General features: G+C 72.9%; 28 protein-coding genes (2 of these 28 cut by a window edge). 8 read left to right on the top strand and 20 right to left on the bottom strand.

Annotation, left to right across the window (positions count from 1 at the left end):
• Nucleotides 1-3,671, top strand: partial view of a type VII secretion protein EccCa gene (gene eccCa / locus ACGFIW_RS28950; protein WP_393322255.1) — the 3' portion only. Its footprint begins 301 nt before the window's first position; 3,671 of the gene's 3,972 nt are visible here — the last part of the coding sequence; the start codon falls outside the window, past its left edge; its stop codon occupies nucleotides 3,669-3,671.
• Nucleotides 3,672-3,686: 15 nt separating this feature from the next.
• Here the strand turns inward: eccCa and mycP are convergent, their stop codons facing one another.
• The 8 genes from mycP to ACGFIW_RS28910 all read right to left on the bottom strand — a co-directional run bounded on the left by mycP (nucleotide 3,687) and on the right by ACGFIW_RS28910 (nucleotide 11,773).
• Complete coding sequence (gene mycP, locus ACGFIW_RS28945) at nucleotides 3,687-4,886, bottom strand: type VII secretion-associated serine protease mycosin (protein WP_393322252.1); 1,200 nt, start codon at nucleotides 4,884-4,886, stop codon at nucleotides 3,687-3,689.
• A gap of 2 nt (nucleotides 4,887-4,888) precedes the next feature.
• On the bottom strand, nucleotides 4,889-5,761 hold the full coding sequence (locus ACGFIW_RS28940) for a zf-HC2 domain-containing protein (RefSeq protein WP_393322249.1): 873 nt from the start codon (nucleotides 5,759-5,761) through the stop codon (nucleotides 4,889-4,891).
• Nucleotides 5,762-5,891: 130 nt separating this feature from the next.
• The gene (locus ACGFIW_RS28935; protein ID WP_393322246.1) at nucleotides 5,892-7,559 is read right to left on the bottom strand and encodes a S8 family serine peptidase; all 1,668 of its coding nucleotides are present in this window, start codon (nucleotides 7,557-7,559) and stop codon (nucleotides 5,892-5,894) included.
• On the bottom strand, nucleotides 7,556-9,310 hold the full coding sequence (locus ACGFIW_RS28930; protein ID WP_393322243.1) for an RICIN domain-containing protein: 1,755 nt from the start codon (nucleotides 9,308-9,310) through the stop codon (nucleotides 7,556-7,558). The genes ACGFIW_RS28935 and ACGFIW_RS28930 overlap by 4 nt, the downstream gene beginning before the upstream one ends.
• Nucleotides 9,311-9,412: 102 nt before the next feature.
• A complete protein-coding gene (locus tag ACGFIW_RS28925) occupies nucleotides 9,413-9,970 on the bottom strand; it encodes a sigma-70 family RNA polymerase sigma factor (RefSeq protein ID WP_393322240.1) in 558 nt (185 codons plus the stop codon).
• A gap of 188 nt (nucleotides 9,971-10,158) precedes the next feature.
• Entirely contained in the window at nucleotides 10,159-11,109 is a 951-nt protein-coding gene (locus tag ACGFIW_RS28920; RefSeq protein ID WP_393322237.1) for a zf-HC2 domain-containing protein, read from the bottom strand.
• Nucleotides 11,110-11,147: 38 nt separating this feature from the next.
• Nucleotides 11,148-11,489, bottom strand: coding sequence for a hypothetical protein (locus ACGFIW_RS28915; protein WP_393322235.1), 342 nt, complete (start codon nucleotides 11,487-11,489; stop codon nucleotides 11,148-11,150).
• Nucleotides 11,489-11,773 (bottom strand): hypothetical protein, encoded by a 285-nt coding sequence (locus tag ACGFIW_RS28910; protein ID WP_393322232.1) that lies wholly within the window; start codon nucleotides 11,771-11,773, stop codon nucleotides 11,489-11,491. The genes ACGFIW_RS28915 and ACGFIW_RS28910 overlap by 1 nt, the downstream gene beginning before the upstream one ends.
• Nucleotides 11,774-11,895: 122 nt before the next feature.
• On the opposite strand from ACGFIW_RS28910, the gene ACGFIW_RS28905 reads away from it, so the two are divergent.
• On the top strand, nucleotides 11,896-13,479 hold the full coding sequence (locus ACGFIW_RS28905; protein WP_393322229.1) for a hypothetical protein: 1,584 nt from the start codon (nucleotides 11,896-11,898) through the stop codon (nucleotides 13,477-13,479).
• Nucleotides 13,480-13,617: 138 nt separating this feature from the next.
• Nucleotides 13,618-16,089, top strand: coding sequence for a hypothetical protein (locus tag ACGFIW_RS28900; RefSeq protein ID WP_393322226.1), 2,472 nt, complete (start codon nucleotides 13,618-13,620; stop codon nucleotides 16,087-16,089).
• Here ACGFIW_RS28900 and ACGFIW_RS28895 read toward each other — a convergent pair.
• The 5 genes from ACGFIW_RS28895 to ACGFIW_RS28875 form a co-directional block, all read right to left on the bottom strand.
• Nucleotides 16,074-18,761, bottom strand: coding sequence for an AAA family ATPase (locus ACGFIW_RS28895; protein WP_393322223.1), 2,688 nt, complete (start codon nucleotides 18,759-18,761; stop codon nucleotides 16,074-16,076). The genes ACGFIW_RS28900 and ACGFIW_RS28895 overlap by 16 nt on opposite strands.
• Nucleotides 18,758-21,475 carry a LuxR C-terminal-related transcriptional regulator gene (locus tag ACGFIW_RS28890; protein ID WP_393322220.1) on the bottom strand — a complete coding sequence of 906 codons (2,718 nt, stop codon included), beginning with the start codon at nucleotides 21,473-21,475 and terminating at the stop codon, nucleotides 18,758-18,760. Before ACGFIW_RS28890 ends, ACGFIW_RS28895 begins: the two co-directional genes overlap by 4 nt.
• Nucleotides 21,472-21,984 (bottom strand): hypothetical protein, encoded by a 513-nt coding sequence (locus ACGFIW_RS28885; RefSeq protein ID WP_393322217.1) that lies wholly within the window; start codon nucleotides 21,982-21,984, stop codon nucleotides 21,472-21,474. Before ACGFIW_RS28885 ends, ACGFIW_RS28890 begins: the two co-directional genes overlap by 4 nt.
• A 71-nt stretch (nucleotides 21,985-22,055) precedes the next feature.
• Nucleotides 22,056-39,662, bottom strand: coding sequence for a toxin glutamine deamidase domain-containing protein (locus tag ACGFIW_RS28880; RefSeq protein WP_393322214.1), 17,607 nt, complete (start codon nucleotides 39,660-39,662; stop codon nucleotides 22,056-22,058).
• 237 nt (nucleotides 39,663-39,899) lie between these two features.
• Nucleotides 39,900-42,659, bottom strand: coding sequence for a hypothetical protein (locus tag ACGFIW_RS28875; RefSeq protein ID WP_393322211.1), 2,760 nt, complete (start codon nucleotides 42,657-42,659; stop codon nucleotides 39,900-39,902).
• Between the two features lie 273 nt (nucleotides 42,660-42,932).
• Between ACGFIW_RS28875 and ACGFIW_RS28870 the strand changes: the two genes are divergently transcribed.
• Nucleotides 42,933-44,018 (top strand): hypothetical protein, encoded by a 1,086-nt coding sequence (locus ACGFIW_RS28870; RefSeq protein ID WP_393322208.1) that lies wholly within the window; start codon nucleotides 42,933-42,935, stop codon nucleotides 44,016-44,018.
• Nucleotides 44,019-44,191: 173 nt separating this feature from the next.
• On the opposite strand, the gene iolB is transcribed toward ACGFIW_RS28870, so the two are convergent.
• The 7 genes from iolB to ACGFIW_RS28835 all read right to left on the bottom strand — a co-directional run bounded on the left by iolB (nucleotide 44,192) and on the right by ACGFIW_RS28835 (nucleotide 52,240).
• The gene (iolB, locus tag ACGFIW_RS28865) at nucleotides 44,192-45,064 is read right to left on the bottom strand and encodes a 5-deoxy-glucuronate isomerase (protein ID WP_393322205.1); all 873 of its coding nucleotides are present in this window, start codon (nucleotides 45,062-45,064) and stop codon (nucleotides 44,192-44,194) included.
• The gene (locus ACGFIW_RS28860; RefSeq protein ID WP_393322201.1) at nucleotides 45,061-46,245 is read right to left on the bottom strand and encodes a glycoside hydrolase family 88 protein; all 1,185 of its coding nucleotides are present in this window, start codon (nucleotides 46,243-46,245) and stop codon (nucleotides 45,061-45,063) included. Before ACGFIW_RS28860 ends, iolB begins: the two co-directional genes overlap by 4 nt.
• An 83-nt stretch (nucleotides 46,246-46,328) precedes the next feature.
• Complete coding sequence (locus ACGFIW_RS28855; RefSeq protein WP_393322198.1) at nucleotides 46,329-47,009, bottom strand: hypothetical protein; 681 nt, start codon at nucleotides 47,007-47,009, stop codon at nucleotides 46,329-46,331.
• A 5-nt stretch (nucleotides 47,010-47,014) separates the two neighbouring features.
• Nucleotides 47,015-47,911 carry a carbohydrate ABC transporter permease gene (locus ACGFIW_RS28850; RefSeq protein ID WP_393322195.1) on the bottom strand — a complete coding sequence of 299 codons (897 nt, stop codon included), beginning with the start codon at nucleotides 47,909-47,911 and terminating at the stop codon, nucleotides 47,015-47,017.
• Nucleotides 47,911-48,774 carry a carbohydrate ABC transporter permease gene (locus tag ACGFIW_RS28845; RefSeq protein WP_393322192.1) on the bottom strand — a complete coding sequence of 288 codons (864 nt, stop codon included), beginning with the start codon at nucleotides 48,772-48,774 and terminating at the stop codon, nucleotides 47,911-47,913. Before ACGFIW_RS28845 ends, ACGFIW_RS28850 begins: the two co-directional genes overlap by 1 nt.
• 116 nt (nucleotides 48,775-48,890) lie before the next feature.
• Nucleotides 48,891-50,195, bottom strand: a complete 1,305-nt coding sequence (locus tag ACGFIW_RS28840) for an ABC transporter substrate-binding protein (protein WP_393322189.1) — start codon at nucleotides 50,193-50,195, stop codon at nucleotides 48,891-48,893.
• A gap of 41 nt (nucleotides 50,196-50,236) precedes the next feature.
• Nucleotides 50,237-52,240: a DUF2264 domain-containing protein gene (locus tag ACGFIW_RS28835; RefSeq protein ID WP_393322186.1), complete on the bottom strand. Its 2,004-nt coding sequence runs from the start codon at nucleotides 52,238-52,240 to the stop codon at nucleotides 50,237-50,239.
• A 266-nt stretch (nucleotides 52,241-52,506) separates the two neighbouring features.
• On the opposite strand from ACGFIW_RS28835, the gene ACGFIW_RS28830 reads away from it, so the two are divergent.
• The 4 genes from ACGFIW_RS28830 to ACGFIW_RS28815 all read left to right on the top strand — a co-directional run.
• Nucleotides 52,507-54,462: a heparinase II/III family protein gene (locus tag ACGFIW_RS28830; RefSeq protein WP_393322184.1), complete on the top strand. Its 1,956-nt coding sequence runs from the start codon at nucleotides 52,507-52,509 to the stop codon at nucleotides 54,460-54,462.
• Nucleotides 54,459-55,598 (top strand): substrate-binding domain-containing protein, encoded by a 1,140-nt coding sequence (locus ACGFIW_RS28825; RefSeq protein ID WP_393322181.1) that lies wholly within the window; start codon nucleotides 54,459-54,461, stop codon nucleotides 55,596-55,598. The genes ACGFIW_RS28830 and ACGFIW_RS28825 overlap by 4 nt, the downstream gene beginning before the upstream one ends.
• 105 nt (nucleotides 55,599-55,703) lie before the next feature.
• On the top strand, nucleotides 55,704-57,131 hold the full coding sequence (locus tag ACGFIW_RS28820) for a protein kinase (RefSeq protein ID WP_393322178.1): 1,428 nt from the start codon (nucleotides 55,704-55,706) through the stop codon (nucleotides 57,129-57,131).
• A gap of 86 nt (nucleotides 57,132-57,217) precedes the next feature.
• Nucleotides 57,218-57,671, top strand: partial view of a substrate-binding domain-containing protein gene (locus ACGFIW_RS28815; RefSeq protein WP_393322175.1) — the start only. It continues 1,316 nt past the right edge of the window; only the first 454 of its 1,770 coding nucleotides appear in the window; its start codon is at nucleotides 57,218-57,220; its stop codon lies off the right edge, out of view.

Genomic DNA, 57,671 nt, shown 5'->3' with positions numbered 1-57,671 from the left:
GCCGCGACTACCTGCGCTACCTCGGCCAGGTGCGGCGCAAGGTGCGCGCCGCGCTGACCGAGGAGCGGCGCGCCGCCCGCTGGCTGCACCCGGACCCGGGCGCGCTGTGGTCGATGGCGCTCAGTCAGCGGCTGTGGGAGCGGCGGACGGCGCACAACGACTTCGGCGAGGTACGCGTGGGGCTCGGCACCCGACGCTCCACGGTGCGGTTGGCCGCACCGAACAGTAAGCCGCTGGAGGATCTGGAGCCGTTGGCCGCGCACGCCCTGCGTCGCTTCCTGCGGGCGTACTCCACCCTTCAGGACGCGCCGATCGCCATCTATCTGCGCGGCTTCGCGCGGATCGGGTTCGGCGGCGACGTGGCGGTGGCCCGGTCCACGGTGCGCGCGATCCTGGCCCAGCTCACCGTCGCCCACTCCCCGCAGGATCTGTTGGTGGTGATCGCCGCCGCCCCGGGCCCGGAATGGGACTGGGCCAAGTGGCTGCCGCACGTGCAGGACGACACCGTCCCCGACGTCACCGGCACCCGGCGGAGGTTCGCCACCGACGGCACCGAGATCGAGGAGGTCCTCGCCACGCTGAACGTGCAGGACCGCCCCGGCTACGAGCCGGACTCCCCGGTCACGGCCATCGAGCCGTTCGTGGTGCTCGTCCTCGACGGGCCACGCCTGCCGGCGGGCCACCGCCTCGGCATGGAGGGCTATCGCAACGTGCTCACCCTGGACGTGGGCGCGACGCTGGGCTGGGAGGCGCACCCGCACACCCTGCTGGTGCGGGCCACCGAGCAGCAGTTGGACATCGTGTCCTTCGACCACCTCGGCAAGTCCAGCAGCAGCCGACTGTGCCGCCCGGACCGGTTGGGCGTGGTGGCGGCAGCGGCGCTGGCCCGGTCGATGGCCCGCTACCGGGTCGGCGCGGGCACCGACACCGAGGAGCCGCTGGCCACCGACTACGACCTGGCCGTACTGCTGCAGCTCGGCGACCTGACCACTCTGGACCTCGCGGCGTACCGCGCCGGGCGGACGGCGGCGCAACGGCTGCGGGTGCCGATCGGCATGTCGGCCACCGGCACCCCGATCGAGCTGGACATCAAGGAGGCCGCCGAGGGCGGAATGGGCCCGCACGGGATGCTGATCGGCGCCACCGGTTCGGGCAAGAGCGAGCTGCTCCGCACGCTGGTGCTGGCGCTGGCCGCCCGGCACACCTCCGAGGAGCTGAACCTCGTCCTCGTCGACTTCAAGGGCGGGGCCGCGTTCCTCGGCTTCGAGCGGCTGCCGCACACCTCGGCCGTGATCACCAACCTGTCCGAGGAGTTGGAGCTTGTCGACCGCATGCAGGACGCGCTGACCGGTGAGCTGAACCGTCGCCAGGAGCACCTGCGGGCGAGTGGGTACCCGTCGCGGCGTGACTACGAGAAGGCGCGCACCGAGGGCGTCGTGCTGGAGCCGATGCCGGCGCTGTTCATCGTCGTCGACGAGTTCAGCGAGATGCTCAGCAGCAAACCCGAGTTCATCGACGTCTTCGCGATGATCGGCCGGCTGGGCCGCAGCCTCGGCGTGCATCTGCTCCTGGCCAGTCAGCGCCTCGACGAGGGGCGCATCCACCAGATCGAGACCCACCTGTCGTACCGGATCGGTCTGCGGACCTTCTCCTCGATGGAGAGCCGCAGCGTGCTGGGTGTGCCGGACGCGTACGAGTTGCCCAACGTGCCGGGCAACGGTTATCTGCGACCGGACACCCAGACTCTGATCCGGTTCAAGGGCGCCTACTGCTCCGGGCCGTGGCGACCGCCGCACCAGCGCCGCCTCCAGGCGGTCCAGGGTGGTGTCGTTCCGTTCGGCACCGCGCACCTGCGCCCCGAGGTGCCGGTGACGCCGGAGCCGGACCCGGCGCAGGACAACGACGAGAAGCCGCCGGTCCTGGCCGACGTGCTGCTGTCCGTGCTGCACGGGCACGGCCCGGCCGCGCACCAGGTGTGGCTGCCGCCGCTGACCGAGACCACGACGCTGGAGAAGCTGCTGCCTCCGCTGATCGACCATCCCACCCTGGGTCTGGCCCCGGTGGGTGGGTACGGCACCGGCCAGCTCGTCGCGCCGATCGGCCTCGTCGACCTGCCCGCGCAGCAACGGCGGGAGCTGCTGCTGGCCTCCCTGGCGGGCAGCAAGGGCAACGTCGGTGTGGTGGGCGGCCCGCAGAGCGGCAAGAGCACCCTGCTGCGGACGCTGATCAGCGCGTTGGCGCTGACCCACACCGCCGCCGAGGTGCAGTTCTACTGCCTGGACTTCGGCGGTGGCGCGCTGGGTGCACTGTCGCGGCTGCCGCACGTGGGCAGCGTCGCGGGCCGGCTCGACCGCGACCGGGTGACCCGTACCGTGCTGGACCTGACGAATCTGATGGCCCGCCGGGAACAGATCTTCGCCCAGCACGGCATCGACTCGATGACCAGCTACCGGCGGGCCCGGCAGGCCGGCGGATACCAGGACGAGGACCCGTACGGGGACGTGTTCCTGGTGATCGACGGGTGGTACACGGCACGGCAGGACTTCCAGGAGCTGGACGACCGCTTCGGTGAGATCGCCGCGCGGGGCCTGAGCTTCGGCGTCCACCTGCTCGTCTCCGCCGGTCGGTGGTCGGAGATCCGGCCCTGGCTGCGGGACGTGCTGGGCACCCGGTTCGAGCTGAAGCTCGGCGACCCGGTGGAGTCCGAGGTCAACAGCCGGGTGGCGGCGACCGTGCCGGCCATCCCGGGCCGGGGCATCACCCCGGATCGGCGGCACTTCCTGACGGCCCTGCCCCGCATCGACGGGATTCCGGAGACCGAGGACCTGGCCGAGGCGACGGCCGAGCTGGTCGAGGCCCTGGACGTGCCCACCGCACCGCGCGCACCGCGGGTGCGCCTGCTGCCGGAGGTGCTGCCGGTCGCGGATCTGCCGGTCGCGACCGCGCCCTCACGCGAGGCCGAGATCCGCGTTCCGCTCGGGCTCGACGACGTACGCCTGGCACCGCTGTGGCACGACTTCGACGCCAACCCGCACCTGCTGATCTTCGGGGACACCGAGACCGGGAAGACGAACCTGCTGCGGCACATCGCCCGCAGCGTCGCGGCGCACCACCCGCCCGCCGAGGCACGTGTGGTCTTCGGCGACTTCCGCCGCGAGCTGCACGACGCGATCCCACAGGCGAACCAGATCGGGTACTCGATGTCGGCGGAGCGTCTCACCGCGACCATCGCCGAGGCGGGTCAGGTGCTGACCGGCCGGCTGCCCGGCCCGGACGTCCCACCGAGCCGGTTGCCCCGACGAGACTGGTGGACCGGCGGACGGCTGTTCATCATCGTCGACGACTTCGAGCTGGTCGAGGGCGGCCGGGACTCGCCGCTGCAACCCCTGCTGCCGCTGTTGCCGCACGGTGCGGAGATCGGGCTGCACCTGATCATCGCGCGGAGCACGGTGGGCGCCTCCCGGGCGATGATGAGCCCGGTGCTGCGTCGGGCCTGGGAGTTGGGCTCTCCCGCGATCCTGTTCTCCTGCCCTCGGGAGGAGGGAGCCTTCCTCGGCAACATCCGGCCGCGGACGCTGCCCACCGCCCGGGGCCAGTACATCGACCGCCGACGCTCGGTCCGCCTGGTGCAGACCCCCGAGGTGCCGACGCCGGACCAGCCGGCGCAGTGACGTCGTAGCGGGACCTCAGGTCGTCGGTGGTCGGCGGACCTCGACGACGCGGCCGGGCCGCCAGCGGCGTCGGTGCCCGGCGGGCATCAGCACGTTGAGCAGGACGACGAGCCCGGTCAGCACGATGGCGAGCCCCGCGCCGAGCGTGACCAGGTAACGCCCGATCGGGTCGGGGGTCGGCAGGTCCGGGTGGTGAGCGGCCGGCATGGGCAGGCCGGGCCGGGCCGCGTCCTCCTCGGGCAGCACGGTCGCCACGGCGGCGGCCGGGTTGACCACGCCCCAGCCGTAGCCCGGGTGCGGCAACGCCACCGCCGGGTGGTCGGCCGTGACCAGCAGCCGGTGCCGCACCTCGGCCGCCGTCAGAGCCGGCCGGTACGCCCGGACCAGCGCGGCCACACCCACCACGAACGGTACGGCGTAGCTGGTGCCGCTGCCCTGCCAGTGGCCCGGCCCGCCGGGGCCGATGCTCACCACGTCCACACCGGGTGCGGTCAGCCCCAGGTGCCGGCCAGTCTGGGAGAACCCGGCGAGGGCGCCGGTGGCGTCGATCGCGCCGACGGCCAACACGGTGGGCAGCGCCGCCGGGTACGCCACCTGCTGGCCCTGCTGGGCGCCGTTGGCTGCGGCGGCGACGACCACCACGTCCCTGGCCTCGGCGTACGCGATGGCCTCGACCAGGCTGGGCTCCGGGGCCCGCGTGCTGGCGGAGATGTTGACGATGTCCGCGTCGGCGTCCACCGCCGTGCGGATGCCCTTGGCGAGCAGCGTCGCCGTTCCGTCGTCCGTGCTGGTGGCCACCCGGATCGGCAGGATGCGCGCCTCGGGTGCGACGCCCACGAAGCCGGTGCCCGCCGCCGGTGCGGCACCGATGATGCCGGCGATGAACGTGCCGTGCCCGAAGCAGTCGTCGTCGGCGCGCGGCCGGCCGGCGGCGGTGAGGTCGACGCCGGCGAGCACCCGGCCGCTGAGTTGCGGGCTGTTCGTGGCCACGCCCGTGTCCACGATCGCCACGGTGACGCCCTGACCGCGCGACAGCGGCCAGGCCCGCTCCACGCCCAGCCGTTCCTGCGCCCACGGCACACCGGTCTCGACGGTCTCCGGCGGACGCAGGCAACCGCCGGTGCGCGCCGGTGGGGTGGGCGCGGCCACGGCCACCGGCCAGCCGGTGACGACCGTGAGCGCCACGACCATCGCGCCGGCCAGGGCTCCCGCCACGGCTATCGCGGCGGCGCCGACCGCGACGCCCGGTCCACGACGGCGACGACCGCCAGGGACCCGTCGGCAGCGGTGACGCTGAACCGGTCGAGCCGGTCGAGGGGCACGGGGCAGCCGCGGGCAACCTCCTGCCGGAACTCCGTACCGGTCACCACCGCCAGCTCCCAGCTCTGCCCGTCGACGTCGGTGACGAACAGCCGGTAGGCCGCACCGACCCGCAGGCCGGCCAGGGTCGCCCGCAGGTTCACCGCGCCGGCCTGCTGCGAGACGACCACCGACAGGGTGGCGCCGCTGGGCGCGTCGGTGGCGTTGGTGACGAGCGTGAGGACGGTGTTCCCACCGTTCGGAACCGCCAGGTCCGGGCTGGTCGTGGGGGTGCGCATCGACTGGCCGACGAGCAGACCCGCGAAGATCAGCACCACCACGGCGAGGCCGGCACCCGCGAGCCTCATCCGGCGGCGGCGCTGCCGGGTGGTCGCCGTGGACGTCGTACGCCCCGGGCCGGTGCTCGCCCGGTTCGCGACAGGCCCACGGGTCGGCCCCGCCGCACGTGCCGTGTCCACCGGCGCGGACCGCACGGCGGGAGGCACCGGCGGTGGATCCGGTGCCGGGTCCCGCTCGTCGACCGGCTCCCGACCAGCCACCACCGGGATCGGCGGGACGCCGAACTCGGCCACCAACTCCCGGCGGTCGAGATCGGAGAGCAGGGCGAGCATCGCCACCGCCTCGCCCAACGCGTCGGCCTCGGCAGAGCACGGGGCACAGGTGGCAAGGTGGCTCTCGACCGCGTCGCGCTGCTCCTCGGCCAACCCGCCGGCCAGGTACACGCCGAGCGTGCTGCGGAGCTGCGGCTCGTCGCACACGTCGTCAGCCATGTCGCACCAAGTCCTCAATCCCTCGCCCGCGCGGCTGGTCGCCCGCGGTCCCCGATCTTCTAAGAACGGAACTGCCCAGGGGGGAGTTCACGACCGGGGACGTCTGTGCTGTCACGAAACCGACCGTCGCTCAGTGCGCGCCGGTGAGCGTCGGCTGACTCGGCTGTTCGTCGGGCGCGGTCCCCGTCGGCCAGTCCGCGTCCAATCCATCATCCTCGCCTCCGGTCTCCGTCTCGGCCCGCCGTACGCTGCGGCGCAGGCGAATCACGAGCAGCGCGCTGAGCACCAGCCCCGCCAGCACGGTCAGCAGGAACGCGACCCGGGTGCCGTCGCCCCCGGTGCTCTGACCGGAACGCCGACCGGTGGCCACCTGCGTCGCCTCCTCGGGCAGCTCCCGGGTCACCGCGGCCTCCGGATTGATCATGCCACCGCCGTACCGGGCGTCCGGCTGCGCGTCACCCATCCTGTCGGCCGTGGCCACAACCCGGTGGGCGACCTGCGCGGCCGACAGGTCGGGGTGGGCGGCACGCACCAGGGCGACCTCGCCGGCGACCAGAGCGACCGCGTACTGCGTGCCGCTGCCGACGAGCTGCTTCGTGCCGTTGATGCCGATACTGGAGACGTTGACGCCCGGGGCCACCACGTCGACCAGGTCCGTGGCGTACTCCTCCAGGAGCTTGCCGTCGACGCCGACACCGCCGACGCTGATCAGCTCCGCCGGCGGGGCGGTGGCGCCCGGGCCGGCCGGAGCGCCGGCCACCACGACGATGTTGCGGGTCAGCGCCGCCTCGATGGCCCGCAGCACGCCCTCGGCGGTGACATCCACGTACGAGCCGAGCGCGATCACCGTCGCCCCGGCGGAGACCGCCACCTCGATCGCCGTCGCCTGGGCGACCGCGTCCGCGGACGGCACATCGGTGACCACCCGCACCGGCATGACGACCGACTCCGGGGCCACACCCGCGAACGCGTCGCCGTCCGCCGGCTGTGCGGCCACCAGGCCCGCCATCGCCGTACCGGTGCCCAGGCAGTCGCTGTCCCCGCGGCCGTCTCCGGTCACGATGTTGGCCCCGACCGACACCCGGCCGGCGAGTTGGCCCGCTCGACCGTCCACACCGGAATCGACGATCGCGACGAGCTGCCCGACGCCCCGGGTGTGCGGCCAGGCCAGGTCTGCGGCCAGCCGCACGGTGGCCCAGTTCGACGGCGCGCTGGCGGCCGTCGCCGTGACGCACCTGCCCGGCGGTGCGGGTGGTGGCGGCGCGGTCGGTATCTGTGCCGGGCCCGGTGTCAGGCCGGGGACCGGCGGCGTCCCGCCGAGGGGGGAGGCCGGAGCGGACGGCCTGCCCGGAACGGCGGGAACGCCGGACGCCTGCGGCGTGGACGCCTGCGGCGGGACGCCCGGAGCACTCGCGGGTGGTGCGGCGGCGGGAGCGGTGTTCGGCAACACGCCGTGCTGGAGACCCGGGCCGACCGCGTCCCAGGGCACGACCAGATACCAGCCGGCGTGGAGGGCGTTCGGGTCGGTGAGCGCGCCGCCGTCCGGCTGCCGTCGTGCCGTGTTCAGGTTGAAGATCTCGGTGGAGCGCGACGAGTTGCCCAGCAGTCGGCCGGCGATGTCGCCGAGGTTCTCCGGCCTGCCCTGGTAGGCCGAGGTGACGGTGTAGTAGAGGACGTACTCGTCGACCGCGGCCCGCGCAGGCGCGGCGGGTGCCCCGGCGACGAGCACGACCGCCGCGATGATCGCCCCCACCCAGCCCCGCGCGCCGCGTGGATCGGTCCCCCGCCTCCGTGTCATCTGCTGAGCACCCAGCGCTGGTCCACGGCGTAGCTCTGCCGACCCCACTGGGTGATCGGGGTGCCGTTCTTGCCGCAGCAGTCGTCGCCGAGGATGTCGAGGGCCTTGCCGGAGTTGCGGTTGATGATGGTGACCCACGTGCCGCCGTCGATGAACGACCACTGCTGGCTGGGGTTGTCGAACGCCGGGTCGACCTGCACCAGCTCCGCGGTGTTCTTGATCGAGCCGCCGCGGATGCCGAGCGCCTTGTTGTTGAACGCGTTCGTGATCACGACGTACCTCGGATCGGCGGCCTTGGCGATGTGCCAGTACTGGTCCTTCTGGTGCAGGTTGTCGTTGAGCTGGATGGTCGTCCCGCCGGTGGTGACGGTGTCCTTCCCCGGCACCTCCATGACCCGGCCGCTCAGGACGTTGGTGAACTGGTAGGAGACAGCCGGGTCCCATTTCGCCGGCAGGGCGGTGGCCGGCGGCGGGGGCACGGGCGACGGAGTCGTGGCGGGCGTGGGTGGCGCGGCCGGCTTCGTCGGCGAGGGGGTGGGCACCGCCGAGGGCGACGACGACGGCGAGGACGACGGGGCCGAGGACGACGGCGGCGGGGCCGGGCGGCTCGCCGACGGTGACGGGAACGCGTTGGCGAGTCGGCTGTCCGAGTTGTACGCGTCGACGTAGAGGCCGACCGTGTCGACGAGCTGCGGAACGGCGGCACCGCGCGGCACCCCGCCCTTGGCCCGCACCGCGGTGACCCCCCACTGGTACGCCGCGAGCGCCAGCGAGTACGGGTCGGTCCCCTCCCCCGACTGGCGCAGGTTCATTCCGGAGAGCTGGTTGCGCAGGTCGCACATCGCGGTGGCCAGGGTGGGGATGGCCACCTGCGGATCCCAGACCGACGCGCTGTCGGACGGCTTGTACTCCTCCCACAGCGACGGCGTGAACTGGGCGATGCCCTGGCCGCCGCCGCTGCCCTTCAGGTTCGGGTTGAAGGCGGAGAGCGACCTGAGCTGCGCGGCGATCCGGGCCGCGGACACTGTCGACGGGCACACCTGACCGGCCTTGACCACCGCGTCGACGTACTCCTCGGGGATGCCCACCTTGTCCGCGGCGGGAGTGGCGGACGGCCGGGCCGGCTTCGTCGCGCCCGAGAACTGCGGCTGCTTGGCGTACCAGTTGGCGTACCCGGCCACCGTGTCGACGTACTCCTGGGCGGACGTCGGCACGCCCTTGGCCGTGACCACCGCGTCCAGACCGACCTTGTCGGCCGCGACGGCCGCCTTCCAGTGATCGCCGCCGACTCCGCCGGCCCGGACCTGGCCGATCGCCTCGCAGGTGCGGTGCGCCAGCGCGAGCACGTTGGCTCGGACGTCGGCGCGCTGGGCCTGCTGCCACGGCGCCCACGTCTGCCAGGCCCGGGAGTCCAGTCCGGCGATGCCCGCACCGGACTCGGACACGGCCGTCGCCTTGAACCCCGAGGCGGCCATCAGTTGCGCGGCGAGTCGCGGCCCGGTCAGCGCCGGGCAGGAGGTGGCGCCGACGACGATCGCCGGCAGCACGTCGGCGGGGACCGGCTCACCCTCGACTGTGGTCTCGGCCAACGCCGGCCCGACCTGGAGGCCGGCCGCCACGGCACAGACGACGGCCGCGGTGAAGGCGACCCCGGCCTCGATCCGCTGACGGGTCGTCCGCAGTGAGCCCCATGCGCGCCGGCCCGAGGTGTGCAGGGTGGCCAGGCGTCCGATCACCGATCTCAGTGTCACGGTTGCTTCCCTCTCCGACGGGTGTGCGCTGTGAACGAGCCGAGCGACAGGTTGGTTCACGGTTGGGCGGGCCAACTTCGGAACTTCTGCCGGCGGGGCCACTCAGAGGCTGAACCCGCGCCCGGCGAGGTCCTCGCGCAGCGCCCGCAGCGCGTAGAAGGTCCGTGACTTGACCGTCCCCTCGGGGATCGAGAGGTTGCGCGCGGCCTCGGCGACCGTGTGCTCCTGGAAGTAGATCTCGATCAGCGCGCTGCGCAGCCGCTCCGGCAATCTGGCCACGGCGTCGCGTACCTCGCGGCCGTTGAGCAGGCGGTCGATGTCGTCCACGGCGGCGTGCCGCTCCTCGATGCGCTCGTCAAGCTGCTCGGACGGCCTGCCCCGGGCCGCCCTCAGGTGATCGATGGCGATGCGTCGGGCCACGGTGAACAGCCAGCCGCGGCTCCACTGACCGTCGGTCGTCCGCGCCTCCGGATGGTGCCAGGCACGCACCAGCGTCTCCTGGACGATGTCCTCGGCAAGGCCACGATTACCCATCGTCAGGCGCAGCAGGTAGTTGAGCAGAATCGGCCCATGTGTCTCATAGGCGAGCCGCAGCGCGTCGTCGTAGGTCGGCTCTGGCGACGACGCACCCGAGAGCATGTTCCCCGCGGCCTGGTTCATGGCAGCGATAACGAGTGCATCGGTACCCGCGTTCAGTGTTCGTGGGGGTTTTCCCGAGGAATCTTGGCAGACCCTCGCGGGCCGGCTCGGCGTCGGAACCCCCTTGGGTACGCTGACCTGCCGAAACGTCGCGACGGACGGCGCGACCCGGTGCGGTCGCGATGGGACGGGTCGCGCGTCGGCTCGACTCACGTCGGATCCGGTGCCCCGTCCGGTCTCGGCGATCCCTTGACCACCTCGGCCGTCACCAGAACCCCGCCGTCGACCTGACGGACGCTGAGCTGACTCAGGTCGTCCACCGACACCGCGACGTCACCGGCGTAGCCGCCGCGGCCCGGTGTGCCGTTCAGCCGCCCGAGCAGCAGCTCCTCGCCCGCCGTGGTGAGTGCCCAGAGTTGGTACGACGCGTCCGGCGCCAGACCATCGGTCGAGACGCGCAGGTTGACCTGGCCGTCGTCGTCGTAGAGAACCGCGGAGAACTCCACGCCGCTGACACCGTCGTCGGTGGCCGCCACCGCCACGACCGGACCGGGCGAGTCAGTCGCTTTCCAGGGCTCGATGAGCAACGTCGTACTGAGCGCGACGGCGAGCAGACCGGTCACGCCCACCACGCCACCGATGCGTCGACGGCGTGACCTGGGGCGGCGGTGCGAGTGCGGGCCACGGGACAACGGGCCCGTCGCCGGTCGTGGGGGCAGGAAACCCTCGCCGGGTCCGGCGCGATAGCGGTCGGTCGCCGTCGCCGGACGGGCCTGGTTCACCGGGTGGACGTCGTCGGGGACGCCGAGACGGGGCACCGCGTGGGTCTCGCGCACGATCACGACCGGAGCCTCGGCGCGGGCGGGCCGCTCCCGCGCCGGCGCGGCGCCGGGTGCGCCGAAAAGATGATCACCAGGCGGGGTACGGTCCGGCCCGGCCGGAACCGCCCCGAAATCGGCGATCAGGCGTCGTACGTGTGCGGCGCCGAGCAGGCCCAGAGTGTCGACGGTGTGGTCGATCTCCTCCCGCTCGGCCCGGCAGCTCGCGCAGTGGTCCAGGTGAGTGGCGACGTCGCGTCTCTCCACCTCGGACAGCAGGCCGAGCACGAGCATGCCGACACTTGTCCGCATCGTCGCGTCGACGCAGGTGGACGTGACCACGGGAGATCACTCCCCGCGGGGGGCGGCGGCAGCGGACATCAGTCGCCACCCGCTGCCGATCGCCCGTGCCCGGCGCAGGAGCCGGACGTGCGCTCGGACCACCTGCTGCCGACAAGGTCCGGCAGGGTGAGCCGCACGGCGTCGCTGATGATGCCCAGCACGCCGGTCGGGCCGAGCAGACCGTCCGTCGCGATGGTCCACTCCTCCGCCGGATCGAGGTAGTCGTGGCCGTCGGCCCACCGCGCCCGCGTCGGCTCCAACTGCTCGCGCAGCGTGGCGAGCCGCCTGGCGACATCGGTGGCCAGCGCGTCGATGGCCGGCCCAGGGTCGGCCGGGTCGCCCGCGCCGTCGGGGACCGGTGCCCACTCGGCACCGCTCATCAGGACCCACCGGCGGCGAGCGCCAGGTCGGCCGGCCGGAGATCCGTCTCCGCCTGCAGGCCACCGGCGATGTCCTGGAGCGCGTCGTCGAGCATCCGCACGTAGATGTCGTACCCGGTCAGCAGCGCGTCGCGACGGGAGGCGGACATCCGCAGGCGTGCCGGGTCGAGGCTCGCCAGGTGGGCGCGTAGCCGGTCGAGTTGCGTACTGATGCCGGCCGCTGCGTCGCGGCACGTGTCAGCGATATTGCCCTGGCCCTGCGGATACGGTGTAATTCCCCTCATAACGCCTCCGATCTCGGGAGAACATCCTGAGAACGATGGGTGGCACGCCCCGGTTCACCATTCCTCCGACGATCCTTGGATCGCGGCGCCACCCGACGACCCCGGCGAAGGACGATGCCACGATGAGACGACGGCTCGCGGTGCTCGGCCTCTGCCTGCTCATGCTGGGCCTCGGCGCACAGGTGATCGCTCCGGCGGCCGACGCCGTACCCGCCTCGACGCCGCGCGCTCCGGGCGAGACCGGCAAGTACTACGTCGTCGGCCCTCCGGTCGACGGCCAACGGGAATATCTCTTCGCGATCGCGGCGAAGACACTCGGCAACGGCAACCGGTCCCGGGAGATCTTCGCGCTCAACGAGGGGCGGCTCCAACCCGACGGCCGTCGGCTGACCGATGCGACAAGCCTGCACCCCGGCTGGATTCTCGTCCTGCCCCGGGACGCGACGGGCCCTGGCGTCCAGACCGGCGCGCTTCCGGCACCGACGCCAGCACCGACAGCGGTGTCACCGTCGACGGCATCCGCCGGCCCGCCGGCACCGCCCGCCGTCACGCTGCCGCACCTGTCGACCCTGTGGTCCCCGACCGGTCTGCGGGTGGCGCTGATCGCGCTCGCCGTGCTCCTCCTGCTCTGGGCACAGGTGGCCCTCCGCGCACGGCGACGACCCGCCCGTGTCGGCGTCGCCACGTACGGCAGCCCGGTCCGGCCCGTCCCGACGACGACTCCGCCGCATCCCCGGCCCGCACCGGTGACCGCGCCACCAGCGGAGCAACCACCTCCCCCGGCGCCCACGACACCGGCCCGCGTGATGCCATTCCCGGCCGCGACCGAACCACCCACTGAGGTCGCGGCCGCGCCACCCAGACGGCCGCCCGCGCCGGTAGCGGCGGTCGCGACCGAACCACCCGCACGGCCGCTCGCGGCGGTCGCGGCCGAACCACCGGCACAGCCACCCGCCGAGGTCGCGGCCGAACCACCGGCACAGCCACCCGCCGAGGTCGCGGCCGAACCACCGGCACAGCCACCCGCCGAGGTCGCGGCCGAACCACCCGCACGGCCACCCGTGGCGGTCCCGTGGCCGCGAGCCGCGGATCGCACCCCGGCTCGGGCGGTGCCCGACGCCCGGACGTCCGGCCTTCTTCCACCGTCTCGTCCCAACCCGTTCGCCACCCTGGTCACGGATCTGACCTGCGGTCCGGACCGGGCGACCGTGCGGCTGGTCGGCGCGCGCCCGGCTCGTTGGGGATCCCCCTACGGGTGGCTGACCGACGGGCAGCGACCACCGCCGTCGAGTGCGCCTCTCGTGCTGGGCCACCGGGACGGGCATCGACTGTGGATCGACCTCGCGGTGGCGCCCGACGTGCTCACCATCGGCGGTGACCTGGCCGCCTGCCGCCGGCACGCGCTGGCCCTGGTGCACCAGTTCAGCGCCGACACGGACGTGGTGCTGGTCGGTGACGTGCTCGGCGACGCGGCACCAGTCGGTTGCCGCCGGGTCGACGCCGTCGCCGAGTTGGCAGCCGAGGAATCGTCGACCAGGGTGCGGGTGGTGGTGTGCGCGGGCCCCGATGCCGTCGCGCGGTCGGGTCCCCTGCGCGCGTTGTCGCACAGCCCCCACCGAACCGTACCGATTGTCGTCGGCGCGGGACCCGCGGCACGGTGGTCGTTGCGGTTGGATCCACCGGTCGCGGCCCAGGCCGGACGGTGAGCTGGCCCAGCGCCGGGCGTACGCCCACAATGGACGCCTCGCGGCCGGTGCCGGTCCGAGGCGGGACACAGAGCGAGGACGACGTTGCGACCCAGCCGACAGCGCACCCGCGGGGCAGGCCCGGAGCAGGTTTCCCCGGTGGACCTGCCCCTACCCGTCGACGGCCTGTGCGACCTCGTGCTGGTCCGCACCGCGGACGGCGGGTTGGCGCGGCCAGCGGATGACGGCCCGGCGCTGACCGCGGACGAGATTGCCGAATGCGCGCGGGCGCTCGGAGTGGCGGGGCGGGACCTCCGCGTCCTCGTCGACGACGGTGCCCGTGACGCGGCCCTGTTCGGGCAGGTCGCCACCGCGCTGGGCTGCGACGTCCTGGTCGCGCCCACCGGAGCGACGGTGCGGCGCCGAACCGGCCCGGGCCTCGCCGGCCCGACCGAGGCGGTCCCGGTCGACCGGATCAGCGGAACGGTGGTCGACTGGGTCCTGGTGCAGCCCACCGCACTCCAGACCACCCGGCCCGGGTGGTTCGACCTGGCCGGTGGCCTGGTGCTGCCCAGGAGCGGGCTGGCGACGCTGCCGTTGGCGGGCGGCCTGGAGTTCGCCAACCGCGAGGACTTCGTCGTGCGCCGGGCCGCGGCGGCCCGGCTCGGCGTCGGCCATCCGGACCTGGTGACGGTGGCCCTCGCGACTCGCGCCGGCCAGTTCCGGCTCTCGACGTACCGGCAGGACGCCGCCGGGGAGAGACCGGGCCGGTACTCCGGGCAGGACGTGGCCGCGGCCCTCTCCGCGACGTTCCTGTACGGCGGTGACCTGCGCCTGTGGTTGCGCTGGCCGGACGACCCGGCACAGTGTGCGCGCCTCGACGCCGAGGTGACGGCTCTGGCCGAGGCGACCGGCGCGACGGTGTGGACCCCGGAGATCGGCGGCGAGGCGGTGCTGCTGCACGGCTGCCTGGACCTGGCCGCCCGGGACCACTCCGGCGCGGTCGCCCGCTGGCGGGAATACCGCCCCCCGCACGCACCGGGCGCCCCTCGCTTCGCGACCGATCGTGACGGACGGCTCGTGCCCGGCGGCGGGCCCACGGTCGGTGCCGCCGGCGGGGTCGCGCTGATCAGCTCGGACCGGCCGTCGGAGGTCACGTTCCTCGACCGGTACGCCGACCTGTCGGCCGAGCCGGGCATGACGCTCGTCGACCTGACCGTCCTCGACGGAGGGCGTCTCGCGCTGCGCTACCCCGACGGCAGCCACCTCGCGGTGGGCGCGGTCGAGTTGCGGGCTCTGCTGACGAATGCCGGGTGGCAGGGTGCGGACCTCCAACTGCTGACCCCGGTGGCCGACGAGTGCACCGAGGGCCTACGGGAGCACCTGGGCGTGCTGGAGTCGGACCTGGGCGTCGAGATCTGGTCGCTGGCCCCCGGTGCCGTCGTCGTGGTCCGCGACGGCCTGGCCCGGGCCGTCGACGAGCAGCGACGCCCGGCGCGCTGGTTGCGGGCCGCCGATCCGGATCCGCGGGCCGAGACCGGTCGGTGGCGCAACGACGATGGTTGGCTGATCCCGCGTCGGCAGGGCACGGACGAGCCGTCGATGCCTGTGCCGGGGCCGTCGCCCGCCGCGCCAGCGGCAGCCGAGCGGTCGCCCGGCGAACCGGAAGCCGAGCGGTCGCCCGGCGAACCGGCGGCAGCCGCACCGCCGCCCGAGCGGGTGTTGCCGGCACCGGGGCCGCGCCCCGCACTGACCGTTCCCGCACCCGGCAGCCGACCACACGGTCTGCGGTGGTTGCCGGACCGCCCCGAGGTGAACGCCGAACCCGTGCGGGTCTGGCTGGCCAGCCCGTGGTCGCCGCAGCGGGTCGCGGTCGAGGGTGTGCCGTCGGCCGACCTGTTCCTCGTCGGCGACCTCGAGGGTGAGCGGGTCGCCCGTGCCCACCCGTACCAGCATCTGCTGTGCCTGCGGGTCGAGGCCGGCGGCCTGGTGGACCTGGACCGGGTCGGTGACCTACCGGCGGAGCTGGACCACCGTGGCGCCGGGGCGGCGGGCAGGTTCCTGCTGCCGGCGGGCTGGCTCGACCAGGCGCGGCTACAGGCGGGCTACGACATCGACGACACCGGGCGGCCACAGGAGGAGACCGAGTTGCCCGGCCATGACGTCGTGCTGCGCTGCACCGGGGCCCGGCACGGCACGGACGGTCTCCCGGACGATGTGGTGCGCTGGCCCGGAGGTGGTCGGGGGGCCGGCGTCTGGGCGCTGATCCCGGCCGCCGGGGACGAGCCGACTGACGACTTCCTGCCGCTGCACCAGGGCCGACCGCCGGTGCGCGACGGATACCTGTTGGTGCGCCTGCGGGTGGCGGCGGGCCGGGCGATCGACGCGCGAGCCAGCGCCGCCGCGCTCGGCGCCCACACCTCGGTTCGGTCGCGCCTGCCCGAGTTGGTGGCCGACGGTGTGACGCTGCTGTTGCCGCCGGGCTCCTACGACGACACCCGGGTGGAGCAGGTGCTGCACCCCGACGGTGGGCGCTGGCGGCAGCGGGCGAAAGGAGTCGACCTGGCTCTGCCGGACCTCCTCGGGCATCGGTCCGCACCAGACGTGTGGCGTCCTCAGCCGATGCGGTAGTCGCCGAGCAGCACGGCCGTGGCCAACTCCACCCGGGACCGGTAGCCGGTGCGGTGGAACAGTCGGGTGAGCCTCCCCTCGATGCTCTTCGCGCTGCTCTGCGTGGCGGCGGCCAACTGCCGGTTCGACAGCCCCTCCGCGACCAGGGCGGCGAGCAACCGTTCGCCCTCGGCAAGGGTCTGCGCGCGTCCCGGCACCGTGCTGCCGTGGTCGCGCATCGTCTGGCGGACCCGGGAGCGGTGCAGGATCGCGCCCAGGTCGCCGAGGATCTCGTACGCCTCACCCAGCAGCTCGACGCCCCGGCCGGTCCAGCGGACCACCCGCTCGATCGCCCTGGCCACCTCGAAGGGCTGGCCGAGGACCCGGGCCAGTGCCACCACGTCACCGGCCCGCACCCGGTCCGGTCGAACGAGGAGTTGGGCGGTGGCGGCCCGCAGGGCGCCGATGGTGGTGCTCTGGTCCGCCGCCGCCAGGGCGGACGCGGCGGCGGTGCGGGCCGCTTCGCCGTCGCCGCGTGCGCTCGCGAGTTCCGCGGCCACCAGCCAGAGTTCGTCCAGGCCGACGACCAACCCGTGCCGGGTGGCGGCGGCCACGGCGTCGCCGACGACGCGTTCGGCGGCCGGCGCGTCGCCGAGGATCCACTCCGCCTCGGCCGCCACGGGTGCCAGCAGGTACGGCAACGGGGCGGCGTCGGCGCGGGCGGCGTCGAGCAGCGCTCGGGCCCGCACCGGCCAACCACGGGCGAGCAGTATCTCGGCCGCCGCCCGGTGCACGGTGCTGTGCGCCACCGGCCGGGTCACGGGGAGGTCGGCCGCGATGCCGAGCAGCGCGGCGTCGCTCGCGGCATCCCACCGGCCCGCGCGCCAGTGCACCAGGCACCGCTCGGGCGCCGGCAGTTCGGCCACCGTCAGACCGGCCTCCGCCAGCTCCCGATCCGCCCGGTCCAGCGCACCGACGACCGCCGCCAGGCTGACCCGCGCGACGGTGTCCGCGAAACGGCGGCGGGCAGCGCCCCGAGCCGACCCGCCGAGGCCCGAGCCGTCACCGGCCGGAGCGCCGGCCCCCGGGACGCCGCCGGCCGGAGCCTCGGCCACCGGGACGCCGCCGGTGCCGGCGGTGATCGGTGTGCCGACCAGCAGTCCGCTGTCGGCGCGGGTCGAGTCGCCCGGCAGCAGGCTCGCGGCCTCGGCCCAGCGGTCGAGGAAGCAGAGCGCCGCGGCCCGGGTCATCCGGGTCGGCACCGGCCCGTCGGGCGACCAGGGTTCGCCGGACGCGACGGCCTGCACGTCAGACGCCGCACGCGCGCCACGCGCACTGGCGAGGCAGAGCAGTTCGGCCTCCTGCCGGGCGGCGTCGGGCAGGGTGTCGGCGTACTCGCCGAGCAGGTGACGCACCTGCGCCTGGACGACGGCGTACCGGCCGGTGCCGAACTCGGCGACGGCTCGGGCCAGCAGGGCCTCGGACCGGTCCGCGGGATCGCCGCTGAGGTCGGCCGCACCGGCCCACCAGCGTGCCGCCGCGGCGGGCGCGCGTACCGCCGCGTCGTCGGCGTGCCGGCGCAGCAGCGCCGCCGCCCGCTCGGCGTCGACCAGGCCACCGGCGGCGGCGACCTGATCCGGCAGGTACCCCGGATCCGCGCAACGGGCGGTGCCCGACCAGAGCGCCTCGACCGCCACCTGCGCGAGCCGACGCCGTTCGTAGGGGCCGAGACCCGCGCGCAGGGCCAGCGCCAACGCGGGTACCCGGATCCGCCAGCCGCGCCGGTCCGCCCGCACGAAACCCTCCGCGCACAGGGCATCCAGGTGCCGGCGTACCTGCTCCGGTGTGGTGTCGAGCGCCCGCCCGATCAGCCCGGGGACGGCCGCGCCCAACGGTTCGAGCACCGCCAGAGCGCGGGCGACCGTGTGGGTGGACGGGCCCAGCCGGCGTACCGGCCGGGTCAGGTCGTGCTCCGCGGGGATCCGGGGAGCACCTGTCGCATCGGTCAGGTAGGCGCGGCGCTCGACGATCCGCAGGGCCGTCGAGGCGCGGTAACCCTCGACGACGGCCAGCACCGCGGCGGGCACACCCCGGCCGAGTCGGCGTAGCTGTGTCGAGAGGGAGTCGTGCGGCGTTGCCTGCAACGCCTGGCGGGCGAGCGCGTCGACGTCGGCACGGGACAGCGGCCGCAGCCGCTCGATCCGCACGAGGCCGCTCCGGCGCAGGCAGTCGAAGGCGGCCACCTGCTCCGGATCGGCACCGACGGAGTCGGTACGCAGGGTGGCGACGCACCGGACGGGCACCGGGTACTCCTCGTGCAACACGCTCCGCAGGGCCTCGACGGACTCCGCGTCGGCCCACTGGGCGTCGTCGACGAGGAGCACCAGACCGGGGTGTCGCCGCAGCACTCGGGAGAGTGCGTGCGACGGCGGCTCACCGGTGAGGACGTGGCCACGACCGGCGGCCAGCCGGGTGGGGGTCGGGATGAGCGCGGCGAGGATCCGCCCGGCGAGATATCCCGCGTCGTGCCGACACTCCGGCGCCAACCGCAGGTCGAGAACGGGTCTGCCGGCCTGCGTGGCGGCGTCGCGCAGCGTGCGCAGGGCATGGGTGCGACCGATGCCGGCCGGACCGATGAGCACGGTCAGGATGGGCCCGTCGAGGTCGACCGGAAGGTTCACCGCGGCGCTCACGACGCCGGACCGAGGATGTCCGTGGTGAGGCTCACCGCGGCCAGTTCGACACGCGAGCGGCAGCCGGTACGCGCGAAGAGCCGGGTCAGGTGGTTTTCGACGGTCTTCTCGCTGATCCGCACCTGCGCCGCGATCTGCCGATTGGTCCGTCCGTGACCGATCAACTCGATGATGTGCGTCTCCACCGGGCTGAATCCCGTCCGCGGCGTACGGGTGCGGGGCTGGCGAACGTCACGCTCCCGCATCGCGGCGGCGACGGCGGACCGCAGCCAACCCGAGGTCATCGTCTTCGCCACCGCCTGTGCCTCGATCAGCCACGGCCCAGCGTCCTCGGCGACCCGGCCGAGCGCCAGACAGGCGTACGCGAGGGCGAGGCGGTTCCCACCCGCACGGACGAGCTCGACTCCGCGTGCGGCGGCGTTCGCGTCACCCCGGCACAGCGCCTGGATCAGCAGCGTCGTCCGGTTGCTGAGCCGACGCCGAGGTTCGGCCGCGTCGGCGTCGACCACCGCCGTCAACCAGGCCATCTGCTCGCCGAGGCCGAACCGTGCCGCGAGGCCCGCCGCGCGTACCAGAAGGTGCTCGACGCCGATGCGGCTGCCGTGGTGCCGGTGGCTCTCGTACGCCCGCCGTCCGTCGCCCAACCGCCGGGCCGCCTCCTGCGCCGTCTGGGCCTCCCCGGCCGGCCCGTTCGCGGCCCACCACCGAAGTGCCGCGTACGGCGGTTCCTCCGGGACCGAGCGCAGCCAGGAGGGGGCCTCCGTGGCTCGACCCAGCAGACCGAGCGCCTCGGCCGCCCACAGCCGGGCGAGACAGCGCGGCAGGGGCGCCTCGGCACCGGTCAGGTCCAGCTCGCGGGCGGCCGAGAGCAGGCCGGAGAGGTCGCCGCCGGCCTGGCAGGTGTGCAGCCGGTGGTACGCGGACAGGAGCCCGTCCCTCGGCACGCCGTAGCGGTGCGGACCGAGGACCAGCGCCAGGAGTGCGGCCAGGTCCCCCGTCTCGCCGGCCAGCAGCAACTCCTCGGTCGCCGGGCCGGCATCCACCAGGCCGTGGCCGACGGCGTCGGCCAGGACGCCGAGTTCCGCCGGATGCAGCAGCGATCCGGCGTCCGCGTCGGCTGCCGGCGGCACCGGCGGCGCGGGCGGTACGCCGGTGCGCCACCAGTCGGCGAAGGTCACGGTTGCCGGGGTCGCCGGTGCTCCCCGCAGAGCGGACCGGACGGTGGTGGGCACCGGCTCTCCGGTGTGCACTGCGACGAGTGCGGCGGCGGCCGCGAGGTCCGCGGCGTGCCGGGACGACGGGCCGTGTCCTCGTCGGATCGCCGTGTCCACCACCTCGCCGAGGCGGGCGACCTGGCCGGTGCGTACCAGCAGCCGCAGCAGCCGGGCGAGGATGTCGTCGCCGGCCCGCCCGCCGCCGGAGTGCCAGAGCGCGGCGCGCAGCCAGTACGCCGCCCGGTCCGGCGCACGGTCGGTGTTCTCGTCGGCCGTCGCGGCGAGGGTCACCGCCGTACGCGGATCGAACGGCATGGCGACGCCCGCCGAGGTGACCTGGTCGGCCAGGGCGGGCCCGTCCGCCGGCCGTCCGGACGCGGCCCGGCGGAACATCGCCGCGGCACAGGCGCGGTGCAGGCGGGCCACCGCGTCCGGGCCGGCATCGCTGATCAGGCGAGCGGTGAGCGCCGGGCTCTGCGGGAGGATCCCGCCCTGCGGCTCGGCGACGAGCAGCCCGTCGTCGATCAGTTCGTCGATCATCCAGCCGTAGTCGGACAGCCGGCCGTGGGTGGCGTCGGCGAACAGCGGCAGGTCGTCGATGCCGAACCGGGTGACGGCGGCCATGGTGGCCAGCCGGACGGCGAGCGGGCCGCGCGCCCGCAGCGTGGCGAGCAGGCTGTGGCCCGTCGGCAGCGCGATCGGGGCGTGCGGGTCCAGCAGGCACAGGTGCCCCCGGACGACCGCGAGCCGCCCGGTCCGGGTCAACTCGTGTGCGATCTCCAGCACCGTGCCGGGGTGCCCGGCCAGCGGCCCGAGCGCGGTGGACAGGGCCGCGGGCACCGCGTCGTCGAGCGGCACCGCGTACCGGCGGGCGAGCATCCCCCGCACGGCCTCGGCGCTCAACGGCGGCAGGTCCACCACGACGTCGGCGAGCGTGCCGAGTCGGCAGTCGCCGGGCGCACCGGCGGCCACGACGAGGCAACCGGCGCGGACGGCGGCGGCCAGTGCCGGGGCCAGCGCGGGACCGGCGTCGTCGGCGATCAGCACCGTCGACGCCCGCCGGCCGATCAGGGCGAACGCGGCGGCGGTCTGCTGGGCCAACGCGATGCCACGCCCGGCGGGCGCGCCGCCGGGCTCGTCGCAGAGCGCACCGAGCGCGCTCAGCGGGCCGGTCAGCGGGGGGTCGGCCAGCAGTTCGTACTTGTCGCGAACGGCGTCCAGCAGCGCCGCGAAGCCGGCGGCGGTGTCGCCCGGTGCGGCGGGTGCCACCCGGAGCACCACCACCCCGGCGGTACGCCAGGCACCCGCGGCCGCGTCCAGCAGCGACGTCCGGCCGCTGCCCGCCGGCCCCCGGACCAGTGCGAATCGACCACCGATCGCGGCGGCCGCACGGGCCGCGTCGAGGGCGTCCATCTGCGCCGCACGCCCCACGATCATCCGCCGTCGCGGGATGGCTCCCGGCCGCACGGTGCGTGGCCGCGGCACCTCCGGCACGGTCATCCGACCGCCACCCCGACGCCGGGGCCGCTGCGCCCACCCGCTGCCGCACCGACGGCGTCCTGCCGGATCACCAGGAAGATCTCACCGGCCACGGCCAGCGAACGCAGGTAGGCGTCCTCGTCCTCGGTCTCCAGCCAGATGATCCGCCCACCGGCCTCGCGGGGCCGCTCCGCGCCGGCCTCGGCGAAGTGCGCGTCGATCAGCACCAGCGGCACCGGGGCCGACCACCGGTGCGGAACCCTACGGTTGGCGCGGTCGTTGAGCAGGACCTGCATCTCCTCCGAATCGCAGTCGAAGGAGTCGTAGGCGTCGAGCACCCGCCGCTGGATCCGCCGCAGGGACAGCTCGGCGTGCTCCGTCCGGACCGCCCGACGCCTCCCCTCCGGCACGGCCCGGTATCCGGGGATCAGGTCGGCGAGCAACACCGCCGGGTCGTCGGCGCTGACGCTGCGTTCCCCCGCCGCCCAGACCATCCGGTAGCGCCCCTCTTCGTTCTCGACCCGTGCCACGTGCTCGCCTCCATCCACGCCCGGCGGTGTGCCGGACGTGCCTGTTCAAACGAGACGCGGCCCCGAGTCGTTCACGGTGTCTCCGGTGCGTGGACGATAAGCCGGATCAGCCGGTCCGTCGCGGGGAGACCGAAGTCGCCGCGCTCCGCCAGCTGGCTGAGCTGACGGGTCCAGTAGGTCCGGGACGCGAAGTCGAGTTGGTGCCGCGTCTGCTCGATGGTCAGCGCTGCCGCGTCGACGTCGTTCCTGGCGGCGTGACCGAGCGCCGTCAGCATCGCGACGTCGGCCGCGGGCGGGGCGGCCACCTCGATCAGCGGGCGCAGCCGGTCGTAATCATCCGGGTCGGCCTTGGTCACCAGGTCGCGCAGCGCGTCCCGGCGGGCCTCGGCACCGTCGGCGGCGAGCAGCGCCAGCGCCTCGTCCCCGATGCCCGCACTGGCGAGGTCGATGACGGTGGCCGCGGCCTGACGCGCGGTCTCGCCGCCGCCGCCGACCGTCTGCCAGGGGAGGTCGTCGAACTCGTCCGGCAGGAGATTCTCCTGCACGAAGGGAACCAGCTGCCGGCCGCCGTCGACGGCGAGGACGTCGTTGAGTGGTTGCCACTCCCGCATCGCGGTTTCCCAGCTGGTCGCGCCCAGCCAGATGCTGATCAGCGGCATCGCGATCTCGGCGGCGAGACCCAGCAACGGACGTCCGGCTCCCGGGTTGTCCGCCCCGATCCGCGTGTGGTTCAGCGACGTCAGCTGCCTGGCCCACTGGGCCCGCTGTCTGACCGTCAGGTGTCGGCGGGCCGGTTCGAGCGCGTCGAGCGCGCCCGGCAGGTCGGCGGCGAGGGCTAGGCTGACGGCTTCGAAGAGCGGTGCCGTGACCGGGCTCGCCTGCGCGGTGGTGGTTGGTCCGGGCTCCGGCAGCGGTTCGTCCCGCAGCGGTGACAGGTCCTTCACCTCCAGGTACAGGTCGCGAGCCTGCGCGGCGAGTTCCTGGTACCACACGCGGGCCTGCGCGACAGTGCCCCGGCGGGCCCCGTACGACCGCACCTCCACCACTGCGAGCTCGACCGAAAGGCTGCCGTCGGCCGTGTCGAGCTGGTCGTGCGTCGTCATCCCGGGGAACACGTGCTGCTGGTTGACCAGTTTCCCGTGCAGCGCCGAGAGCAGGTACATCATCGGCGACATCAGTGGTGCGGCGCGGGACGCGGTCCAGGGCTGTTGACGGCTCGACAGCCGCACACCGACCCGCGCGCCCGCCACGGCTCCGAGCTCGTCCAGGTAGCCGTCGTTGTGGTCGAGGTAGAACCGCGCGAAGCGGTTGTGGATCACGTCCGCCTGATCGCTCAGGTAGAGCCGCGCCCACCAGGGCAACTGTCGTACGTACAGGCCCAACGCGGGCCGGGACAGGGCGGCGACGTGCGCCTTGGTCAGGCTCATCGGGGCGAGCAGGTATTCGGCGGCCCCGGCCGTGTGCGCGTACGCCAGCGCGAGCACGCCCTTCACCGCGTCGAGCACCCGAGCGTTGGGCACCCGGCCCGCCTCGGTGAAGTGCCGCAGGAAGTGCGCTGCCTCGCGTTCGCCGAAGTCGAGCCCATCCTGCAGGTTCTCCTTCGCGCGGTAGGCGAGCAGGCCGAGCGGGGCTGACTCGAAGGTGACGGAACTGTCGCGCCAGGTGCGCTGCGCGACGTGCGCCAGGAACCGCCCCAGGCCCTCGACCGGCGTACCGATCGAGATGTGCCAGTGCCAACCACCGGCGTCGCCGCGCGGCGGCGGGCCGATCGTCCCGCTGGCCAACGGCGCGGCCGCCACCTCGGCGGAGGCGAGAGTCGCGGGCAGGGCGACAGTGGGCAGGCCCGGTGCCCCCTGGACCGCCTCGAACCGGTCCTCCAACTCCTGCAACTGCCGCCAGAAGTCCTCGGTGTCCTCGATCCGGCCCTGCTCGCCGGGCAGGTTGCTGATGATCCCGGTGACCAACTCGGGCATGGCGACCCACAACGGGTCGCCGCTGGCCGGGTCGCCGGGGAGCAGGTACCCGCAGGGCTCGCCGTCCTCGGCCTCCTCGGCCGCATAGCGCAGCTCCTTGTGCTCCACCTCGATGTGGAAGCTGCCGTCGCGGGCACGGGCGAGAATGCCGTCCGATGACTCCTGCTCCGAGTCGTTGGCGTGGAGGTCCATCGGCATGGTGCGTTCACCCTCCAGACCGCCGCCGCGATACCCCCTGCTGGCGACCGGGTCGAGCAGGGCCTCGGCCAGCGGCGGCCGGGAGGTGCCGCCGCCGCGGACCACCCCGTCCGGACCGATCACCAGCGCACGGGCGTGCACATCCGCGTCGTACTCTCCCGGTGTCTCCTGCGGCGCGCCCACCCGCGGCACCGCACCCGGATCGGTCAGGTTCAGCCACAGGACACCCTCGTCCGCCGTGTGGTACGCGGCGTACACGTGCCCGAACCCCGACCGCGTCCGCTCCACCAACACCACCGCCACCGAACGCCGGCCGAGGTCGTCCGCGCCCAGCCGCGCCGTCAGCCCGTCCCAGCCGTCGAACCGCTCCCAGTCCCGTCGATCCCCCAACCACGCCTCCGCCGGCCGACCAAGATCCGAGTCGTCCCTCGTCCGGGGCACCCGGACCGCATGCGCCAGGGGGCCACCCGGAAACAGCCGCGACACCAGCGCCCGCACCACCGCGAGACAGTCCGCCACCGTCACCCGACCGGCCGGGTCGACGACGCGACCCGCGGCGACGACCTCGCCGAACAACCGACGCAGGCCGTCACCGGTCAGGGCCGGAGACCCCTCCAGGGGTACGGGCGCCGCCCCCGACCGCGTCTCGTCGTCGCGGCTGACCCGGCCGCCGAGGTGGAACAGCCGGGCCAGGTCACGTCGGTGTGCCGGGCCGGACCCGACCTGGTCGATCAGGGCACGTGCGGCGGACGGGCGGGCAACGGCACTGGGACCCGGCGGTGCCACGATCGAGGTGCGGTCCACGGCCCGCACCGCCACCAGCAGGGCGAGTTGCGCCTGGATGGTGCCGAGGTCCAGCCGCGCGGCGGGCATCCGCGCGGTGATCGCGTCCGGCGTGAGCAGGAGGGCACCGGGCGCCGCGTGCGGATCGGCCGCCGCCGCCAGCAGCACGCCCCACTCGGCCGCGTACCCGTCGACGAGCGTGGCCAGGCCCTGCGTGTCGCCGGTGGAGTCGAGGGCGGCCTCGATGCCGCCGTGCACCTGTCGTACGCCGACGGAGCGCAGGTGGCGGACCAGCTCCCGCAGGTCGGTCCAGGTGTCCGCGGAGTCGTCGGTGATCCGCATCGTGACGGTGCTGCCGTCGGGCGCGACCGTGACGTTCCCCGGTCGACGCAGCCGCGCCGCCACGGCGACGCCGTCGACCAACGTGCGTGCCGGATCCGCCGGGTCGAGGCCGAGGGTCAGGGTCAGCGCGGCGTCCGCGCCGGGCGCGAGGCCGGACAGCACGCCACGAGTGCGGTACGGGAGGGGATCGTCACCCACGTCGAGACGGTGGCGCACGTCGTCTTCGACGGCCCGGAACTCGTCGGGATTGTTGACGAACCCGTCGTCCGGCCACTGGGCCGGCGCGGCGGGCCCTTCCCCGGCCGACGTCCCCGCCAGGACCGCGGCGGTGTCCGCCGCTGGCGGCGAGGCCGGCGGTGCGGCCGGCGGTGCGGCCGGATCGGGTACGCCCTCGGTGGTGGCCACGAACCGGATTCGGGACGGATCCGGGGGTGCCGTCGCGGGCTGGCGAGTCTGGTCGTCCCAGTAGGTGGCCTCGCCGTCGTCGTCGCGGAACACGTTGAACGCGTGCGCCACCTCGCCGTCGGCGCCGTTGACGATGACGATGCCGGCGGCGCCGTCCGTTGCGTTGCGCATCGCCTCGGTGATCGCGTCGAAGCCCGTGACGTCCCGCAGTGGGTGCCCGGCGTACCAGGACAGCACGCCCACCTCGGTCGCCACCGACTCCGGGACGACGAAGGAGCCCTGACCTCGCGTGCGTATCCGCAGGTCCGTCACGATGGACGCGAAGACGCAGTCGGTCCGCGGGTTGGTGGGGTCCGTGACGTCTCCGCGCAGATAGGGGTGCCTGGTCAGCACCTCGCTCGCCACCCGGGGTGGACCGACCTCGGTCCACCCGCTGCGGTCGGCAGGCGTCGCACCGGCCAGGTCGCCACCCCCCGGCCGGGGGGTGGCGGGGCCGGTGGGGGAACCGGTGGACGGGCCGGCAGCCGCCGCGCTGGAATCCACCGATGGGGCCCAGTGCACCCTCCGGCGCTGCCCCGCACCATCGGCGTTCCCGCTGTCGCTGGCCTTCGGGCTGCTGCCGGCCTTCCCGCTGCTGCCGGTCTTCGGGCTGCCGCCGGCCTTCAGGATGCCCCTGGGCTTCCCGACACCGTCGGCTTTGCGTGCGCCCTCGTACGGCTGGTGGTCGGGCGGTAGCGGCCGGCTGGCCGACGGTGCCGTCAGGGACACCGGCTGCGACTCCGTACGGACCGGAGCCGGCGGTCGGGTGTCGGCACCGTACCGGTCGGCCAGCACGTCGGCAAGGTTGTGCGAGGGAAGCGCCTTGCGGAACCGCCCACCCTGGAACTCCTCCCAGTTGCGCGCCGCTCGCAGGCCCTCGCGGACCTCCTCGTCGGTGTAGCCGAGCACCTGGCCGTCCTTGTCGACCACGACATGCCGGTTGGCGAAAACGGGACCAACCCACCCGCGAGACAGCTCCTCGACGAACGCCCGGTCCGTCCCGGCCAACACGACCAGGGGCGACCTCCGGGAGACGCCCGCCGTTTCCAACGTGTCCAGGACCTGCGCGGCCGTCCGGCCGCCGATGGTGGTCGTGCCGTCCACGGTGATGCCACGGCCGATCACCATGGGCGCGTCCGGGTGACCCCGCAGCCCCTCGATGGCGTCCACATGGGTGTCGCGGTCGGCCGCGCCCGGCAGGTAGACGCCCGCATCGACCTGCCGACCGGGATCCACCAGGGCGAACGGAATCCGGGTCTCCACGGTGCCGGCGAGCAGCCGGGTCCGCGTGGTCTTGCTCCCCACTGGGGCATCCGGGCTCATCCGCTCGGCGAGGGCGTCGATGGACCCGCCGAAGCCGGCCATATCCTCGACCCACTTGGCCGCGTCGCCGACGGCCTGGCCGGCGTTGCGGACGGTGTCGACGATGCCCTCCCAGACGACACTCGACACCGTCGAGGTCTCGCCGGTGATCTCCAAAAGCACGTCACGTTGACGCAGGACGACCGGGTGCTTCTCCTCGTGCGAGCCGGTCTCGGCCGGCGCGAAACGCCGGCCACGCCGGTCCGACCAGCGCAGTTGGGTGCTTGCGCCGATGGTCTCGGAGCCAATGAACGACACGCCCAGGATGGTGAAGTTGATGAAGCTCTGGCCACCCGGAGCCGCACCGAACTCCGGCCGACCCGCCGAGCTGGTGCCACCGCCGCTGTCGCCCGACGCGTCGCCGGAGTCCAGTTGGCGCGGCGTGACAGTGGGCTTGCTCGCCGCCCGGACCCCGTCGCCCTGGTTCAGCGAGACGAGCGGGGCCAACGCCACGGTCACGCGTTGCTCGACCTGGCTGGTGGAGGTGAGGACCTTGCCGACGATCGGGAAGTACTCGAACACCGCTCTGGTGTCGTGGCCCGGCACGAAGTCGACAGGCACATCGGGGTCGCCGGGGTTGGGCGTGTGCTGTTCGGCGGGAAGCCGCCAGGGCGACGCGGCGATCGTCTTGATGGTCAACGTGCCGTCGACACCGACGCCCAGGCCCCCGCTCGGGAAAGTCTGTTTGACTCCGCCGCGTTTGAGCAACGAGTAGAGGTTGCCCCCACCGACCTCCCCGTCCACGAACCCGGTGAGCTCCCACTGGTTGACGCCGGGAAGCACCTCAAGCACCAGTTCCTGCAGCTTGGGGAGGTCGCTGAACCAGCTCACCCGGAACTCCGGTCCCAACCCCTCGGTGGGACGGAAGGACCGGAGCACGCCGAGGGTGAATGCGCCCACTTCGTTGTTTCGGGGGGTCGGGTTGATCCGGACCCCGTGCAGGGTTTCCCGCCCCGCCGGGTCGCCGAGCAACACCGTGACCGCGGGCGGGCGTCCCGTACCGTCCGGCACCAGCGGCTGGGTGGAACCGTCGGCCGCCATGAACTCCAGCACGGCGCCAGCCTTCAGCCACGACCGCTGGCCCGCCTCGCCGGCCGGATTGGTCCAGAGCGACTTCGCCCAGGAGAAGATGGTCGGCGTGATCGCCGTCATCAGCCAATCATTCAGTGTCTGCACCTGCACGTCGACGCTGATCTCGAAGGGGTAGTACATGCGGGCCAGCCCACCCTTGGACTTGGTGATCACCCGCGGTTCCTGCCGGTCCCGTTCCAGGTCGGCCTCGCTCCGCTGCCGAGACAGCTCGATCTGCGGAGTCCCCCCGATCAGTCGCACCGGTCTGTGCCGCTGCGCCCTCGTGTGCGCGGGGCCGGAGAGGCGACCGGTGTGCGACTTCACCCGTTGCGTCGCCTTGCCCCGGGACTCCAGGTGGGTCCCGTGCATCTCCATGTCGGACTCCGGCGCGGGTGCCGGACCGAAGGGGCGACCGTTCTCGTCGACGGCACCGGTCGTGGAGGGGTCGATCTGGTGGGGGATCTTCCGGCCGTGCAGCCGCAGCTCGTCGTGCAGTGGGTCGGGGCGGGCGAGCAGTTTGTAGTCGACAACCATGGTGCCGCCCAGGTGGGTGATCGCGCGTTGGAACCGGGCGATCACCACCGGGTGCCGGGACGGCCCGGAGCTGAAGTACCGGCGAATGTCGCCGCGCGTCACGATGCTCGACGCGTGCAGGGTGACCCAGTCGTAGAGCCCGGCCGAGTAGCTGTTGGAACCCAGGTCGGTGGCGCCGTCGGCGTCCACCCTCAGGCTGCGCAGCGTGTGGTGCAGCAGCTCCCGACCGGGGGGAAGTCTGATGTCCAGCACCGAGGTGTCACCCAGGCCCAACCGCTGGCTGATCCGTCGTGGTGGGTACACGGCGTCCGCGCCAGGTTTCTCGCCCGGCTCGGGGGGCAACAGGTCGAGGGCGGCCTTGACCTGGGCGTGCAGCGCGGGGGGCAGTCCCGCGATGAAGTCGACAGGCCGCTGGAAGTCGGCCGGCCTGCCGTCGGTGTCGGCGAAGTCGTCGACGTCGGGCCAGGACCGTTCGAGATCCCGCCAGATGGTCGCCATGTCGAGGATGCTGACCAGCGCCTGGATGCCGTCCTCGACGTCGATCGCGCTGTCCGACGCCGTCGCCGGCAGTGCGGCCTCCCACATCCCGCCGAAGAGTGAGCGGAGGCTGCTCACCAGGTTGCGGGAGGCCCCGGTGAAGGTGCCGACCATCGTGACCGGGATGGTGATCGTGTAGACGCGGGCGCTGATGTTGTTGATCCGGTAGTCGGTGCCCGCCAGCGTCCTGGTCTCGCTGACCCGCTCACGCGTGGAGGTGAGGTACGTGGCACTCGGCGCGTTGCCATGGGGGTGCACCACATTGGCGCCTCCACTGTGGTACCGCGTCTCCTCCCGGCTCCGGGTGAACGCGCTGGTGCCGGTGACCGGGATCCCGTCCTCCACGTAGAGCTCGTAGTCCCGGGGCTGTGGCACGTACCGGGGCACCTGGTGGATGTATGCCTGCAACTCGTGCCGGCCTTCCGCGTCGGCGAGGAGGCCCGGCTCGAATGCCTGCTCCGAGGAGTGCGCGCCGCGCAGCACCACGTCCATCACCGCCAGCAGCCGCTCCTCGCTGGTGAAGACCCGGCGGGTGTGCGCGGACAGGGTGGTCGGCCAGCCGGGGTTGTTGCCGATCAGCTTCGACCACCGTGCGACGAGTGTGTCTGGAAGGCTGCTGAGCCATTCCTGTAGCGGGGCGAACTGGCTCGTGGCGAGTTCCGCGAACATCTTGTCGAGCGCGGCGCTGCCGCGAACGGCGTCGATGCCCGCGAGGTTCGGCAGGCTGGGTCCGGCGCTCAGCATGGCTCGGTCGAAGTCGGTCAGGGGCCGGTGACTGATCGGCTCACGCCGGGGCGCGGGTGCGCTCAGCACCCGCATGTCGGGCACCCACGCCTCGTAGGAAATCGGTTGGTCCCCCGGTGCGAACGTCTCGTCCGGTGTGTCGTGGCCCTCGTCGTAGGCCTCGGCGCGAAGGTTCGTGGAGAGGACGAACTTGTGCATCGCCTGGTCCTGCTCGGTGTCCAGGACCACCGACCGACCGGGGACCTGGCCGTACCCGAGGGAGGTGGTGTTCTCCCAGGTCTTGCCGATCACGGTGCCGCTGAGCACCGAGTTCGTCCAGCCGGGCAGCAGGTTCTTCAGCCACTTCCGGACCGGCAGGCTGAGGTTGGCGTCGAGCGCGGCGCGTTTGGACCGGAACATCGACCGGAAGCTGTCCAGCCGGAAGAACGAGTCGACTGTCATGTTGGCGCCGAGCTCGTCGGTGAGGCCCTCGTACCCCACCTCCGGGTCCTGGTCGGCGGGGATGACGTACCTGATCCATTTCCTGTGCGTCCCGGAGGCGGTGAGCTTGTCGTATGGCACCCACAGGCCGGTGCCGCGCAGGGCACCGATCATGCCGATCCGGTGCGCACCGGAGCTGGTCTCCAGCAGACGCCTGTGGTTCTTCGCCAACAGCTCGGTGGCCGGCGCGGTCTTCGGCAGGTACCCCTCCCTGCGCAGGTAGTCCTCCACCTGCATGTCCAGGTCCGGTCGCGGATCCGCGGCGGTCCCCCGGGGGGCCACTGTGAAGTTCTTGAAGACCGCCATGCCGGGCCCGTCACCGTCGACGACGCCGCGCGGTGGGTGACGGACCTTGTCCGCGTCGCGCAGCGTGTACGGCAGGTATCGCACCCGGGCACCATGGCCGGCGGAGTTCCCGGACCACGTGCGGGAGGGCGGCGCGGCGTGCCGCTCCTTCCCGCCGGTGATCAGTTCGAGCTTCCACCTCATGCCGACGTCGGCGACCATGCCCCGTCGGATCGCCTTGGTGGCCGTGGGGTCGGGTGCCATGCCGGGCCGTGTCGGGTCGGGTTCCCGGCCGGACCGGAACCCGCGGCCCACGAACGAGACAGCCCCGCTGTTGTGGCCGATGGTGACACCGGTCCCCAGGCCGAGGGTGACCGAGGGGCCGCCCGAGAAGAACGTGCCGGGAGTCTTGGTCTCCTCGGTCGGATTCAGGAGTGTCACGCCTCCGCTGACCGGCAGGTCGAGAGCGTTGCGCAGCACGACCGATCCCCGCTCGGTCAGCTGCGCCTCGGTCAGGAACTCCAGCGAGTTGTCGCTGGCCCGGCTGACGATACGGCTGGTGTCGTCCTTGAACGGCACTCCCGTCAGGCGTAGGACGCCGAGCAGCCTGCCGTTCGCGTCGTGGATCGGGCCGCTGTAGGCAGCCCCGTCGCGCACCCGCTGGAAGACGTTGTGCATGTTGCCGTGCCCGGCGAAGCTGAACACGTGCTTCTGCGACCTCGTGTTGAGCAGCCCCGCGCGGTGCCCGCGCCGGGCACCGAGCCGGCGACCACGGCGGGGCGAGCGCACGGCCGGCGTGGCACGGCCGTCGCGCCGACCGCCGGCGTTCCTGCCCCCGGCGGCCCTGCTCCGGGCGCGTGCCTCCGCGATGAGACCGGGCAGCTCGCTCAGGATGCGCAACGGCAGCTCCGTCGGGTCGTGCAGCGTGTCCAGTGACATCGGGTACGAGGCGAGAGCCACGTCGTCGGCCACTGTGGTGTTCTCCGGAGGATCCGGCACGGCGATGTGCTGCGGAAAGAACACCACCAACCGCTCGCGTACGCTGTTCGACTCCGGGTCGGCCTCGATGTCCTGCCAGGGGTCGTCGGGATCGTCGAGAGTGGGTCGCCCCGGCGGCGTGACCAGCCGGGGCGGGCGGCTCGCCGGCTCCGCCGTGACCCTCATCTCCCAGGTGTAGAAGTGCGCCAGTCCTGGTTCCCGCAGTCGCTCGATGGTCGCCGGCCCGGTGCCGGTCTCGACGAAGGCGGTGCGGGTCTGCCGGTTGTGGGTCAGCCGGGGCACCGCCGACACGTTGAGCACCCGCAGCGGGCCGCTCGTCCCCAGACCCAGGAACTCCTGGATGGGCAGCGGCAGGTCGCGATAGTTGATGTTGCTGTGGCTACTGGTGGAGGAGACATCCGAGAAGCGCCGCTTCTCACCCTGGCTGACCGGGGGCGGCGGGTAGTCCGAGGCGAGGTCCCGCTCGTCGTGTCGGGTGAGCGTCGAGTGGAACGTCAGCCGTACCGCGTGGCGGCCGCTTCCGACCACCTGTACCGAGCCGCTGCGCCCGGTGGAGGACGGCAGATCATCCACCAACGCCACAGGTGTGGTCAGGCGGGCGATGTCGCCCTGGATCTCCGCCTCCTGAGTCCAGCGCCCCAGCGGGCGGACGGCAGCGATAGCCAGCTCCCGCATCCGAGCCGCGGCCTGCTCGGTGATCAGGCCCTCGGCGCCGATACTCAGGTAGCTACGGTCGCCTTCGGCCTCGTCACGATCGCCGAAGATCGTCAGGTCCGACTCCCGCTCGTCGGCGATGCCCTGCCACTCGTCGAGGGCCGCGCGGGCATCAGCGGCCCGCGCCGTGGCCGTGTCACGCGCCAGGCCGGCGTCCCGGGCCGCCCGGGTCAGCCGGGTCGTGGTGTTCGCCAGGTCCGTCTCGGAGGGCAGTCGCTCGACCTCGGTACGCAACACATCCCGTTGCGCGGCGGCCTCGTCCCGGCTCGCCGTGGCGGCCTGGGCGATGGCCCTGTTCTTGGTGTGCTCCTCCTCGGCATGGCGCAGGCGTGCCCGCAGGCCGTCGTCGCCGTCCAGGGCGGCGCGCTGCTCGCGCAGGCTCGCCGTCACCGGTTCCAGACTCTTGTCCGTCGTGGCGATCGTGGCCCTGGCCCTGGTCAGGGCGGCGTCGGCCGCTCTGCCCCGGGCGCCCTGTTGCCGACCCTCCCCAACGATCGCGTCGAGCCGTTCGTTGAGCCGGGCCTGTTCCGCGGTGAGGTGGATGCGCCGCCGCTGACCGGCGGTACGCTCATCCGGGGCGAGCGTCGCGAGGCGCTCCTGGCTGAGGTTGTTGTCGAGCTGTTCCTCGATCTCCTCCAACCGGTCCTGCGCCGTGTCCCGCTCGTCCTCCAGCCTGGTGATCTCGGCTCGCGCGGCGGCCCGGTCGGCCTCGGCCTCGGCGCGGGCCCGTTCGGCGTCCGCACGCGTCTCCCGCAGGGCGTCGTGCTGCCGCTCGGTCTGCGCGAGCTGCTCGGTCGCGTCCGCCAGCGCCTTCGTTGCCGCGTCCACCTCGCCCTGGCTGACCTGTAGCGCCCGCACCGCCGCATCCGTCTGCTGCTGCCGGTCCCGCACCGTCTGTTCGGCACTCGTCAGGTCGTTCCTGGTCTGCGTCGCCGCCCGTACCTCGTCCCGGTGGTCCCGGAGGCTCTTGTCGGCCTTGTCGGCGACGTGTTGGGCGTCCCGCTGCCCGGGTTCGAGCACCGAGCTCAGGAGCAGCTTGGTCTCCCGGAGCATCGCGCTGATCTCCGGATTGGGGTAGAGCCGGCCGTCCTCGGGATGGTCGGCGACAGCCCCGGGAGTACGCGGGGCCGGGGTGGATCCGTCACCGCCGTCCCGGGCCCCGCCGCGGCTATCCGCGGCCTTGCCACCGCCCGGACCCGACGGCCCGCCAACCCCACCGCCCTGACCATCCGCGCCCTTGCCACCGCCCGGACCCGACCGGCCGCCAACCCCACCGCCCCCGGTCGCCGACGAGCCCTGTCCCCCGGCGTCGCGGGTGTTCGATGTCGCCTTGCCCTTCCCCTTGCCGGTCGGTGTGTCGTCGTCCGAGGTCGGCGACTCCAGCATCGCCTCGACCGGCGGGAGCAGGTCCCGGTCACCGGTCAGCGCCAGCAACTGGCCCTGGGCGACCCGGTAGTCGCGCACCAGGTCGACGAGGCCAGCCCTCAGCGTCTGCTCGGACATGCCGGTGAGGCCCGCTTCCAGGGCGGAGAGTCGCCGGCCGAACGCGGTGACTGCGGAAAAGGCGGCCGACGAGCCCGGCTGCCCCAGAGCGGTCCTGATGTCATCCAGCCGATCGTCCCGCAGCGACACGAACGCCTGCACGATGTCCTGTCCGGTGCCCGGCAGCGCCGCCACCAGCTGCGCCGCGTCGTCGACGCGGGCCATACCCACGGTGTACGTCGGCAGCGCGCCGGACGATCGCGGGGTCACGTCGGTGTCAACTGTCTCGGTCGCCGCGCCCCGCAGGCGTGCGACAGTCGGCACGGTCTCCGCGCCGGTCGCCCGGTTCACCTCGTAGCGGGCGTGGTCCACCTGGAGCAGCGCGTCGCGGAAGTGCTCGCGTGCCGGCCCCAAACGGCTCTGGTCCGAGCTGACCACACCGGCGAGCCCTTGCCGTGCCGCGTCGAGGACCGCCCTGGCCGTCTCCACCTGCTCGGTGCGGTCCGGGCCGTTTGCCGGGACGGTCTGGTCGGTCAGCGCCTCCCGCAACGCCGACTCGATCCGACCCGTCAACCCGTCGAGCTGGTCCAGGACCTCCTGGGCGGCGCGCCGCACGCCGTCGAGCGTCGCCGGCACCAGATGATCTACCCGGGCGACGGAGTTGGTCTGCACGCTCGTCAGCGCGTACACCCAGGGGTTGTGGGCGAAGCCACCAGGATCCGGGTTGTCGACCAGTTCCCAACCCTGCACGGTCGACTGCCAGTAGTTGCCCTGTTCGTCCACGTTGAGCACCGAGTTTGGGACCGGCGTGAGCTGGCCGTGCGCCGCGCCGTACGCCTGTGCCGCCGCCTGGACGCCACCGAACGGAGCGGTCTCCGTGGGTGGCCACTGCTCGGAGCGGGCCCGGGCACGCTCGGCCACCTCATGCGCCTCGTTCGTCAGGGCGAGCATGTCGGCGACAAAGTCGTCGGTGCGGTCGAGCGTGGTGTACGGGTCGTACGGCAACCCGGGGGTGGCGTCCTGGTGCGCGCGGTTGTTCCGCTTCTCCAGCACGAAGATCGCACGCGTGCCGTCGGGCGACGGGTGTGGGGGGAAGCTGGCCAGCTTTCCGAAGAGGTCGCCCTGGCTGATGTTCACCACCGGCACGCCGGTGAGCCCCTCCTGGATGAGCTGTCGCACCGAATACCGGCGGTCCGTGCCGGAGACCCGGTACCGGGCGTCGATCCAGGACAGTCCCTGTTGCTCGGCCGGGTGACTACCGAGGCCCTGCTGCTCCTGCCGGTAGGCGTTCTCGATTCCGTTGGTGATGTCCAGGATGTTGCGGCTGACGTAGTCATTCACCACCGGGAGCAGGTTCGCACCGTAGTGGATCAGGTCCTGCCGGCTGAGCAGGAGCACCGAGTTCTTGCTGATATTGGACCCGGCGATCGGCCCGATCACCTCACCTGTCGCATTCGTGAGGATCTGGACGAGGGCTCCGTGCAGTTGCGTCGGCTCCTCGAACCGCGTGAGGTCCTCGATGTCGGCCGGGGAGAGGGGCTGCCCAGGGGCGAGCGAGCGAATGAAGTCGACCACCAGACGCCTGGCAAACCGGTCGGCGACCCCCACCGCGTCCGAGACGATGCCGGCGGCGGCAACGCCGAGCCCCGCCGCGTCCCACTGGGCGGAATTCATCAAGGTGGGAAGCGCCGCCAGGGATCCACCCGCGGAGAGCTGGAGGTTGATGTTCTGCCCATGGATGTTGGTCGGGTGAAAGAGCATCTGGTCGGCCATGCCCTGCTCGACCTGGACGTTGTCCGGGGTCTGTAGCGCCTGGTACAACGCGTCGGCGTAGTCGCGGCTCTCCGGTGGGACCTGGTCGCGCCAGTCGCCGAGATATTCTCGTTGCCAGCCCGCGGACGGTTGCAGGGCCTCACCCATCGTCAGCCCGATGCGTCCCGCGTCCTGCAACCACCGCAGGAGCGCCTTCCCGAAGCCGTGATATTGCGCCACGGTGAAGGCGACGGTTCCCTCCTCCCCCGGCACCGCCGCACCGGGCGCGTACACCACCTCGGCGGCAAGCCACAGCTCCTGCCGGTGGCCCTGGTAACGCCGCCCCTCGACCGCCCGGAGGTGAGCGAGAGTCGGATACCAGCGGTCCGAGTAGCGGCCGTACACCGGGGATTTTGTCTCGCCCTTGACCTGCAGGCCCAGTGAGTGCACCGTGGCGATGGTCTCGCCCAGCCACGCCTCCTGTTGGTCGCTTGTCGCGGGGTGCACCGGGGCTCCGATGCGGACGTAGCCCTCCAGCTCGCCGCCGATCAGGCCCGGTTCCTGGGTTTGCGGCGCCCGGTCGAGGAGGGCGTCCGCAACCCGGTCACCAGGCGTCGGCAGCGCCGACTCGGCGGCGCCGGCAAGCACGGCGCCGCTCGTCAGGTCCACCTGCCGCAACGCGCCGTCGGCGTCGGACACCAACCGCACCGCGCCCCGCAGCTCCCCCGGCGGGCGATTCACCTCGAAATCGACGAACCGACTGTCGGACCCGTCCGGCGAGACGTCCCCCTGCGTCTCCACCAGCACAAACCGTGACTCGGACGCACGCCACACCAGTGCCATGTGCGCCGGCACCTCGCCGTTAGCCGTCGGCGGCAACCACACAGGCGTCATCGCACCAACGGACAACCCCGCCAACCGGCCGACGCCACCAGCCGGCCCGAACCAGCCTCCCAGCGACTGGGCCACCACCTCCCGGGCTCGCGGGCCATCCACCTCGGCCACGATCGGCACACCGACCCGGCGCAGCACCGCCGCGACCCGGTCGGCGCAGTCCGCCGACCTGTCCCAGGGCGGCAACTGGCCCACCGCCGACCACAACCGCCGATCCACGTCGCCCCGGTCCGCGGCGACCCCGTCCTCCCCCTGCCCGACCGGGGCCACGCCGGTCGACTCGCTGGGCCGCTCGCCGGCCCGCTCACTGGCCGGCTCACCGGCCGGCGGGTGCGCCGCTGCCGGCAGGTGCTCGACCCGGTCGACAGCAGCCGGACGGGACGGTTGATCGGATGGAGTCGGCACGGCCGCGCGGTCTCCGCCCACCACCTCCGGGCGACTCGGGCCGACAAGCGTGTCGACCGACGGCAGGAGCGCCGCGCCGGCGACACTGCGCACCTGCTGGTGCACCGAGTCGTAGGCGGTCAACACTCTCGCGATGTCGGCCCTCGCCTGCTGCTTCGACAGGCTCGGCAGCGACTCCTCCAGGTGCGTCAGTGACTGCTGGATCGACCGGACGGCGTCGCGGGCGGCCGCCACCTCCGGGGCACGCTCCGGCGGCGACGCCTGGAGCGCGCCGATGATCGCGTCGCGCGCACCCTCGAACGCGGCGCGGGTGTTCGCCACCACGTGCGACACATCCTGGGTCGACGACGCCAGCAGGCGCTCCACATCGCCGCCGCGGGAATCGCTCCTGCCCGGCGACGCCTCAGTGGACTGCGGCAGAGCTGGGTCCGCCCCGTCCGACCGTGCCGTGGCGAATCCCGGTGTCTGCTGAACATCTGGGTCCGAGACGGTCCGCAGGTCGGCTGAGCTGCCCGGGTCCGTGGTCGCCCGGTCGACGCCATGGGTGCCGTCGCCCCCGAGCACCGTGGTCGGAGGCCCCGATCGGGTGGCGCCGCCGTCGAGCGACTGACCCGCGCCTACCTGTGCGCGCTGCTGCCCCTCCCCTCGGGCACCGCCCGCGTCACCCACCGGTGACGCCACACCACCCGGCGACGCCACGCCACCGTCGGCCTGTCCCGAACCCGACCCCACACCACCCCGCGAAGCACCACCAGCACCACCGTCAGCCTGCTCCGAACCCGAATCCACACCGCCCCGCGAAGCACCACCAGCACCATCGGTCTCCGGGACTCCGGCCGCGGACTGGCCGCCGGTGATCTGGTCACCGGCGACGCGAGCGCCGTCCCTCTGCGCGACCTCGCCGGATTGACCACCACCCGTGGTCTCGGCCGGCAAGCCACCCGACGAGCGGGCGGCGTCCTCGGTCGAGCCGACCACCGAACCGTCGCCGAGCCCGCCGCCCGACCGGCCGGCGACACTGTCGCCGGTTGGCGTGCCCGCGACCGCGCCGGCCACATTCGCCCCGCCCTGGCCTGCGGAGTTGCCGGCACCCTGCCCCACACCACCGTCCGCCACCCCACCACCTGCCACACCACCGTCCGCGAACCCACCACCCGCCGCCCGGCCGTCCGCCACTCCCCCACCTGCCACACCACCGTCCGCCAGCCCACCACCCGCCGCCCGGCCGTCCGCCACTCCCCCACCTGCCACACCACCGTCTGCCACCCCACCACCTGCCACACCATCGGCAACCCCCGCCCCACGATCAGCGGACTCACCCGCGCCGCCGTTGGTCGACTCGACGCCGGTGCCTGCCGCGGTACCCGCCGAATGCCCGCCCGATCCCGCACCCGTCGACGCCTGCGAGTCCGCCCCACCCGACGCGCCAGAGCCCAACCCACCGGACCCCACGCCCGTCGACGCCTGCGAGTCCGCCCCACCCGACGCGCCGGCGCCCAGCCCGGCGGCCCGGCCGGTGCCGACACCGCTGTCACCGAGGAGGGACTCCCGGACCTCATCGGCGGCGGGCGACGTGTCTCCGGTCCCGGCGTCACTCTTCTCGTCGCCGACCAGCTTCTCGTTGTTCCAGTCGACACCGCTGTTGTTCTCGTCGTCGACGGAGTACGGGGGTGGTTCGGTCGGCGGTTCCTCCTTCTCGTGGTTGACGCCGAAGTCGCCACCGCCCTGCTGCCCGTCGCCGCCCAGAGGGGCCGCCTTGTCGTACCCGTTGAGGTGCGGCAGATTGAGGCCGCCGGCCAACTGCTCCGGAGTGGCGGCGTTGCCCTCGTACATGCCACCGACGAAAGCGCTGGTCGCCGTCCCCCACCGCCACTCGATCGGTGCCCCCACCGCAGCCTGTCCGGCCACATCGGCCGGCATCGCCACAGCCGCCTGCGCCGCGCCCTTCGTGAAGAGCGCACCGGACCGGAACACACCATCGGTGATGTAGAGCGTGCCGTCGGCACCCACCCGGTCGACCTTGGCGATCCTCCGCGCCGCCCGGTCGACGGCACCCGAGGCAGCGGAATTGGTCAGACCGGCGGCCGCACCCGCGATCACCGTCTGAATCAGGGACTTCTCGATCGCGTTCCAGTCGATGCCCTCCCGCACCCCATCGGCATCCTGCGCCGCCTGGATCACGATCATCAGCAGCGGCTCCTGGGCGATCTCCTGCCCGACCTCGACGAAGAGGTTGCGGAGAATCGCGGTGATGACGGCGCGGAAGCCACCAACCACCAGCGGGATCGCCAACGCTCCGAACAGCGATGCCATCAGCCAGGCCAACTGGATGGCCAACAGCGCCAACTGCACCACCAGCAGGATCTTCTGTTCCTGAAGTTCGGCCGCACCGTTCTTCAGGTCCTTCCGCATGCTGTCCGCAGTCGACCGCAACTCGTCGAGATAATCGACGAGGCTGTCCAGCGACTCCGTGACCCCGTCGGCGAACTTCCCGCTCAACACGACCGGCACCCGAGAACGCTCCGCCACGAGCGTCTCCCGGGCCTCATCCAGAACGTCCCGAAGGTGCTCCCACTCCCCGGAGTGGGCCCGCATTCCGCTCTCACTGCCCGTCGGCCAGGTCGCGCCGACGAAGAAGTTCAAGATGTGGTTCAACCAGTCAGGAATGGGGGTGTCCATGCCGGGCCGCTCCCGCTATCCGGTGCTCGACGACGGCACGCTGGCGCACGCCGACCCATCGGCGCTCCCCCGACTGCCTGCCGTCAGGCTGCCGCGCGATCGCAGTGACAGCGTTCGCATCTCTGCTCCACCCCCCTGTCACACCCGCACCGGATGAGCATGCGACGGCGAGCGCCGGCGCGGCGGTTTCCGACGCCGTACCGGCGGAGTTGGGGGTTATCCCTCACGACCGGAGGATCAGTCGACGCCGGCACCGACGGACGCCCCGGCTTCCTCCAGGTAACCGAGCGGCGGACCGAGCAGCCGTTCGATGGTGTGCGCGTCGGTGAGCAGGCGAGGCGAGGCCGCTCTCCGACGGATCAGCGCCCGTTCCAGCCGGGTCAGCGCGCTCCGGTCGGCGTCGTCCAGACCGGACGCGGACTGCTCGTCGGGCAACACCTCCCGCAACAGTACGGCGGTCGTCGGGATGCCGGCACGGTCCTCCGCCACCGTTCCCTCACGGACGGCGAGCACCTTGAACCGGGCCCCGGCCAGGAACACCGCCTCGTCCAGATCCTGCTGGTCGGCCAGCGCGCCGGCCTGCCGTGCCGTACGCGACCAGACCAGGTAGTCGACGTCGGCACCCTCCACGGCGAGGTCGGTGGCGCCGCTGACACTGCGGAAGCCGGGCTCCACCAGCAGGCCGCCCTCGGGGTAGAGGTGTCGCGCCTGGTCGGCCACCCGACCCTGGCAGAGCATCGCCCGGCGGTACGGCGGCAGGCGACGCAACCCGGACACCAGGCACGGCAGGTAGCCGGGCAGGCTCGGTGCCCGCCCGGCACGCAGTCCCGCGTTGAGCCGGGCCGCCCCCGCCTCCGAACGACCGAAGAAGACGTGCACGGCGACGAAGTCCGTCTTCGCCGACGCGGAGGTGCCCTGCCGCAGCGCGGGCCACGCGGCCAGGGCGGCGTTGACGGTGGTGATCGAGTCGGTGAAGGCCGGGCCGAGGCTGGCGGCGAGGTCGCGCTGTTCCGCCGCGGTGCTGGCCCGGTCCTCGACGGGGTCCGCCACGGCCGGCGCGTAGCGGTGCACCGCACTCCCTCCGGGGTACGCGGTGGGCGCGCCTCGATGCGAGACGGTGAGCGCTCCTTCGCCTGCCGAGGCGGGGGCGCTGGCGACAACCGGGCGTTCGGGCTCGCCCAGGTACGGCCCGGAGCTGGTGATGACCGGTGGCAACCCGGCGGCCGGTCGAGGCGGGGGCGGGGGCTCGCCGGTCAGGTCGTGCGCGGGCGGTTGGCCGCCAGCGCTCGGCACCGCCTCGGCAGCGGCTGCCGACCGTCTCGCGACCGGCAGGGACTCCACGCGTCGTCGCGCGGCGACGGCCGGCGCCGCCGGGTCCACGAACTGGTGCGCGACACCGCCCGGCACCGCCGAGTCCACGAACTGGTGCGTGACCCCGCCCGGCACCGCCGGGTCCACGAACTGGTGCGCGACCCCGCCCGGCACCGCCGGATCCACGAACTGGTGCGCGACCCGGCCCGGCACCGACGGTTCGACGGAACGCCGCGCGGCCCTGGCCGGGGCCGCCGGCTCCACGAACGGGTGCGCGGTCGCCGGCGGCCAGACCAGCGCCGGGGCCTGCGCCGACGTGGCCTCGGCCGCCGTCGTGGGTGGACGCGGTGACAGCGGCACCGCAAGCGTCGCCTGGTCCGCACCGCTGCTCTGCCCATCGGTCGCCACGGGAGGTCGTCCGGTGCCCGTCGCCGAGGTCGCCCGGACGTCCACCGGCAGCCCCGCACGGGGTGCCGCCTCGGCGCGCAGCGCCGCTTCCAGGCGTACCCTCGTCGGCTCGCCGGCCTGCCCCACCAGGGTGAGGCCCGGCGCTCCGCCGGCCCCGACGAGCATCCGGCACAGTTGGTCGACCAACCGGTCGGAGTCGCGGACGTCGACCGCCAGCACCCACTCGGCGGGGTCGACGAAGGCCATACCGTCGGGCTGGCGGGCACCAGCCGTGCGCAGCAGGACACCGGATGGGACGACCTCGGCGAGCAGGTCCGGCACTGTCGCGTGGCGGTAGAGCCGGCTGCTGGCGCGTACCCAACCGTCGTTCAGCACGGGTGGTGGCTGGCCGGACGCCCGTCGGTGCTGGCCCGGTTCGGGCACCGCGATCGGCTCGGCGACGGCGGCCGATTCGTCGAGGGCCGCCGCGAGTGCGGTCACCCAGTCGGCGCGCGGCGGCGGTGCCGTCGGGTCGAGCAGTGCCGTCTCGATCCGAACGATCGTCCTCGCCGGCAGGCCCGCGAAGATCCCGGCGAGTGACCGGGGATCCGGTGGTGGCTCGCCGACATGCCGCAGGAGCAGCGTCGGCCGGTGTCGGTCCACCGGCATGTCGTAGGCCGGGTCGCCCACCGTCGAGGGTGCGGCGGCCGAGGAACGCAGCAGCACTCCGGCGGGGACGGGATCGGCCACCAGCCCGGGCAGCACCACCGCCTGGTCCGGCAACGCCGGCTCCCAGGACGGGACCGGGTAGCGGTTGCCGACCACCGGGCTGCTGACGCCCGGCCGGAAGGACCGCCAGCCCCAGGCGCCCGTGCCGCCCGCCGCGTAGAGGGTGCCGTCCGGTGTGGCGTGTACGGGACCGTCCGGGGCGAGCAGTTCGACGCCGGTGCGGGCCGCCAGCCGGGTCAGCCAGGAGGCGTACGCCTCGTCCGGCCGGCCGAGGCCACTCGCGGCCACCCAGACCCGGCCGACGCCCCACTCCTGGGCCGCACCCTCGACCACCCCGCGCAGCACGCCACCGCAGCCGGCGCTGCGCACGGCGCGCTCGGAGGTCAGGACCAGCACGTCGTCGGACGCCGCGACGGCGGTACGCACCAGTCGCCACAGCAGCGACGGCGGATCGTCCCCGTGTGAGATCACCGCCGCCGAACCGTGCCACTCCACGAAGAGTTCGTGGCCGGAGGGCCGTTCGACGCGGACCGGTCGGCGCAGCCAGCGCGGCAACCACAGCAGCGCCATCCGCCTCGGACCCCCAGTTCGTCGGGGTCTCGAACCAGCCGCACCCCGATGCCCTGAGACTGACGCACCGCCGCGGCCACGACGTCGGTCGCCGGCCGGCGGTGCCGGTTCCGGGGGAAATCCCCCGCCAGCGGCCAGCCCGCCGGAGTCTCGCCCGGCCGCGCGGTCACGAGTGGCGGACAGCCGACTCCACCGCACGAAGTAGCCGACTGTGATCATGAAGTTACTACGTGCACACTCCCTCCGACATGTTCCCGTCGGATGGAGGAACACATGCGTCTTCGATCGTTCGTCACCGCGGCACTGGCCGCCGTCCTGGTCGCCGGGGCACTCGCGCCGCCGGCACCGGCCGCGGCGGCCACCGCCGACCGCTGGGGCTTCGCGTACGTCAAGGACCCCACCGTCACGGTCTGGACCGTGCTGGACACCAGCCGGCAGTGGGGAAGCTGGAAGACCGCGTTCCCGGCCGCCTGGGCCGACGGCATCAAGCTCGCGCCCGGCCGGTTCCAGGTGCGTTTCCCACAGGTCGGCGCCCTCTCGCGGGGTGTGCCGCACGTGACCCCGGTGAACCGGACCGGGCACTACTGCGAGGTGGTCCGCTGGTTCCAGTCCGGCGCCGACGAGATCGTCGACGTGCAGTGCCACAAGCCGGGCGGTACGCGCGAGGACACTCCGTTCACCGTGCTCTGGACGACCAGCTCGGGCGTGCTACCGGCCGGCACCTCCCACGCGTACGTGCAGTGGGTCGCCGGCGCGCTGGTGCAGTCGTACAACTCCACGGGTGTGGTGAACACGGTCGGGCCGCTGGGCGTCGGGCAGTACCTGGTGCGGCTGCCCGGGGTGGGGTTGGCCGGGGTGCTCGCCGGCAACGTGCAGGTCACCGCCGGGCAGCCGAACGCCGGTCCCCGCCGGTGCAAGGTCTACTCCTGGAACGCGGTCGGCACGGACGTGCAGGTGTACGTCTTCTGCTACGACCAGGCCGGCGCGTTCGTCAACACCGACTTCACCCTCTCGTACCACCGTCGGCGGCCGGTGATCGGCTCCCTCGCCCCACCGTCGTACTTCGGTTACCTCGGCACCGCCGTCGGCGGTCCGACGAACGACAACTCGGTGGTCGGTGTCGGCGCGAACACGGTGGCGCCGCTGGCGCCCGCCGGCCGCTACCTGGCGACCTTCCCGCAGATCGGTCTCAAGGAGACGCACGCCCAGGTGGTGGCGCAGGGCGCCGGCAGCAACTACTGCCACCTCACCCAACCCTGGCCGTACACCACGAACGCCGACCTCGACGTGATCTGCTTCGACAACGCCGGCGTGGTCACCCCGCACCGATTCCTGGCCACGTTCACCTCCCGGCTCTGAGGCCGGACCGCCCCGGCGGCGACCGTCCCCCGGTCGCCGCCGGCCAGTGGTGACCGTCCCCGGGCCGCCGCGCGCCAGCGGTGACCGTCGGGTCACCGCTGGCGGCGGGTACGGCGAGCACGCACGCCGGTCGCGGTCCGGCCGTCGAGGCGGCCGGTGTCCGCAGAACGTCGCTACAGGCCCAGGCTGCGCAGGGTCGGCACGGTCTGGCCCACCCAGGCGAGGTTGGTGTCCTCGCGGGCGCCCTGGGTGCGCTGCGTGCCGGCCAGGAACCACAGGAAGTAGGTGGTGTAGCCGGGTGCGCTGACCACCGTGTGGTACCCCTCGGGCATCATCTGCATCACGTGGTCACGGATGGTGACGTTCTCCTCGTACCCCTCGTCGGTGTAGACCCGGCTGATGCCGAACCCGTTCTCCGGGCTGACGCGGTAGTAGTACATCTCCTCGTGGGCGGCCTCGGCGGGCAGGTCGTCGACCTTGTGCCGGTGTGGCGGGTAGGTGCTCCAGTTGCCCGAGGGCGTGTAGGTCTCGCCGACGATGAGCCGGCGGGCGGGCAGCTCCGGCTGGGCGATCTCGGTGAGGATCTGGTGGTAGTCGCGGCCGAAGTTCGTCGCTCCCCAACGGCCGGTGGCGACCTGCTCCGGCGCGATGACGTAGGGGTCGGTGGCCAGGTCGCTGGGTGCGCTGGGGAGGGCGATCTCCACGGCGGTGACGGCCTCGACGGTGATCGAGGAGCCGGCCGGGAGGTAGACCGAGTGCGGCTTGCCGGAGAAGACGTCGGCACGTTGGCCGACCTGCGGGAAGTGGTGGCCGGCGACGGTGAAGTTGGCAGTGCCGCCGAGGATGACGGCCAGGATCTCCCGGTCACCGGACTCGCCGGTCCAGGACTCGCCGGCCGACAGTCGCAGCAGGGTGAAGTCCAGCAGCCGACAGGGATTGACGGGCAGGGTGTTGCGGCCCTCGGCGGCGGGAATGGTGCAGTGGTAGCGGTAGTCCATGGTCACCTTTCGGAGTGCGGGGCGGTGCGGGTCGGTCGCGGTGCTCACCAGGGGCTGGTCCAGCCGGGGATGGTGGCGCGGGTGAGGGCTTCGAGGTAGAAGTAGTCGCCCCACAGGGTTCCCTCGTCGACGCCGATGCCCTTGGGCTTGTCGTACACGCCGTGCAGGATCAGCGCGTTCGAGCCCGGCTGGCCGCCGGTGGAGTAGTGGTCGATGAGCGAACGCAGGATCGCGGCGGCGGCTGTGCGGTACCGGTCGGCGCTGGCCTGGTCGGTGAGGCCGTCGGCCAGTTCGACGAGGCCGCAGGCGGCGATGGCCGCGGCGGAGCTGTCCCGCTCCTGGCCGCTGCCGTCGCCGAACTCCAGATCCCAGTACGCCACGTGGTCGTCGGGCAGGCAGGCGAGGAAGTGGTCGGCGCAGGTCCGCGCGGCGGCCAGCAGTGCGGGGTCGCCGATGTGCCGGTGGTTGAGGCTGAAGCCGTAGATGCCCCAGGCCTGCCCGCGGGCCCAGCAGGAGTGGTCGGCGTGGCCCTGTTCGGTCTCCCCGCGCAGCGGCTCGCCGCTGTCGGTGTCCCAGTAGAAGGTGTGGAAGGTGGTGCCGTCCGGACGCAGGATGTGCTGGCGCAGTTGGGCGGTGTGCCGGCGGGCCGCGGCGGCGTAGCGGTCGTCGCCGGTGGTCTGGCTGGCCCAGAAGAGCAGCGGCGTGTTCATGAGGCTGTCGATGATCGTGCGTCCGCGTTGGCGGGGGTCGTTCAGGTCGCCCCAGGCCTGGATGATTCCGGCCGGTTCGAGGAAGCGCGTCATCAGGTGGTCGGCGGCGGCGAGAGCCGCGTCCCGGGCCCGCGGGTCGCCGGTACGGCGGGCCGGCGTGACGCAGGAGAGGGTGTAGAGGAACCCGAGGTCGTGGGTGTCCAGGTCGATGCCGCCGCTCACCCGATCCGCGAAGCTGTCCACGTGCGACAGTGCGGCCCGCAGGTGGCGGTCGTCACCGGTCAGGTCGTGTGCCAGCCAGAGCTGGCCGGGCCAGAAGCTGGTGGTCCAGCCGACGTTGGCGCCCTCGGGTTGGCCAGCGATCGGTGGCCGGAGCGGGTAGCGGTTGGCGTCGGTGGTGTCCGCGGGGTACCGGTCGCCGAAGGTGGCGATGTTCGCGTCGACGGTACGTATCGCGGCGGCCACCGCGGCCGCCGTGGCCTCTGCGTCGGAGCTGGGACGGACGTCGGTCGCCGTCATGGATGCTGTTCTCCCTCGTGGGTCCGGTCCGGTGCCGGGCAGGTGTGTCATCGGCGTTCCGGCTCGGTGGCGGAACGTGGTGGTCAGGTGCTCTGGGGTGCGGTCGTCGTCGATGGTTCGAGGGCGGCGCGCAGGGTGAAGCGGCTGTTGGCCCAGACGACGTAGAGCAGCGGCGTGGCGGCGAGGCCGAGCGCGAGCGCGGGGCGGGCCGCCAGAAGCTGGGCGAGCAGCGCGAGCACGAGCAGGGACACGGCGGTGAGGTACCACCGGCGCACCGCCAGGTACACGCAGGTACGGGCCACCTCGCGCAGCGGCGCGGTGGGTCGCTCGGCGATGGCCGCCAGCCCGAGCAGCGCGGTCGCGACGGTGAGGACGATCAGGGTCGCCAGCACCGGCAGGGCGAGTGCCCCGACCCGGTGGCCCCACGCGGCGCGGGCGTCGACGGCGAGCACCACCAGGACGGCCATGACCGCCGCCGTCCAGAGCATCGCCGGCCGGGCGGTGGCCCGCCAGGCGCGGCCGTAGGTGCGCAGCACGCCGCCGGTGTCGCCGGCCGAGTAGGCGGACATGACCGCGAAGGCCGCGCAGAGCCCCGGCGCGCAGAGCGGAGCGGTCAGCGCGTACAGCGGCCAGGAGCGCGCCGCGTCGGTGGTGAACGCGAGCGTCACCAGCGGCAGGCAACCGAGCACCAGCAGCAGGTTGGTGACGAGCGCGACGTAGACCCCGTCGAAGACGGCGGTGAGGGTGTGGTGGCGCGAACGCATGGACCTCAACCCTTCAGTCCGGTCGAGGCGACGCCCTCGATGAAGTAGCGCTGGCCCAGGAGGAAGATGACGGCGACGGGCAGCACGGAGAGCACCGAGCCCGTCATGATCAGCGCGTACTCGGCGTTGTACTGGGAGATGAAGGTGTTCAGCCCCAACTGGATGGTGCGCAGCTCCGGACTGCGCAGGTAGATCAGTGGGCCGAGGTAGTCGTTCCAGGTGGTCGTGAACATCAGCAGGGCCAGGCTGGCGAGCGCCGGCCGGGACAACGGCAGGATGATCCGTCGGTAGATGCCGTACTCGCTGAGCCCGTCGACCCGCGCCGCTTCGCTGAGTTCCTCGGGGATCGTCTCGTAGAACTGCTTCATCAGGAACACGCCGACCGCGCCGAACGCCTGGATCGCGACGATCGACCACAGCGTGTTCGACAGGTGCAGCTTCGACATGAGGATGAACTGCGGGATCATGTACGACTGCCAGGGCACCGCGATCGTCCCGACGTACGCGAGGAAGAGCACGTTACGGCCGGGGAAGCGGACACGGGCGAAGCCGTAGGCAGCGAAGCTGCCGGTGAACACCTGTAGGAAGGTGACGATCACCGACAACAGCAGGGTGTTCCCCAACCACGTCGTCATGTCCGAGCGCTGCCAGATGTCGACGTAGTTGCGCCACACCACGGGATCGGGGAGCCAGGTGATCGGGATGGTGAAGACGTCGTTGTTGGTCTTCAACGACGCCACCACCATCCAGAAGAACGGCAGCAGCAGCGCGGCCGCCGCGAGCACGAGAGCGGCGTACCCGACGAGCCGCCCGCCCCGGGACCTGACACGTCGGGCGGAGGTCCCGTGCTTGCCGGGCGCGGCGATGGCCGGGACGGGTGTGGAGAGGTCGGTCGCGGTCATCAGCTGTTCCTCCGCTTGTTGACCATGAACTGGATGACCGTGATGCCGAAGCAGATGGCGAACAGGACGATGGAGACCGCCGAGGCGTAGCCGAACTGGTTCTCCTCGAAGCCCTTCTGGTAGATGTACTGCGAGAGCACGAGTGTCGACTGGCCCGGTCCGCCGCCGGTCATCACGAGGATGAGGTCGAAGACCTTGAAACTTTCGATGGTGAGCAGCACCGTGACGAAGAACGTGGTGTGCCGCAGGCCGGGCAGGGTCACGTGCACGAACCGCTGCCACGGTGAGGCGCCGTCGGTCTCGGCCGCCTCGTAGAGCTGGGCCGGGATGGTCTGTAGGCCGGCCAGGAACAGCAGCATGTAGTAGCCCATGTACCGCCAGGTGCCGACGATGATGACCGCCGGCATCGACCAGGTCGCCGACGCGGTCCAGCCCGGCGGGTTGTCCACCCCGACGGCGCCGAGGAGAGCGTTGATCGGGCCGTACTCCGGGCTGAAGAGCTGGTTCCAGACGACCGCGATCGCCACGATCGAGGTGATGTAGGGAAAGAAGGCGATGGTACGGAAGAACCGTACGCCGCGCAGTCTGCGGTTGAGCAGCAGCGCCAGCCCGAGTGCTGCCACGAGGGTCAACGGGATGTGGAAGACGGCGTAGTAGACGGTGTTACGCAGTGCGGTCCAGAAGCTCGCGTCGTCCCACATCCGCCGGAAGTTGGCGGTGCCGGTCCACTCGGCGACCCCGAAGACGTTCCAGTTGGTGAAGGCCACGTAGAACAGCACGACGACGGGTACCAGGGTGAGCCCGACGAAGCCGAGGAAGTTGGGAAGGATGAACGACCAGCCGGCGACCGTGTTGCGCGACACCAGCCGCCGGTTCCTGGGTCTCGTGCGCGGCAATGTTGCCATAGGGAGTCTCCGGAAGCGTTCGGCCTGGGGGCGGGACCGGCGTGCGGCTCAGGCGCGCCGGTCCCGCCATCAGCTCACTGGTTGAGGACTTCGTTCTTGGCGCGGGACTGCGCCTTGCTCAGCTCCGCGTCGACGCCCTTGCTGTCGGAGAGGATCGCCGAGTGCGTCTCGTTGAGGAGGTTCTGCAGGCCGGCGGTGTGCTTCGACACCGGGTTCTCCGGCTTGATGGTGTGCTTGGCGTAGGCGAACTTCGACAGATCGTCCTGCGGTACGCCGTCCAGCCCGAACAGCGACGCGGTGACCGCGTCGGTGACCTGGGCCGGGGTGATGCCGATCCCGGCCAGCGCCTTGCCGGCCTCCGGGCCGGCCGCGTACTTCAGGAAGTCCTTGGCCGCGGCGGTCTTGGACTTGCTGATCTTCGGGTTGATCCCCAGGGCGGTCGGGTCACCGAAGGTGACAGGCGTGGCGGAGGTGCCGGTGGTGGACTTGTCGAACTGCGGCGCCGGTGCGATCCCCCACTGGAACTTGTCGGCGTCACCGCTCTTTCGCTGGTTGAGCAGCGTGGCCACGTACCAGGTGCCCATCAGCAGCATCGCCGACTGCTGCTTGCCGAACTGCGCCTGGTAGGTGAGCTTGTTGGTCTTCGCGGTGCCGAAGGTCGGCTGCGCGCCGGCCGCCTGCAAATCCAGGGACCGCTCGTAGTACGGCTTCAGGTAGCCGAAGTTCCCGGAGAGCAGGTCGGCGTTGGGGGTCTGGGCGAGCGCGAAGCCCTGCACCGTCGACTGGAAGGTGTGCTGGTAGGCGCCCGTCGCGTTCGAGCCGGCCCCCTTCAGCCCGGTGTGCAGCCGCTTCGCCGCGTCGGTGTAGTCGTCCCAGGTCCAGCTGCCGTCCGGCGGCGTCACCTTCGCCTTCGCGAACAGGTCCTTGTTGTAGAACAGCACCCAGGAGTCCTGCCGGTACGGCACCGCGTACGCCTTGCCGTCCACCTGGTACGACGCGAGCCCCGGGACCGAGCCGAGACCGGAGGCGGCGTCGGAGACGTCGAGCAGCTGACCACCGCTCTGGTAGGTGTAGAAGTTCTTGAGGTTCTTCATGACGTAGACGTCCGGCGCGGTGCCGGCGGCCAGGTCCGTGATCATCTGGGTGTCGTAGTCGTTGCCCGGGGCGTACTCCTTGAGCTCCACCGTCACGTTCGGGTGGGTCGCCTTGAAGCCGTCGGCGAGCGTCTTGAACTCCGGCGTGGATGACAGGCTCCAGCCGGCCAGGGTGATCGTCACGGGGGCGTTGGGGTCGACTGGCTCGTCTCCGCCCCCGCAGCCGGCGAGAACAAGTGTCAGGGCCGTCGCGGCGCTGATGACGGCCGGTATCGCACGCTTCATCCTCTCTCCTTCAGGTCAAGGGCCCGGACGGGCCCGCACTGCTACCAGGCCGCTCGGGTGGGCCTGGGATGCTCCGTGTCCAAACGGGTCGACGTGCTGATCCCGTCGGGCCAGTCGACCGCCAGGTGGAGGCCGCGGCCGTCCTCGTCGACCACGGCCCGGCACGCCTGCCCAGCCGTGGCCACCGGCACCCCGGACAACTCGGTGAGGGCGGCGACCCATGCGCCCGGCCGGACGGGGTGGTCCAGCCAGGGCACGACCAGCCCGCCGGCCAGGGGTCCACCGTGCGCGACGGCGGTGGCGCCGGCCGTTCCGTCGCCGAGCACGCTCTCCAGCCTGCTGGTCAGGCCGGCGCCGGTCACGGTCGCCACCCCGCCGCCGAGGTCGGCCGTCGCGTCTCCGGAGATGGCCCAGCCGCCGATCCGCAGCCGCAGCGCGGCCGCCCCGACGCCGTCGGCGAGCCCGTCGACGCGGGTCAGACGCAGCTCCCAGGGGCCCCGGACCAGGGAGTACACCGTGAGGTGCCCGGCCGGTCGGTGCCGGCCGACGAGGCCGCCGCCGTGATCACGCTGCCCCGGGTCCGGGTCGACCCAGTGGGCGAGGGCACGTGACCCGGCCACACCCACGCCGTCGGTGTCGACGCGTACGGTCAGCAGGCGCATGCCGGCACGGTGGGTGACCCGACCCACGTCGTCGACGAGAGTGACGGACTGGTCGAGCGGACTGGCCCAGCCGCTGTCGTCGAGGACCGGGGTGGTGGCGGTGGAGTAGCCCAGTCGGGCGTACAGCGGGGAATCCGAGACGGTGGCGCCCTCGACGGCGTGGTCGGTGCCGTGGTTGACGACCCGGACGATGCCGTCGGCACGGGTGCCGGAGACCAGCCAGCCGGGCGCGTGTATCGCGCGCAGCGTGTCCCTCTCCTGCACCGGCAGCGGCTCCTCGGGAGTCGTCCACACCGGATGGTCGGCCGGCAGCGCGATGCCGAGCAGGCCCTTGCTGGCCCAGTACGGCGAGCCCGGCCCGGAGTACGACTGCGCCAGTCGTGGCCACGGCCCGTGCCAGCCGAGGGTGAGCAGGCCGCGATCGTCCGGGGCGCCGTTGGCGACGAAGTGGCGCACGATGCGGGTAGCCGCCCCGCGCAACCGGCCGAGGCTGACCGAGGGCACACCGGCGATGGCGCCGACCCAGAACGGCGCGGCCGCGGCGAAGCGGTAGGTCAGGCTTCGCCCCTGGATCAACGGTGCTCCGTCGGCGCCCACGAGCGCGACCGCGTCGCCCAGGAAGCGGTCGAGGCCGGCCAGGTCCCGTTCGCGGCGGGGCTCGGCCAGGTCGGCGGCACCGGCCATCCGGGCCCACAGCGTCGGGTAGAGGTGCAGGGCCCAGCCCACGTAGTGGTCGTAGGCGCGGTCCGGCCCGTCGGACATCCAGCCGTCCCCGCGGACGAAGCCGTCGTGCGTGCTCAGGTCCTCGTTCATCTCGTCGAGCGAGTGCGGCCCGCCCACCGACCGCAGGAACGTCTGGACGACCAGCCGGAACCAGACCCAATTGATCCGTGGGTACGTGTCGTCGCCGACGGCCGGACGCAGATAGTCCACCACCCGCTCGCGCACCGCGGACGGCAGCCGGTCCCAGATCCACGGGCGGGTCAGGTCCAGGACCAGCGCGATGGAGGCGGCCTCCACCTTGGCCTGGGGGTGCTCGTCCAGGCGTACCCAGCGGTCCGGGGATCGCGGGTCGGTGCCGGCGGCGATGCCGGCCGCGTACCTGTCGACGAGTTCGTCCGTGCCCACTCCCCGGGCACCCGCGATGCGGAAGCCAGCGAGCAGGAAGGTGCGGGCGAAACCCTCCAGGCCGTCGACGGCCCGTCCGTAACCGCCCTCCGGCCCGGGAAACGTGACGAGGGCGTGCCCGGGTGACGCGAACGGCCGGGCGGCGGCGAGCATCCGGTCGGCGAGGGCCAACCAGTCGTCCCGGCCCCAGGTGGCGGCGAGAGCGGCAGCCGGGGGCGTCCCCGGCGCCGGCTGGCCGGTCGTCCCGAACGTCATCCGAGGTCCTGTCGCATCGATCCGTCTCCGTGGCGGGTGGTGAGCGGGGCGTGCCCCGGAATGTGACGCGCAGGCATCCGCAGCGTTTCCGAAGTAAAACGCTCACAACAGAGCAAGTCAATGCCTCTCTTCTACCGATGTGAACACACCTGATCAGAAGGACGCACGATGCGGCCTCGATGTGGCGTCCCTGCGGGACCTCGACCGCCATAAGTGCTCTGATACGATCAGAATCGTTCAGACTCGCTCTACCAGTCCGAGGGGCCATGACCGTCGCAGAGCGCTTCGCGGGCCCTCTGGCTGCGGCCTGGCCGGGTAACCGCCCGGCCCTGCTGGCACGGGCCCTCGCACCACCGGACGGATCGTTGCCGGTGCCGCCGGCGCGCGAGCGTGCCGTGTGGGCGCACCCGCACGCCCCCACCATGCGACGGCTGCGCAGCCGGGCCGAGGCAGATCTCGCCGCCCCCTGGCCACTCCCCCTGGCCCACCAGTACGCCAGATTCTTCCGCGACGGCGAACGCGACACGTACGAGCAGGTGGTCTTCGCCCGGCAGGGGCGCCTGACCCGGGCCGCCGTGCTCGCCGCGGTCACCCTCGACCCGGCCTGGCTGGACGAGGTGGTCGACGGCGTGACCCTGCTGTGCGAGCAGAGCAGCTGGTGCTGGCCAGCGCACGACGACACCCACGCCGTGCACGGCGCGGTGCTGCCGACCGTGACCGATCCCTATCTCGACCTCGGCGCGGGCGAGGTCGCCGCTCAACTGGCCTGGATCGACCACCTGCTCGGCGAGCCGCTCGACGCGCACGCCCCCGGCCTGCGGGCCCGGGTCCGGCACGAGGTCGACAGCCGCGTGCTCACCCCGTTCGCCAAGCGCCGCGACTGGCACTGGCTCGGCCTCGACGGCGACGTGCACAACTGGAGCCCGTGGATCCACGGCAACGTGCTCGTCGCCGTGCTGCGCCTGGTGGAGGACCCGGCCCGGCGGGCCGTGCTTGTCGATCTGGTGGTCGAGGGGCTCGACCGGTACGTGGCGTCGCTGCCCGCCGACGGCGCCATCGACGAGGGCTACGGCTACTGGTGGAATGGCGCGTGTCGGGCCCACGAGGCACTCGACCTGCTCGCCCACGCCACCGGTGGCGCGCTCGACGGCGTGCCGGCCGACGCCCTGCGGCACACCGTCGCGTTCCCCCACCGGATGCATCTGGGCGGCGACTGGTATCTCAACCACGCCGACGGGTCGGCCCGGCCCTCCGGGGGCCAGCCCTGGCACGCCCTGCACCGGGCCGCCCGCCGCGTCGGGGACCGGGACGCGATGGCGCACGCCGCCGCGCACCGCCGTCCCGACGCGCCCGTCGCGGACGAGGAACACGGCCTGGGCCGGCTGCTGCTGGCGTTGACCGACCCGGCGTGGATCTCCGCCACCCCGGCGGCACCGCCGCTGCCCCGCGACGTGTGGCTGCCCTCCGTGCAGGTGCTGCTCGCCCGCGCGGCGGCCGGCAGCCCCGGCGGGCTCACCCTGGCGGCCAAGGGCGGGCACAACGGCGAACACCACAACCACAACGACGTCGGCAGCATCGTGGTGGTCCTCAACGGGGTGCCGGTGGTCGTCGACGCCGGGCGTCCCACCTACACGGCGCAGACCTTCGGCCCCGGTCGGTACGACATCTGGACCATGCGCAGTGACTGGCACAACGTCCCGCACATCCGCGGCACCGAACAGGCGCCCGGCCACACCCACGCCGCCCGGTACGCCACCGCCACGAGCGACGACACCGACGCCGAGTTGCGTGTGGACCTCGCCGGGGCCTACCCGCGCACGGATGTCCGGCACTGGTGGCGCAGCTCCCGACTGGACCGCCACGCTGGACGGGTCGTCGTCGTCGACTCCTGGGCGCTCGACCCCTGGGATCCCGACCCGGCCCAGGCCGCCCCGCCGACCCACGTCCACCTGCTCGTCGCCGGTCAGGTACGGCTCGGTGACGGCCGCGCCGAGGTCACCGCGCTGGGCGGCGCCGGCCGACTCGGGCTCAGCTGGCAGCCGGCCTCGGCGCCCTGCGCCGCGACGATCCGGCAGATCACGGATCCCCTGCTCCTCGACGTGTGGGGAGACCGGCTGACCCGGCTCGCGATCGACGTCACCGCGTTCGGCCCGGCCGGCGAGCTGGTCGTCACCATGCACGAGCTTCCGCCGCACGAAGCGTTCCTCGGAGGTCCCCCATGACCAAGGACAATCCCGTCGGCACCACGACGGAGTCCTCCCGCGGGCCGCTACAGGTCGTCCGCCGCCAGCAACTGTTGGCAGCCCTGCAACGCGACGGCTCGATGCGTATCTCCGACCTGTCCCACGTGCTCGGCGCCGCGCCGGTCACCATCCGACGCGACATCGCCGAGCTGGCCGCCGAAGGGCTGGTCCGCCGGGTCCACGGTGGGGTCGCCCTGATCCTGCCGGACGACGCCCCGACGGCCGACGAGTCACCCGCCGCGGGCCAGGCCCCGCTGGTCGGGCGCACCCTCGGCATGCTCGTGCCCTCACTGGACTACTACTGGCCGGACGTGGCCCGCGGCGTCGAGGGGGCCGCCCGCGAGCTCGACATGCGTGTGGTCCTGCGCGGCTCCTCCTACGACAGCGAGGACGACCAGCCGCAACTGGCCCGCCTGGTGGGGCGGATGGGCGTCGACGCCCTGATCATCGCGCCGAGCATGGACGCACCGAGCACCGAGCGCACCATCGAGTGGCTCGACCAGGTCGACGTCCCGGTCGTCCTGCTGGAACGGACCGCCACGGTGGGCAGCCACCACGCCGTCATGGAGTCGGTGGTCACCGACCACGCGCTCGGTGCGGCCATGGCGGTACGCCACCTCACCTCCCTCGGACACCGCAAGGTCGGCCTGGTGCTCGACGCCAACAGTCCCACCAGCCAGCACGTACGGCGTGGCTGGCTCGACGCCACGAGCGAGTGCGGCCTCGACTCGGACGCGACGGTGGTGGCCGTGGTGCCGGACGCACGGTCACCGGAACGGGACGTCGTCCTGGACGGCGTCCTGGACAGGTGCCGGGCGACCGGGACGACGGCGCTGCTGGTGCACGCCGACGCCGAGGCGATCGCGCTGGTGCAGCACTGCGAGAAGCGACACCTGTCCGTTCCCGGCGACCTGTCCATCGTGGCGTACGACGACGAGGTCGCCGGGCTCTTCAGCCCGCCGCTGACCGCGGTCCGACCGCCGCGACGCTCGATCGGACGCGCCGCCGTACGTCTCGTCGCCGACCGGCTCGCCGACCCCGACCGCCCCACCCACCGTGTGGTCATCAGCCCCGCGCTGCGGATCCGGGGGTCGAGCGCGCCGCCACCCGCGTAGCGGTCCCAACCCGTTGTCGGACGTCCTCGGTCACCGGCGGCGGGCATGGCACGATGGCCGTGTCCTGCGCCGCCGGTGGCCGGGCACGACACTGATGGAGTCGGGATGTCAGAGCTGGCCGGCGCGCCGGTGCCGGGATTGGCGAAACTGTGGACGCACGATCCGGTCACCGCCGGCCCGTACCGGCTGGTGGGCCGGTTGGGCGCGGGCGGGCAGGGCGTCGTCTACCTCGGTGAGGACGACGCCGGTGACCGGGTCGCGATCAAGATGGTCAACGTCGATCTGAGTGACCCACGGGCGCGGTCGCAGTTCGTGAAGGAGATCGCCGCCGCTCGCCGGGTCGCCCCGTTCTGCACCGCGCAGGTGCTCTTCGCCGAGGTGGACGGCGAGCGGCCCTACGTGGTCAGTGAGTTCATCGAGGGCCCGACCCTGCACCGGCACGTCCGCGAGCGGGGCCTGGTGACCGGTAACGCCCTGCACCGGCTCGCGGTCGGCACCGTCACCGCGCTCGCCGCGATTCACAGCGCCGGGGTGGTGCACTGCGATCTGAAGCCGGACAACGTGGTGCTCGGCGAGGACGGCCCTCGGGTGATCGACTTCGGCATCGCCCGCGCGTTGGGGGTCACCGAGACGGCGTCCAGCCGGGTCATGGGGACCACCGCGTACATGGCGCCCGAGCGGTTTCGCAACGACGCGATCGGTCCGCCCTGCGACGTCTTCGCCTGGGCGGCCACGATCGCCTTCGCCGCCGGTGGACGGCCGCCGTTCGGCAACGACTCGCTCTTCGCCGTGATGCACCGGGTGCTGAACGATCCGCCCGAGCTGCCCGCGTTGCCTCCCGTTCTGGACGAGCTGATCCGGGAGTGCCTGGCCAAGGATCCGGCGGACCGGCCGAGCGCCGAGCGCGTGCTGGTGCGGCTGCTCCGACAGGACGGCAGGGTCACCGATCCGCTCGGTCGGGACCACCTGCTGGAGGCCGGCAACAAGACCGCTGGCGCGCCGACACCGAACCACCCGTTGCCCCAGGTCCCGCCCACGGCGCTACAGCCACGCCCGACGCAGCCACAGATGCCGACCCAGCCGTCCCACGCGCCAGTGCCGCAGCCGGCCTACCCGCAGGTGTCGACGCAGCCGGCCTACCCGCAGGTGTCGACGCAGCCGGCCTACCCGCCGGTGACGCAGCCGGCCTACCCGCAGGTGCCGACTCAGCCGGCACACCCGCAGGTGCCGACTCAGCCGGCCTACCTGCCGGTGACGCAGCCCGTACACCCGGTGGTGGCGCAGCCGCCGGTGACGGTGCCCGGCGGCGGTGCTGGTGATGGCGGCGCGTTGCGGCGGCTGCGTCGTGAGGCCCCGGACGCCTGGGGCATCTCGACCGCGCTCTTCCTCGGTTCGGTCGGCGCCGCCGCCGGTTACGTCGCATCGAGCGCGGTCGTCCCGGCCGCCGCGGTCGGGGCGGTCGCCTTCGTCGTGGTCTACCTGGTGCGGCTGCTGGTCGCGACGGCGCTCGGGGGGCGGTCCGACCGGGGATGACAGGTGCGCTGGGGTCGGGGTCGCCGGCTGGCGCCGGATCGATAGGTTGACTGCCACCAGTCGCGCCCGCCGAGGAGGACGTCCCGATGCCCCCAACCGCCACGCGTAAGCGGCAGTGGTTGCCGTACACCGCCGCCGTCACCGCCGGGCTGGTGGTCATCGCCGGGGCGTTCGTGATCGTCCGCCAGCGCGACGCCGACTGCACCACCACGCTTGAGGTCAACTCCTCCACGGAGAAGGCGGCTCTGCTCGTCGACCTGGCCGAACGCTACAACCGCAGCGACCGGTCGATCGACGGCGGCGGCTGCGCCCAGGTGCACGTCAGCGCCTTGAACTCGGGCAAGGCCACCGAGGCGCTGGCTGCCGGCTGGGCCAACACCGGCCTGCCGCAACCACAGGTCTGGTTGCCGACGTCGAGCCTCTGGACCGGCCAGCTCCGGCTGCTCGACCAGGCCGCCGGGCGGGAGCCGCAGACTCCGGCCCAGTACCCGTCGATCGCGAACAGCCCGCTGGTGATCGCGATGCCGCAGCCCAAAGCCG

It is taken from the genome of Micromonospora sp. NPDC048935, assembly GCF_043197875.1.
In the GTDB taxonomy this organism is placed as follows: domain Bacteria; phylum Actinomycetota; class Actinomycetes; order Mycobacteriales; family Micromonosporaceae; genus Micromonospora.
Note: the sequence above shows the minus strand (reverse complement) of the source record. Positions and strands in the feature narration are given on the sequence as shown.

Bases quoted from the DNA above. Each gene is read 5' to 3' on its own strand.
- ACGFIW_RS28905 (WP_393322229.1), top strand. From the start codon at position 11,896: ATGAGACGACGGCTCGCGGTGCTCGGCCTCTGCCTGCTCATGCTGGGC.
- ACGFIW_RS28935 (WP_393322246.1), bottom strand. From the start codon at position 7,559: ATGACACGGAGGCGGGGGACCGATCCACGCGGCGCGCGGGGCTGGGTG.
- ACGFIW_RS28825 (WP_393322181.1), top strand. From the start codon at position 54,459: ATGACCAAGGACAATCCCGTCGGCACCACGACGGAGTCCTCCCGCGGG.
- ACGFIW_RS28840 (WP_393322189.1), bottom strand. From the start codon at position 50,195: ATGAAGCGTGCGATACCGGCCGTCATCAGCGCCGCGACGGCCCTGACA.
- ACGFIW_RS28855 (WP_393322198.1), bottom strand. From the start codon at position 47,009: ATGCGTTCGCGCCACCACACCCTCACCGCCGTCTTCGACGGGGTCTAC.
- ACGFIW_RS28880 (WP_393322214.1), bottom strand. From the start codon at position 39,662: ATGGACACCCCCATTCCTGACTGGTTGAACCACATCTTGAACTTCTTC.
- ACGFIW_RS28830 (WP_393322184.1), top strand. From the start codon at position 52,507: ATGACCGTCGCAGAGCGCTTCGCGGGCCCTCTGGCTGCGGCCTGGCCG.
- ACGFIW_RS28890 (WP_393322220.1), bottom strand. From the start codon at position 21,475: ATGACCGTGCCGGAGGTGCCGCGGCCACGCACCGTGCGGCCGGGAGCC.
- ACGFIW_RS28860 (WP_393322201.1), bottom strand. From the start codon at position 46,245: ATGACGGCGACCGACGTCCGTCCCAGCTCCGACGCAGAGGCCACGGCG.
- ACGFIW_RS28910 (WP_393322232.1), bottom strand. From the start codon at position 11,773: ATGAGGGGAATTACACCGTATCCGCAGGGCCAGGGCAATATCGCTGAC.
- ACGFIW_RS28820 (WP_393322178.1), top strand. From the start codon at position 55,704: ATGTCAGAGCTGGCCGGCGCGCCGGTGCCGGGATTGGCGAAACTGTGG.
- ACGFIW_RS28850 (WP_393322195.1), bottom strand. From the start codon at position 47,911: ATGACCGCGACCGACCTCTCCACACCCGTCCCGGCCATCGCCGCGCCC.
- ACGFIW_RS28925 (WP_393322240.1), bottom strand. From the start codon at position 9,970: ATGAACCAGGCCGCGGGGAACATGCTCTCGGGTGCGTCGTCGCCAGAG.
- ACGFIW_RS28915 (WP_393322235.1), bottom strand. From the start codon at position 11,489: ATGAGCGGTGCCGAGTGGGCACCGGTCCCCGACGGCGCGGGCGACCCG.
- ACGFIW_RS28875 (WP_393322211.1), bottom strand. From the start codon at position 42,659: ATGGCGCTGCTGTGGTTGCCGCGCTGGCTGCGCCGACCGGTCCGCGTC.
- ACGFIW_RS28835 (WP_393322186.1), bottom strand. From the start codon at position 52,240: ATGACGTTCGGGACGACCGGCCAGCCGGCGCCGGGGACGCCCCCGGCT.
- ACGFIW_RS28870 (WP_393322208.1), top strand. From the start codon at position 42,933: ATGCGTCTTCGATCGTTCGTCACCGCGGCACTGGCCGCCGTCCTGGTC.
- ACGFIW_RS28940 (WP_393322249.1), bottom strand. From the start codon at position 5,761: ATGGCTGACGACGTGTGCGACGAGCCGCAGCTCCGCAGCACGCTCGGC.